53 protein-coding genes (1 of these 53 running past the window's edge) are annotated in these 57,671 nt (G+C 40.8%); 11 read left to right on the top strand and 42 right to left on the bottom strand.

What is annotated here, in order from left to right:
- From ACNQGS_RS01915 to ACNQGS_RS01905, 3 genes are all read right to left on the bottom strand, one after another.
- A protein-coding gene (locus ACNQGS_RS01915; RefSeq protein WP_491485870.1) for a CocE/NonD family hydrolase crosses the window boundary here: on the bottom strand, positions 1-644 show its start. The gene continues 1,084 nt to the left of window position 1, outside the view; 644 of the gene's 1,728 nt are visible here — the first part of the coding sequence; its start codon is at positions 642-644; its stop codon lies off the left edge, out of view.
- Positions 645-864: 220 nt separating this feature from the next.
- Positions 865-2,280 carry an amidase gene (locus ACNQGS_RS01910; RefSeq protein WP_491485869.1) on the bottom strand — a complete coding sequence of 472 codons (1,416 nt, stop codon included), beginning with the start codon at positions 2,278-2,280 and terminating at the stop codon, positions 865-867.
- A gap of 133 nt (positions 2,281-2,413) precedes the next feature.
- Positions 2,414-2,761 (bottom strand): globin domain-containing protein, encoded by a 348-nt coding sequence (locus ACNQGS_RS01905; protein ID WP_491485868.1) that lies wholly within the window; start codon positions 2,759-2,761, stop codon positions 2,414-2,416.
- Between the two features lie 298 nt (positions 2,762-3,059).
- On the opposite strand from ACNQGS_RS01905, the gene ACNQGS_RS01900 reads away from it, so the two are divergent.
- Positions 3,060-3,839 carry an alpha/beta fold hydrolase gene (locus ACNQGS_RS01900; RefSeq protein WP_491485867.1) on the top strand — a complete coding sequence of 260 codons (780 nt, stop codon included), beginning with the start codon at positions 3,060-3,062 and terminating at the stop codon, positions 3,837-3,839.
- A gap of 112 nt (positions 3,840-3,951) precedes the next feature.
- Here ACNQGS_RS01900 and ACNQGS_RS01895 read toward each other — a convergent pair whose 3' ends face one another.
- Entirely contained in the window at positions 3,952-4,689 is a 738-nt protein-coding gene (locus ACNQGS_RS01895; RefSeq protein ID WP_491485866.1) for a TerC family protein, read from the bottom strand.
- 243 nt (positions 4,690-4,932) lie between these two features.
- Here ACNQGS_RS01895 and ACNQGS_RS01890 point away from each other — a divergent pair, with 243 nt between their 5' ends.
- Positions 4,933-5,970: a hypothetical protein gene (locus ACNQGS_RS01890; protein WP_491485865.1), complete on the top strand. Its 1,038-nt coding sequence runs from the start codon at positions 4,933-4,935 to the stop codon at positions 5,968-5,970.
- Positions 5,971-6,036: 66 nt separating this feature from the next.
- The gene (locus ACNQGS_RS01885) at positions 6,037-6,564 is read left to right on the top strand and encodes a UGSC family (seleno)protein (RefSeq protein WP_491485864.1); all 528 of its coding nucleotides are present in this window, start codon (positions 6,037-6,039) and stop codon (positions 6,562-6,564) included.
- A 112-nt stretch (positions 6,565-6,676) separates the two neighbouring features.
- On the opposite strand, the gene glnA is transcribed toward ACNQGS_RS01885, so the two are convergent.
- The 3 genes from glnA to ACNQGS_RS01870 form a co-directional block, all read right to left on the bottom strand.
- On the bottom strand, positions 6,677-8,041 hold the full coding sequence (gene glnA, locus ACNQGS_RS01880; protein WP_491485863.1) for a type I glutamate--ammonia ligase: 1,365 nt from the start codon (positions 8,039-8,041) through the stop codon (positions 6,677-6,679).
- 260 nt (positions 8,042-8,301) lie between these two features.
- A complete protein-coding gene (locus ACNQGS_RS01875; RefSeq protein ID WP_491485862.1) occupies positions 8,302-8,802 on the bottom strand; it encodes a hypothetical protein in 501 nt (166 codons plus the stop codon).
- Positions 8,803-8,914: 112 nt separating this feature from the next.
- Positions 8,915-10,183: a S8 family peptidase gene (locus ACNQGS_RS01870; RefSeq protein ID WP_491485861.1), complete on the bottom strand. Its 1,269-nt coding sequence runs from the start codon at positions 10,181-10,183 to the stop codon at positions 8,915-8,917.
- Between the two features lie 254 nt (positions 10,184-10,437).
- Here ACNQGS_RS01870 and ACNQGS_RS01865 point away from each other — a divergent pair, with 254 nt between their 5' ends.
- Entirely contained in the window at positions 10,438-11,634 is a 1,197-nt protein-coding gene (locus ACNQGS_RS01865; protein ID WP_423802530.1) for a CynX/NimT family MFS transporter, read from the top strand.
- 72 nt (positions 11,635-11,706) lie between these two features.
- On the opposite strand, the gene ACNQGS_RS01860 is transcribed toward ACNQGS_RS01865, so the two are convergent.
- The 5 genes from ACNQGS_RS01860 to ACNQGS_RS01840 all read right to left on the bottom strand — a co-directional run bounded on the left by ACNQGS_RS01860 (position 11,707) and on the right by ACNQGS_RS01840 (position 16,883).
- On the bottom strand, positions 11,707-12,183 hold the full coding sequence (locus ACNQGS_RS01860) for a hypothetical protein (protein ID WP_423802531.1): 477 nt from the start codon (positions 12,181-12,183) through the stop codon (positions 11,707-11,709).
- A gap of 116 nt (positions 12,184-12,299) precedes the next feature.
- The gene (sstT, locus tag ACNQGS_RS01855) at positions 12,300-13,538 is read right to left on the bottom strand and encodes a serine/threonine transporter SstT (RefSeq protein ID WP_491485860.1); all 1,239 of its coding nucleotides are present in this window, start codon (positions 13,536-13,538) and stop codon (positions 12,300-12,302) included.
- Between the two features lie 343 nt (positions 13,539-13,881).
- Positions 13,882-15,435, bottom strand: coding sequence for a class I adenylate-forming enzyme family protein (locus tag ACNQGS_RS01850; protein ID WP_491485859.1), 1,554 nt, complete (start codon positions 15,433-15,435; stop codon positions 13,882-13,884).
- A gap of 66 nt (positions 15,436-15,501) precedes the next feature.
- Entirely contained in the window at positions 15,502-16,284 is a 783-nt protein-coding gene (locus ACNQGS_RS01845; RefSeq protein ID WP_491485858.1) for a crotonase/enoyl-CoA hydratase family protein, read from the bottom strand.
- Complete coding sequence (locus ACNQGS_RS01840; protein WP_491485857.1) at positions 16,281-16,883, bottom strand: TetR/AcrR family transcriptional regulator; 603 nt, start codon at positions 16,881-16,883, stop codon at positions 16,281-16,283. Before ACNQGS_RS01840 ends, ACNQGS_RS01845 begins: the two co-directional genes overlap by 4 nt.
- A gap of 210 nt (positions 16,884-17,093) precedes the next feature.
- On the opposite strand from ACNQGS_RS01840, the gene ACNQGS_RS01835 reads away from it, so the two are divergent.
- The 4 genes from ACNQGS_RS01835 to ACNQGS_RS01820 are packed head-to-tail and all read left to right on the top strand — an operon-like array spanning position 17,094 to position 21,213.
- On the top strand, positions 17,094-18,668 hold the full coding sequence (locus ACNQGS_RS01835) for a spore germination protein (RefSeq protein WP_491485856.1): 1,575 nt from the start codon (positions 17,094-17,096) through the stop codon (positions 18,666-18,668).
- 13 nt (positions 18,669-18,681) lie between these two features.
- Entirely contained in the window at positions 18,682-19,809 is a 1,128-nt protein-coding gene (locus tag ACNQGS_RS01830; protein ID WP_491485855.1) for a GerAB/ArcD/ProY family transporter, read from the top strand.
- A complete protein-coding gene (locus ACNQGS_RS01825; protein ID WP_491485854.1) occupies positions 19,787-20,953 on the top strand; it encodes a Ger(x)C family spore germination protein in 1,167 nt (388 codons plus the stop codon). The genes ACNQGS_RS01830 and ACNQGS_RS01825 overlap by 23 nt, the downstream gene beginning before the upstream one ends.
- A 32-nt stretch (positions 20,954-20,985) precedes the next feature.
- Positions 20,986-21,213, top strand: a complete 228-nt coding sequence (locus ACNQGS_RS01820; RefSeq protein WP_491485853.1) for a hypothetical protein — start codon at positions 20,986-20,988, stop codon at positions 21,211-21,213.
- A 131-nt stretch (positions 21,214-21,344) separates the two neighbouring features.
- On the opposite strand, the gene ACNQGS_RS01815 is transcribed toward ACNQGS_RS01820, so the two are convergent.
- The 6 genes from ACNQGS_RS01815 to ACNQGS_RS01790 form a co-directional block, all read right to left on the bottom strand.
- Positions 21,345-22,295 carry a ribose-phosphate diphosphokinase gene (locus ACNQGS_RS01815; protein WP_491485852.1) on the bottom strand — a complete coding sequence of 317 codons (951 nt, stop codon included), beginning with the start codon at positions 22,293-22,295 and terminating at the stop codon, positions 21,345-21,347.
- A 106-nt stretch (positions 22,296-22,401) separates the two neighbouring features.
- A complete protein-coding gene (locus ACNQGS_RS01810) occupies positions 22,402-22,608 on the bottom strand; it encodes a hypothetical protein (protein WP_491485851.1) in 207 nt (68 codons plus the stop codon).
- A gap of 104 nt (positions 22,609-22,712) precedes the next feature.
- Positions 22,713-23,072, bottom strand: coding sequence for a hypothetical protein (locus ACNQGS_RS01805; RefSeq protein WP_491485850.1), 360 nt, complete (start codon positions 23,070-23,072; stop codon positions 22,713-22,715).
- A 127-nt stretch (positions 23,073-23,199) separates the two neighbouring features.
- On the bottom strand, positions 23,200-24,582 hold the full coding sequence (locus ACNQGS_RS01800; protein WP_491485849.1) for a short-chain fatty acid transporter: 1,383 nt from the start codon (positions 24,580-24,582) through the stop codon (positions 23,200-23,202).
- Positions 24,579-26,147 (bottom strand): AMP-binding protein, encoded by a 1,569-nt coding sequence (locus ACNQGS_RS01795; RefSeq protein WP_491485848.1) that lies wholly within the window; start codon positions 26,145-26,147, stop codon positions 24,579-24,581. Before ACNQGS_RS01795 ends, ACNQGS_RS01800 begins: the two co-directional genes overlap by 4 nt.
- 178 nt (positions 26,148-26,325) lie before the next feature.
- Positions 26,326-27,774, bottom strand: a complete 1,449-nt coding sequence (locus ACNQGS_RS01790) for a sigma-54 interaction domain-containing protein (protein ID WP_491485847.1) — start codon at positions 27,772-27,774, stop codon at positions 26,326-26,328.
- 141 nt (positions 27,775-27,915) lie between these two features.
- On the opposite strand from ACNQGS_RS01790, the gene ACNQGS_RS01785 reads away from it, so the two are divergent.
- The gene (locus ACNQGS_RS01785; protein ID WP_491485846.1) at positions 27,916-28,743 is read left to right on the top strand and encodes a GNAT family N-acetyltransferase; all 828 of its coding nucleotides are present in this window, start codon (positions 27,916-27,918) and stop codon (positions 28,741-28,743) included.
- 47 nt (positions 28,744-28,790) lie between these two features.
- Here ACNQGS_RS01785 and ACNQGS_RS01780 read toward each other — a convergent pair whose 3' ends face one another.
- Positions 28,791-29,600, bottom strand: a complete 810-nt coding sequence (locus ACNQGS_RS01780) for an RQC-minor-1 family DNA-binding protein (RefSeq protein WP_491485845.1) — start codon at positions 29,598-29,600, stop codon at positions 28,791-28,793.
- Positions 29,601-29,746: 146 nt separating this feature from the next.
- Here ACNQGS_RS01780 and ACNQGS_RS01775 point away from each other — a divergent pair, with 146 nt between their 5' ends.
- Positions 29,747-30,178, top strand: coding sequence for a PH domain-containing protein (locus tag ACNQGS_RS01775; protein WP_491485844.1), 432 nt, complete (start codon positions 29,747-29,749; stop codon positions 30,176-30,178).
- Between the two features lie 583 nt (positions 30,179-30,761).
- On the opposite strand, the gene ACNQGS_RS01770 is transcribed toward ACNQGS_RS01775, so the two are convergent.
- The 18 genes from ACNQGS_RS01770 to ACNQGS_RS01685 form a co-directional block, all read right to left on the bottom strand.
- Entirely contained in the window at positions 30,762-31,655 is an 894-nt protein-coding gene (locus ACNQGS_RS01770; RefSeq protein ID WP_491485843.1) for an NAD(P)-dependent oxidoreductase, read from the bottom strand.
- 2 nt (positions 31,656-31,657) lie between these two features.
- The gene (locus tag ACNQGS_RS01765; RefSeq protein ID WP_491485842.1) at positions 31,658-32,431 is read right to left on the bottom strand and encodes a hydroxypyruvate isomerase family protein; all 774 of its coding nucleotides are present in this window, start codon (positions 32,429-32,431) and stop codon (positions 31,658-31,660) included.
- 147 nt (positions 32,432-32,578) lie between these two features.
- A complete protein-coding gene (locus ACNQGS_RS01760; protein ID WP_491485841.1) occupies positions 32,579-33,361 on the bottom strand; it encodes an enoyl-CoA hydratase/isomerase family protein in 783 nt (260 codons plus the stop codon).
- Between the two features lie 15 nt (positions 33,362-33,376).
- Positions 33,377-34,222, bottom strand: a complete 846-nt coding sequence (locus ACNQGS_RS01755; RefSeq protein WP_491485840.1) for a 3-hydroxyacyl-CoA dehydrogenase family protein — start codon at positions 34,220-34,222, stop codon at positions 33,377-33,379.
- Positions 34,223-34,294: 72 nt separating this feature from the next.
- Positions 34,295-35,272 carry an electron transfer flavoprotein subunit alpha/FixB family protein gene (locus ACNQGS_RS01750; RefSeq protein ID WP_491485839.1) on the bottom strand — a complete coding sequence of 326 codons (978 nt, stop codon included), beginning with the start codon at positions 35,270-35,272 and terminating at the stop codon, positions 34,295-34,297.
- A 13-nt stretch (positions 35,273-35,285) separates the two neighbouring features.
- Complete coding sequence (locus ACNQGS_RS01745) at positions 35,286-36,059, bottom strand: electron transfer flavoprotein subunit beta/FixA family protein (protein ID WP_491485838.1); 774 nt, start codon at positions 36,057-36,059, stop codon at positions 35,286-35,288.
- A gap of 16 nt (positions 36,060-36,075) precedes the next feature.
- Positions 36,076-36,954 (bottom strand): 3-hydroxyacyl-CoA dehydrogenase family protein, encoded by an 879-nt coding sequence (locus tag ACNQGS_RS01740; RefSeq protein ID WP_491485837.1) that lies wholly within the window; start codon positions 36,952-36,954, stop codon positions 36,076-36,078.
- On the bottom strand, positions 36,951-38,564 hold the full coding sequence (locus ACNQGS_RS01735) for a long-chain-fatty-acid--CoA ligase (protein ID WP_491485836.1): 1,614 nt from the start codon (positions 38,562-38,564) through the stop codon (positions 36,951-36,953). Before ACNQGS_RS01735 ends, ACNQGS_RS01740 begins: the two co-directional genes overlap by 4 nt.
- A gap of 118 nt (positions 38,565-38,682) precedes the next feature.
- The gene (locus tag ACNQGS_RS01730; RefSeq protein ID WP_491485835.1) at positions 38,683-39,453 is read right to left on the bottom strand and encodes an SDR family oxidoreductase; all 771 of its coding nucleotides are present in this window, start codon (positions 39,451-39,453) and stop codon (positions 38,683-38,685) included.
- Between the two features lie 14 nt (positions 39,454-39,467).
- On the bottom strand, positions 39,468-40,616 hold the full coding sequence (locus ACNQGS_RS01725; protein WP_491485834.1) for an acyl-CoA dehydrogenase family protein: 1,149 nt from the start codon (positions 40,614-40,616) through the stop codon (positions 39,468-39,470).
- Positions 40,617-40,846: 230 nt separating this feature from the next.
- Positions 40,847-42,514, bottom strand: coding sequence for a sigma-54 interaction domain-containing protein (locus ACNQGS_RS01720; protein ID WP_491485833.1), 1,668 nt, complete (start codon positions 42,512-42,514; stop codon positions 40,847-40,849).
- Positions 42,515-42,654: 140 nt separating this feature from the next.
- Positions 42,655-43,296: a DUF421 domain-containing protein gene (locus ACNQGS_RS01715; protein ID WP_491485832.1), complete on the bottom strand. Its 642-nt coding sequence runs from the start codon at positions 43,294-43,296 to the stop codon at positions 42,655-42,657.
- Positions 43,297-43,434: 138 nt separating this feature from the next.
- Positions 43,435-44,373: an MBL fold metallo-hydrolase gene (locus ACNQGS_RS01710; RefSeq protein WP_491485831.1), complete on the bottom strand. Its 939-nt coding sequence runs from the start codon at positions 44,371-44,373 to the stop codon at positions 43,435-43,437.
- A 2-nt stretch (positions 44,374-44,375) separates the two neighbouring features.
- Positions 44,376-44,531: a hypothetical protein gene (locus ACNQGS_RS01705; RefSeq protein WP_491485830.1), complete on the bottom strand. Its 156-nt coding sequence runs from the start codon at positions 44,529-44,531 to the stop codon at positions 44,376-44,378.
- Positions 44,532-44,570: 39 nt separating this feature from the next.
- Entirely contained in the window at positions 44,571-45,713 is a 1,143-nt protein-coding gene (locus tag ACNQGS_RS01700; protein ID WP_491485829.1) for an acyl-CoA dehydrogenase family protein, read from the bottom strand.
- Between the two features lie 164 nt (positions 45,714-45,877).
- Positions 45,878-46,930, bottom strand: coding sequence for a phosphotransferase family protein (locus tag ACNQGS_RS01695; protein ID WP_491485828.1), 1,053 nt, complete (start codon positions 46,928-46,930; stop codon positions 45,878-45,880).
- On the bottom strand, positions 46,905-48,119 hold the full coding sequence (locus ACNQGS_RS01690) for an acyl-CoA dehydrogenase family protein (RefSeq protein ID WP_491485827.1): 1,215 nt from the start codon (positions 48,117-48,119) through the stop codon (positions 46,905-46,907). The genes ACNQGS_RS01695 and ACNQGS_RS01690 overlap by 26 nt, the downstream gene beginning before the upstream one ends.
- 183 nt (positions 48,120-48,302) lie before the next feature.
- Positions 48,303-49,097 (bottom strand): hypothetical protein, encoded by a 795-nt coding sequence (locus tag ACNQGS_RS01685; protein WP_491485826.1) that lies wholly within the window; start codon positions 49,095-49,097, stop codon positions 48,303-48,305.
- Positions 49,098-49,485: 388 nt separating this feature from the next.
- Between ACNQGS_RS01685 and ACNQGS_RS01680 the strand changes: the two genes are divergently transcribed.
- A complete protein-coding gene (locus ACNQGS_RS01680; RefSeq protein ID WP_491485825.1) occupies positions 49,486-49,944 on the top strand; it encodes a low molecular weight protein-tyrosine-phosphatase in 459 nt (152 codons plus the stop codon).
- Between the two features lie 188 nt (positions 49,945-50,132).
- Here ACNQGS_RS01680 and ACNQGS_RS01675 read toward each other — a convergent pair whose 3' ends face one another.
- The 5 genes from ACNQGS_RS01675 to ACNQGS_RS01655 form a co-directional block, all read right to left on the bottom strand.
- On the bottom strand, positions 50,133-51,095 hold the full coding sequence (locus tag ACNQGS_RS01675; protein ID WP_491485824.1) for a DUF6788 family protein: 963 nt from the start codon (positions 51,093-51,095) through the stop codon (positions 50,133-50,135).
- A 665-nt stretch (positions 51,096-51,760) separates the two neighbouring features.
- Positions 51,761-52,657 (bottom strand): fumarylacetoacetate hydrolase family protein, encoded by an 897-nt coding sequence (locus tag ACNQGS_RS01670; RefSeq protein ID WP_491485823.1) that lies wholly within the window; start codon positions 52,655-52,657, stop codon positions 51,761-51,763.
- Positions 52,658-52,807: 150 nt separating this feature from the next.
- Positions 52,808-54,277, bottom strand: coding sequence for a purine-cytosine permease family protein (locus tag ACNQGS_RS01665; protein ID WP_491485822.1), 1,470 nt, complete (start codon positions 54,275-54,277; stop codon positions 52,808-52,810).
- A gap of 305 nt (positions 54,278-54,582) precedes the next feature.
- Positions 54,583-55,998 carry a dihydropyrimidinase gene (hydA, locus tag ACNQGS_RS01660; protein ID WP_491485821.1) on the bottom strand — a complete coding sequence of 472 codons (1,416 nt, stop codon included), beginning with the start codon at positions 55,996-55,998 and terminating at the stop codon, positions 54,583-54,585.
- A 144-nt stretch (positions 55,999-56,142) separates the two neighbouring features.
- Positions 56,143-56,592, bottom strand: a complete 450-nt coding sequence (locus ACNQGS_RS01655; RefSeq protein ID WP_491485820.1) for a DUF3830 family protein — start codon at positions 56,590-56,592, stop codon at positions 56,143-56,145.
- Between the last annotated feature and the right edge of the window lie 1,079 nt (positions 56,593-57,671).

Genomic DNA, 57,671 nt, shown 5'->3' with positions numbered 1-57,671 from the left:
CCTTCCCCAAGTTTTAGCCATTCACTATCTCGGATCGGCAATTGCGAATAGGCAGCCTCTTCAATATGGTCAATGGAATCGAGAAGTGTCATAAATTCCTTTAAAAAGTCCGCTTTACCTTGTTTAGCCTTTACGACTGCATTCGGGCCAATCGTCGACATACTCCAAGAGACTAGTAAACCAAGTTCCAGTGCGCCGCCGCGATACATATACACATCTGTTCCCCATGTGATGGGAAAGATTGCTTTTAAGCTCGGCGGCTGCATGCTGGCAGCCTGGAATTGAGTCATCCCCATATACGACAGGCCATACATGCCGACATTTCCATCCGAGTATGGCAAGGAGGCCGCCCACTCTACCGAATCGTAACCGTCGTTATATTCATTTTTATAAATATAAAAAGGAGCGCCCTCTGATTCAAAGCGGCCGCGGACATCTTGAATGATGACGACATACCCGTTGTGGGCGACAGCGATTGGATCCAATACCATCGTGGTCAGGGGAAGAAATTCCTTGTTATAAGGGGTTCGTTGTAACAATACTGGATATTTTCCTTCACCATCAGGACGAAAAACTTCAGCATACAAGGTGGTGCCATCTCTCATAACAGCCGGGACATTCTTTTCGTGAATAATTTTACTCAACAAAATCCCTCCTCTTTATGGTCGCAATGCTTTATTCGCGGATAGCTTGATTTTACTCGCGTATGAGCCGAATTTACTCTCGGATAACCTCAGTTTACTCTCGCATAAGCTGACTTTACTCTCGTTCACCACGTTTACTCGCGGATAACCTGATTTTACTCTCGGATAACCTCAATTTACTTGCGCTTAACGCCATTTCCCCCCCCGGAGAATATTAACTTTATACACTCACCGGTTCCAAATAAGTTCGAAATGCCTTTTCATATGCATGACAAGCCTGCAAGACAAGCTTATCCGCAAATCGGTTACCTGCCACCTGCAGTCCGACAGGTAGTCCGCTGCTAGCCAACCCAACAGGCAATGAGGCCGCAGGGTGTCCGGTCATATTGTAGATTTGTGTCAGCATCCAATCTGTGGAAGGGTTTACACTTTTTCCGTTAATTAAGGACGGTCCCGGTAAGTGATGTTCAAATGCTGTTGTTGCAAGAACAGGTGAAAGTAACAAATCATAATTGTTTAATACATCTTGGGTTTTTTTCCATACAATCGTTCGTTTAAGTTCAATCGCTTTATAATCAATCGCACTAAGCTTTCTACCGATGGCGATCATTTTGGCCATGCCATCCGAGAAGCTTGCGGGGTCGTTATCGAAATATTCGCCGTAGCTGGCAGCAAATTTCACGCACCACATTCCGGAGAAGGCGCGAGCTAGTTCCTTTAAGCTTAAACCTAGATCAAGGTCAATCTCTTCCACTTCACAGCCAAGATCAGCATAATGCCCTACCGCTTTGTCGATAACTTCGGCAACATCATCCGAAATTTCATACAGTCCGAAGTTACGTGTATAGGCAATCTTTAGGCCCTTCAAATCCCTGTCAAGGTCCGTGAAATCCGCTCCTGAATCCGGAATAGAATTTGGATTATTCACATCATAGCCGGCCATTACCGAAAGCAGTAACGCAGCATCTTCCGCAGTCCTTGCCATTGGTCCATTATGTAAATACGGATGTTCGGAACCAAATAAATTGAGACGATCCTCGTGAGGAACCAGACCAAAGGTTGGCTTTAACCCAAAAATACCTGTCAGTGCTGCCGGAATGCGGATGGATCCGCCTCCATCGCTTCCTTCGGCGAACGGTGCGAGTTTAGCTGCCACAGCTGCAGCAGAACCGCCGCTTGATCCCCCTGGAGTCAACCTGTCATCCCACGGGTTTTTCGTCACCCCAAACAGCGGGTTATCTGTAACCCCTTTATGGCCGAATTCCGGTGTGTTTGTTTTTCCTAGGACAATCCCGCCCTCCGCCTTAATTCTTTGTAAAAAAATAGGGTCGTAATCCGGAACATAATCTTTAAAAAGTGGAGATCCATATGTAGTTAAAATTCCTTTTGTCGGGGTTAAATCCTTAATGGCAATCGGAATTCCATGAAGTTTGCCAAGGTTTTCACCCTTCATCACTGATTCTTCGGCATTCTTTGCTTCTTCAAGTGCCTGCTCATTGATGGTCACATATGCATTCCATTTGGAGTTATGAGTTTCGATCCGGTTCAAAAATTCTTTGACAACATCGACTGGTGACAGTTCCTTTTGTTTGATTAACTTTCCTAACTCAGTTGCGGTTAAATCTGTAATGGACACGCCATTCACTCCTTTTTGGGTTAGTCTTCCTTTCTATTATACTTGAATTCAACGTCAATTTTAATTATTTTCTGAATATTTGTTTAAAAAAAGCGCAAGGAACTCTCGAAACCTAGTTCCTTGCGCTTATCTTTTATTTCACCATCTTATTCAAAAGAAATTCTACTTTTTCTATTAAACGCCCTTTTGAGGCAGAATCCCAATCCATTTCATTTATGGTTTCCTTCATATTATTAAACCACATTTCCGCCCGTTCCGGACCGATTTGGAAGGGATGTCGATCCTTAACCTGATTCTCATGATCGTGAGTTGTTTCTTCAGACACCAATCGATTGATAAATGTGCGTTGACGATTCTTTAACTGTTCAATGTCCACGTTTCTTTCTTTAAACATGTTGATATAGTAATCATCCTTCATCAACCTATCATAAAAACGGTCCACAAACTCGTTGACTTTTTCCTGATCTAATATTTGAGACATGACAATACCTCTTTTCACTATAATAGCAGTAATTTCTACTACCATTATAGTGTAAACCAAAAGGAGAAACTGTGACATGAATCACAATATAAATGATTTGCACACCATGCCCCCTTTACCTGCTTGCATGGACCTTTGTGTCGTATCCCTTAAAAAATACCTATGTGTAATTTACATTTATGTGTGTTAAAAGATTAAACATGATGATATAATAAATTAAACCCAAACATTATAAAGATTTCCACCATAAAAATATAGGAAATAAAGGTTTTATCCAAACCCTTAGGAGGAATGAACTTTGAGTGAGGTACAAAAAAGTTGCTCCGAAATTCCTTATTTACGTCTCGGTGCCGGTGAGCCATTAGTTTTCATTCACGGACTTGGTGAAGTGAAGGAAGGTTGGTCTGATCAATTCGAATTAGCCGATCAGTTTGACTTAATTATTCCGGATTTACGTGGACATGGTGAGTATCATTTTCCCGGTGAAATATCCATTTATAACTTTGCCTACGATGTGATCACATTATTAAAAAGCCTTGGAATTGAAAGCGCACACATTTGCGGTTTATCAATGGGCGGAATGGTGGCACAGGAAATATATCGTCAGGCACCAGAAATGTGCCGCTCCTTGCTGCTAGTAAGTACATTCCATTATGCCCCAAAACAGTTTGGGGAATTATTTTTAAAATACCGTCGTGCTCTGGTAAAAAATAAATCATTGGAGGGTATGAAAGAAACTGCCGCCAAGACTTGTTTATATTCTTGGTCAAAGGAAAACTTCGAAAAGTTTTACCGATATTATCAGCCAAATAAAGAATTCTATATTCAATCGGCGGAAGCGTGTTTGAAAGTGAATTATTTAAGAGTACTTTCAAACATAACTGTACCTACCCTTATAATCGGCGGACAATATGATTCTGTCACTCCAGTTTGGATACAGTACTTAATGCATAAGCAAATTGCCCACTCGGAGTTTGTGATATTCAGAAATACTGGTCATGTTGCCAAGCTTGAGGCAAAAGATGCCTTTAACAAAGAACTTCGTAACTTCTTAAATAAACATAAAACGGCAAGCTAACCTCCCCCTATTATATCTAATTCCAAAGTAAAAGCCCCTCTCAACCAAGAGGGGCTTTTCCAATTATTTCTTCCATATCTTGTTTCATTCTTTACTCTGCCATTTGGTTAGCTTAGGTAGTAGGTTCGTTCCCAGAGTTTTTTCTGACCAAATGGACGATAAAGGTTCCGAAGAAGGTGGTGATTAAAACACTGAAGAATACAATCTCATCAATATGAATTCCAAATGAAGAGATAATCATTTTTACACCGATTATGGCGATTAATATAAAAGAGGTTGTTTCAAATTCCGGCACTTTATTAATCAATTTCAGGAATAACTGGGCGACTCCCCGCATCATTAAGATTCCCAATATTCCGCCCATGAACAAGACCCATTCTTCATTAGAAACACCGAACGCGGCAATAATGCTATCAAAGCTAAAGGCAATGTCCATTAACTCCACCGTTAACACGGTCCTCCAGAAGCCCATTCTTTTAGGCCGAACCTCATCCTCTTCCTCTTTTTTCAAAAATAAGTTCTGCAGGACAATAAACAGCAAATAGTGGCCGCAGACAATCTTGATCCATGCAATATGAATTAATGAAACACCTATGCCAATGACCAATAATCGAAAAAAATAGGCGCCGAATATTCCATAAAATAATGCCTTCTTTCTCTGTTCCTTTGGCAGATGCTTTACCATTACTGCCAACACCAAAGCATTGTCCGCAGATAATAATCCTTCAAGAATGATCAATGAACCAATAATGCCCCAGCTGGCATGATCAAAAGCTACAGATTCAAAAGCCTTTAATGAAAAAAATGTACTATAATTATGGATTATTTCTTGAAGGAATTCCATCAGCATGTTTACTCCTTTTCCTCAAGCTAGAATTCTCTGTTTTTTATCTACAGGTAGAAGGTTTGTCCACTTTAAATTGACCGTCCTTTCCTTCTCTCTAAATTTATGAACTGCTTTGCGATATATGAATTAAAAATAATTAAAGTCTACAAAGTTCCTTTTCCTGTACCTTTCTTTCCCATAAAAAGCAGGATATCTGATAGTTTTTCAGAATACATTATAAAAGACTGAAAGGGGTGGTTGTTGGATATGCTTCGGGCTGAAAAAATGGAAGTGAAGGATGGTCTAGCGGCAATTGAGCATTTTTTTCAAAAAGGCTGGACGGATGGTCTGCCAATTGTTCCGCCGACGGAAGAGCGAATCTATGAAATGTTGCAAAGTGTCAATATGGAGCCGGACACCATCGTTGGTGCCATTCCTGAAAGAGGAAGAGTTTTTACAGCTGAAATAGTGGCCATAAATGCGGTCATGGCGGGTTGTTTGCCAGGATATTTCCCGGTCGTCATGGCAGCGGTACAAGCCATCTGTGAACCTGAATTTGGACTGCACGGACCGAGTGCCAGTACACATGGTGCTGCCATCATGATTGCCGTAAATGGTCCGATTGTCGAGCAAATTGGGTTAAATTCTGGTGCTAATGCCTTTGGCCCTGGGAATCGGGCAAACGCCACAATTGGACGAGCGATTCGCTTGTTAATGATCAACGCCGGGGGTTCTCCAGAATTCGACCGCTCAACCATTGGCACCCCAGCCAAATACAGCTTTTGTTTTGCTGAAAAGAAGACTGATTGGAAACCTCTTCATGTTCAAAGAGGATTTAAAGAAAATGACAGCACAGTTACTGTGTTTGCCTGTGAAGGCCCAAATCAAATTCAAAATCATGGTTCCCTTAAAAGCGTTGGAATTCTCAGAACGATGTCGGACCGGATGAGTGCTTTAGGTACCATGAATATGGCGAGTGAAACGGAAATGGCGGTTGTCCTTTGCCCTGAACATTACCATCACCTGCAAAGGGAGGGATGGTCTAAGGAAAGTGTTCAGCAATTTCTCTACGAGAATGCAAAAAGGTCAATACGTGATATGAAACATGGCGGAATCATCGATGCGCCCATTGACGAGGGAGATGAATATAAATTTAAACACGCTATTCCTTCCCCTGAACAAATCCTTTTAATGGTAGCCGGCGGGGAAGCGGGAAGATTTTCCGCTTGTATGCCCGGATGGTTTAGCTACAAACAGTCTAAAGCCGTCACAAAGTCGATTAAAGCCGCAACAGGATTCACCTGACACGAGTGCTCTTAACCAATCGGTGATTGGTTTTCATAATTACTTTTTAGAAAGGATGGCTGCGATTTGAGTTTAATTGTGTTTAATCCTACCTCTGGTCCTAGTTTAAAAGAATTGCGAATGGCGAAAAGAGAGAAATCTTTAGAAGGCAGTGTCATCGGATTAGTCGATAACGGGAAGAAGAATTCAGACACCGTCATTCGTTTTCTGGCGGAACGTCTTCAGCAAAAATATAATCTGAAGGATGTCATCCACCATAAAAAGTTATCGTTTTCACATGGTCTCACCGATGCAGAAGCTAGCATGCTTGCCGAGAAATGTGACTTTATCATCTCCGGGGTTGGAGATTGAGGGTCCTGCAGCTCGGGCAGTTTGCTCGATGGAATTATTATGGAAAAACACGGCATCCCGACAGCCGTCATCAGCACCAAACCCTTTATATCATCAAGTAAAGCCATGGCCATCGCACACGGCATACCTGACTACCCTTTTGTTACCATCCAGCATCCAATCGCGGCGACGGAAAAAGAGGTTCTTTATCAGTGGGTTGATCAGATTGTAGGTGACGTTGAAGGTATACTATTGAATAGTTAATAAAAATTCATGAGATACCACTCTTTATCCTTCACATCATCGACTTGAATCCATATCAAAAAGCCAGGATTATTCCTGGCTTTTATTTATGCTGCATTCCCAACTATATTTTTTAGAACTTAGAATGGTAGTTTGCGATTTCCCAAGAGTGAACAGCAGTACGATAGCTGTCCCATTCTCCTTTTTTCAGGGAAACATATTCAGTGTAAACGTGCTCTCCCAATGTTTGAGAAGCAATTTCTCCAGCCTCTAATTCTTTTAATGCTTCAGCTAAGCTTCCCGGAAGATTGTCGATGCCGCGGAATGCTCTTTCTTCTTCATTCATGTGGAAAATATCCTCTTGAATTTGCGGCGGCGCTTCTAATTCATTTTCAATTCCATCTAGCCCTGCCGAAGCAATAACCGCAAACGTTAAGTATGGGTTGGATGATGGATCTGGACAGCGTAATTCTACACGAGTCGCAAGACCTCTTTTTGCCGGAATACGAATAAGGGCTGAACGATTTGATGTGGACCATGCAATATAGCACGGCGCCTCATAGCCAGGAACCAAACGCTTGTAAGAGTTTACTAGCGGGTTCGTAATGGCAGTAAAGCTCTTTACATTTTCTAATACACCTGCAATAAATTGATAGGCTTTTTTCGATAATTGTAATTCATCAGAAGGATCGAAGAATGCATTTTCGCTTCCCTCAAAGAATGACATATTGACGTGCATTCCGGAACCATTGATACCGAAAACTGGCTTTGGCATAAAGGTAGCATGCAAACCAAATTTCTTCGCAACTGTCTTAACAACCCACTTATAAGTAGTCGCCAAGTCCGCAGCAGTAAGGACATCTGCATATTTAAAGTTAATTTCATGCTGCCCTTCTGCAACTTCGTGGTGAGAGGCTTCAATCGTAAAGCCCATTGCCTTCAACGCACGGTAGATTTCTAGGCGAACACGTTCACCTAAATCATATGGAGATGGCTCGAAATAGCCAGCTTTATCGCCGAGCTCCTGAGTTGGGTAACCATTTTCATCTGTTTTAAAAAGGAAGAATTCCAATTCAGGACCGACCGAAATGGTATAGCCTTGATCAGCAGCACGTTCCACTGTTTTCTTCAGGACATTTCTCGTGTCACCTTCAAATAGTGTACCATCCGGGTTTTTAACGGAGCATAAGAAACGTGCTTCTGAATAACCTTGTTCAACAGTCCAAGGAAGTACCGCAAATGTATTTAGGTCTGGCTGCAAATAAAGGTCTGACTTATTAATCGGAGAAAAACCTTTAATGGAAGAACCATCAAACATCATCTTGCCTTCAACCACATCATCAAACTGCTCTACTGTAACAGTGACATGCTTTAAGATGCCTTCAATATCGACGAATTGTAAGTGCAAAAGCTCAACACTTTTTTCGTTCATGATTTTCTTAATTTGTTCTAAAGTTGTAGAATCAATTGCCACATTTGAAATAAGCGTTTCAGTCATGTCACATTACCTCTCAATTTCATGTTATATTTTCTTACATTATATTTAAAAGTTTATCATTAGACAAGTACTTTCTGCATATTTTTTTGAATATTTATGCTAGTTTTTCGGAAAGCGTTTTCATAATATGATAATGGATAATAGGTTACTATCAATTTATAAGAGGTTTTTTATTCATAAATATACATAATTATGTATGATAAACTAAAAAAACCGACATTCCTACCTAGAATGTCGGCTTTAACAGCATGTTCGTTACCTTATAGGTTTTGTTTTTTCATAATATCATTTATTACTTCCTGAAACATTTCATTCAAAACACTCTTTTTTTGGGCTTTAAGCCATTCAATCTGGTTTATGGGCAGTTTTAATTTTAAACTAACCTCTTCCAACGGCATTTCCACTTTTCTTATTTCTTCCAATGTGATGCCCTCTTCAATATTAGGAAACCATGAATCATTTTCATTGATTTTATCGAAATCCTCATATTCATTTAGATCATCAAGTTCAGAAAATAAATTTAGCTGTGGCAAGCCTCCTGGGAGGATTTTCGCATGCATAATGGTCTGAAGGATGCGACCATCCTCTAATTCTATTTCCATAATCAGATTTTCAAACTTTCTGTATTTTTTCAGCGTCACTTCGCTCACAATGAGATCCAATTGCAAGCTGAATCCAGAACTTGATTCAAAAATATAGATGGCACTATTAAAAATATGGATACTCTCTCCATCGATTTTTACCGATTTTACAACAACCATATCTGTTCCCCCATGAAGCCGTCTCAAATATTCTTATAATTTTTAACTATTAACTTAATTTTATATCATAACCTATTAATTGTTCAATCGGCAGGAGGGCAGAATCCTTTAACTATTTTACCCTGGCAAATCCAAATCCTGATGCGTAGTCATCCCCTGTTGCTGCACCGTAACCGCCTTTAATGTCGTAAAGTTTAGCTCTTCTTTGCAGTTCTGCGCGGAGCTGGGTGTTGGTCCAAGATAAATTGGAAGACCAAATTTTCGCAGCTAATCCTGAAACATGTGGTGTGGCCATGGAAGTTCCGCTGATGGTATTGTAATTTCCATCGTACCAGGTAGATTGAATGTTACTGCCTGGCGCTGAAATTTCAACATCACGCTCCTGGATAATATAGTCAGCATCAGTAGCGGAGTTGCCGCGGGACGAATAATTTGCGACTCGATACGTTCCATTTTGTTGAACGTTTTCCAAAGCAGCCACAGCCACGGCGTTTTTCAATGCCCCTGGATAACCAATGGTATTATCGGCGTAGCCGCTGTTTCCGGCCGCGGCGACAATCAGCGTACCTTTGCTGTAGGCGTAATCCACGGCGCTGGAAATCATGGTGTCTTTTCCGCTAGACCCAAGTGACATGGAAATGACTACTTTTGAACCAGTTCTAACTGCTTCATCTGCGGCATGGCGAATAGCACCAGCAATATCATCAGAATAACCGGAGCCTTGGTCATTTAACACCTTGTAAGCCCAAAGCTTAGCCTGTGGTGCTACACCATAGACTCCTAATCCATCAGAAGCTCCGTGAGCATTAGCTGTACCGGCTACGTGTGTGCCATGCCCGTTTCGGTCTGTACAAGTGCCATTAACCATTGAGGATGAAGATTGCGTAAAATCTTTACATTGCTCACCATTTCCAACTAAATCATAATGATTTATATATACACCTGTATCTAATACAGCAATTTTAATCCCCGTCCCGCCAGATGTGCTGCTAATATACGGATCATTATAAATTGCCTGAATTCCCCATGGTGTCCGGTCGTCCGGCAGAGAGGTTATGGCGGTTGCACCAACTTTTCCATTCGGCGCATTTTCAACTCGATCCAAATGCACCTCTGGTACTCTTTCAATCTTTAAATTCTTATTATTCAATAATGCTTCATATTGCTTGGTATTTATAGTCGTTGTGAAGCCTTCTGTCCCAAAGTCCCAGCGAACGCCAACATTTTGCTTTGCTTTTGCCATTTCTGCACTTGACCCTTCAATCATAACTCTAAATGTTTCATTTGAGTCAGGACCTTGACCGAATGCTCCGGTCGAAAACAAGGATGCCCCCATTAACAAACCAAGTATTGCAGAACCCACCTTTTTTGACTTTTTCATTCCCTCTTCCCCTCTCTTTTTTATGTAGCGGCATTCAACCGCAATATTGAGTTTATTTTTGAATCACTCATATATGAATGCGTTTACATTGATAAAAGTTGGGAAAATTTCTTTATGACCGTTAGTTAACATAATACAATTATGGGTTCTCATTTTCCTATATGAATTTTATTCATTCTGAGCCAATAAAATGATATGATTATGGTTATGAATAAAAAAGGAAGCTCTCTTTCTTTTCACCACGGAGGAACAGAATGAAAAAAATGAATAGAACCCTGCTCATCATTGGGATTATTTTTGTAGCGTTTAATTTACGGCCTGCCCTCACATCTGTGGGCCCACTCATAGGGTTTATCCGGACGGACTTGGGCATTTCAAATGGGACAGCCGGATTTATTACCACTCTCCCATTACTATCATTTGCGGTAATTTCCGTGCTTGCACCAAGAATCAGCCGCACCTATGGCAATGAGCGAACTATATTTTTCGGCCTTTTTATCTTATTTATCGGAATTATCATACGGTCACTTGGTTACATCCCAACCGTTTTTCTCGGCACCCTTCTGATCGGGGTTGGCATCGCGGTCGGGAATGTCCTCCTGCCTAGTTTAGTAAAGCTGAAATTCCCGGATAAGGTTGGAATCATGACAAGCACCTATACGACAGCACTTAGTACCTTTGCTGCGCTTGGGTCTGGGATTATTGTGCCGCTAGCCCAAGGGATGGCTTTAGGCTGGAAAACAGCTCTAGCTTTTTGGGCCGTATTAGCCGTGATGGCAATGATTATTTGGTTCCCGCAGCTTCGTGAAACAAGCGTCCGTAAACCGGTCGAGAACATTCCTTCCGGAAATAAAGGCCTATGGTCTTCTGCATTGGCCTGGCAGGTTACCTTTTTTATAGGACTACAATCATTTTTGTTTTACTGCACAATCGCCTGGCTGCCGGCCATTTTAGAAAGCCACGGGATGAGCTTGACGTTAGCAGGTTGGATCCTTTCTATCATGCAATTGGCGGGGCTTCCGGCCACGTTTATGACACCGGTCATAGCCGAACGTTTTCGACATCAAAAAGGAATGGTTCTCTTTTTAGGAATTCTTCACTTAGTTGGGTTATTTGGACTTATCTTTAGTAGTAATACCATATTATTAATAACGTCCGTTATTTTTATAGGAGTTGCCCAGAGTGCAAGCTTTAGTTTAGCCCTCACCTTTATCGGTCTACGAACAACCAATGCCAGAGAGGCAGCGAGTTTATCGGGCATGTCTCAATCAATCGGCTATCTGCTGGCAGCAATCGGTCCTAGTTTGATTGGTTTCCTTTTCGACCAGACCCAGTCATGGATGATTCCGTTATTCGTTTTAGCAATTATAAATGTCATGTTAACCGTTGCAGGTATTGGTGCGGGAAGAAATCAATACGTCTTTCGTGAACCATTGAAAAAAATTAGTTAAAAACTAAAAAAATGCCGGTACTCCTTTTTGTAAATGAGAGTAACCGGCATTTTTTTCTTCATTTTAGAAAAACTATCTTCTTCTAAAGCCTTCTTCAACTAAAAATATTTCCGCCTCTTCCCGTGTACCGAAAGTTTCTTCGAGATTGAGTCCGAAATAAATATTCCAGGTTTCATCCTCGTTCACTAATAACAGAACTTGATTTTCCACATTGACCCATCGTTCCTCTTCGTTATCCCCAACAATCGCTTCCTCTTCGAGAGGCTTTTCAACAGCAGACAAGCTATTAATGGATTCTCTAATCAGTTTTTTTAACTCTTCCTCCGAGTAGTCTCGTATATTAACCATCCCTTTAGCATCGGTATGATATTGGGATATGCGGCCGGCATATACGAATCCATTTCCATTTGGATGGAGATGGTACACCACATTTTTCTTTTCATAAACACTTTCGTTATATTGGAAATTTACTCGTCCTAGTGAAACATTTACCTTCTCAAGTTCGGGAAATGATTCGATTACAGCCAGTTTTTCTTCAAAAGTTAGCATAATATCCTCCAAATTTCTATCTATAAAATATCATTTTAACCTACATTATAATATTTTGCATTTAAATCACCAACTTAATTAAAAAGCCCTCTATCCCAGATAGAGGGCTTACAGCCTTATGCAGATTTACGGATGAAAGATTTCTTACCTTCTAAACGGTTCTTACGGTGTTCAGCAGTAGCCGTGAACAATACGTCTGTTGAGGAGTTCAATGCTGTTTCACAGGAATCCTGTAAAACACCGATGATAAAACCTACGCCGACAACTTGCATTGCCACGTCATTTGGGATTCCAAATAGGGAACATGCCAGCGGAATCAATAATAAGGATCCGCCCGCAACCCCTGAAGCACCACAAGCACATACGGCTGATAAAACACTAAGAATGATAGCAGTAGGGATATCTACTTGAATACCAAGGGTATGAACAGCTGCTAGTGTAAGAACTGAAATCGTAACAGCAGCACCGGCCATATTGATGGTTGCACCTAACGGAATGGAGACAGAATAAGTATCCTTATCTAAACCTAGTTTTTCACATAATTTCATATTAACCGGAATATTGGCAGCAGAACTACGTGTAAAGAAGGCTGTAATGCCGCTTTCCTTAAGACACATAAACACAAGTGGGAACGGGTTTTGACGTGTAGCAACGAAAACGATAAGCGGATTGACGACAAGCGCCACAAAAATCATACAGCCGAGTAAAACGACTAGCAATTTTCCATAGCTAAGCAAAGAATCAATACCATTTGTCGTAATCGAGTCGATAACAAGACCCATGATGCCTAGCGGTGCCAACTTAATGACCCAAGTGACCATTTTGGAGACAGCATCGGAAAAGTTCGAAATCATTGTTTTTGTTGTATCCGGAGCATTTTTCAATGCAATACCAAGAACAACTGCCCAAGCTAAGATTCCGATATAGTTCGCATTAAAGATGGCTTTGACAGGGTTATCAACAACATTCAGAAGTAGAGTTTTCAGAACTTCTACAACACCCCCAGGAGCTGTCATATCCTCGGCGCCTTTTGCAAGAGTTAAATTTACTGGGAAAATAAAGCTTATAATTACTGCGATTAATCCTGCTAGAAATGTACCTAAGAGATAAAGAACGAGAATGGATTTCATATTCGTTTGTTGACCGCTCTTGTGCTGCGCGATGGCCGACATAACCAAGAAAAGTACCAATACAGGTGCAATGGCTTTTAAAGCACCGACAAATAATGAACCGAAAATGACTAGCGGCTTTGCTACTGCAGGAACCGTTAAAGCTAGGATAATACCAATAATCAAACCAACAATGATTTGTTTTACTAGACTTACTTGATTCCACTTTTTCAATAGGTTTTTCAAATAAACTCCCCCACTTTTTTATTATTTACGTAAAAAATATCTCTGCCAAACCCTATTGCCTAACATTATTATAAAGAATATTTAGATATCTCACAATAGTATTATTTTCAAGTAGTTATATATAGAATATTTTAAAAATTCCTATAAATATAAAGTCTTAGAAATCTATCAAGTTTATTCCCTGTCCAAATTATTATTAACACAATAATATCACAATCTCTTCTATTAGCGAATGGTATAATAATATAAACAGTTCCCTTAAGACGTCAGCTTTTTAGAAAACAAAACCCACCCTCATAGACAAAAAGGGTGGGTTACTCAGCTATCTTTTATTTTCGATTGACTAGATTTTCCTTTCTTTCCCTTCCCAGTGTGGGTCCCTTAATAGGCGGCGGACTACTTTTCCTACCGGACTTTTTGGCAAGGATTCAATGAATTCAATAGAAGAAGGCTTTTTATATGAAGCTAACTTCTCTTTACAAAATATGATAAGTTCTTCTTCAGATACTGTTTGGCCGTCTTTGAGAACGACATATGCCTTCACTGTTTCTACCCATTTTTCATCCGGAACACCAACTACAGCGGCTTCCATGACCGCCGGATGCTGATAAAGGATTTCCTCCACTTCCCGCGGATACACGTTAAAACCACCTGAAATGATCATATCTGATTTACGGTCAACCAAGAATAAATAACCTTTTTTATCGAGATATCCCATATCCCGGGTATGTACCCAGCCATCTTTTATCGTTTCATCTGTTAACACAGGTTCATTCCAATAACCAAGCATAGCTTGACTGGATTTTACAGCAATCTCGCCAATTTCCCCAGCTTGGCGCTCCTCACCGAATTCATCAACTATTTTAATAGATGCAGTCGGAACGGGTCGGCCACAGGACAGCAATCTTTCTTCGCCTTCCTCTCCACCAATGGTATGGTCCTGTTTGTTTAAAATGGAAAGAATCAGCGGTGCCTCCGTTTGGCCGTAGTATTGAACAAATTTTGGGCCCCATAAGGCGAGTCCGCGCCGCAAAGCTTCACGAGGCATCGGTGACGCACCATATATAATATTTCTAACGGATTCAAAGGAATACTGTTCGACATTAGGCTGGGACAATAGCATGACAATCATGGTTGGAACTAAATTCAATGTGGTAGGTTTTTCATGGTGTATGGTTTGAAGATATTGTTCGGGATTGAAGCCTGACAGAATGGAATTTGCTGCACCTGATACCCAATGCGGAAGCACCAACGTACCTGACGCATGGGTCAATGGCGCCGCGTGAAGCATTGTATCTCCTTCGTGGATATCTAATGATGATAAGATATTATTGCTAATAGCTGTCCAAATTTCTTGAGTATGAACGGCTGCTTTAAGTGTACCAGTTGTTCCTGAAGTATATTGAATAGTGGCAATATCGGATTCATGTACTTTCACTGACGGTTCCTCTTCGGAAACACCTTTAATAAATTCTGCCATATTAATCATCCATGGTTCTCTTGTGGAACCATTCATTTGGCAGAAGTAACGGAGATTTTCACAATGAATTTTTATTTGTGCGGCTCGTTCATTAAATTCCTCTGTATATAAAAGCGCACTGGCACCGGTCTCCTTAATCATATGAATATGTTCATTCTCTGATAATCTTGTATTAAGTGGGACTCTGATAATCCCAGTAAGGAGAAGTGCAAAATCAATTTCAACACTTTGAAGGGAATTTGCCAGCAAAAATGCCACCCGGTCCCCTTTTTTGAGACCAAGGCTCAACAGGGCATTGGCTAAGCGATTGCTATTCCGATAAACTTGATCGAACGTTAATTTTTGCCCTTGAAAAATAACTCCTGTATGATTAGGGAAATAAACGGCACCTCTTTTGATTAATTCAGCTACATTCACTAACGATTCCTCCCCCAATAAGAATATATTTCTATCATTCAATTACGAATTAGATCCATTACCCGTCTATTTCAAGTTCAGTCCGAATTCTCCGTGCCTGCCCTGCCCTTTTGAAAAACGGGTGGCACCTTCTCTCGTTTCCCCACTATTAACGACATTCACCCCTAACAAGAACTCCAACTGCATGGCCTTATCAAAGTCCTGATCAAAGCCCCGATAGACTGCTTCCCGGTCACTAATCATGCAAGCTTGTGGAAACTCGGTAATTTCTGCAGCAAGTTTTTCCGCCTCTTCCTTAGCTGTCCCTGTTTCAACGACACGGTTTGCTAAACCAATCATCAGCGCCTCTTCTGCGTGTACAGGCCGGCCAGTTAAAATCAAGTCCAATGCTCGGCTCATACCGATTAACCTTGGAAGTCTTTGCGTTCCGCCATCCACAAGCGGAACACCAAATCTCCGGCAAAACACACCCATGACTGCATCTCGTTCCATCACCCTCAGATCACACCAAAGGGCAAGCTCTATACCGCCAGCAACCGCGTAACCTGATACTGCAGCAATTACCGGTTTGGATAAGTGCATTCTGCTAGGTCCCATTGGACCATCCTTTAACATGTCAAGGTTCATTTCATTTCCTTCATCTTTAGAAAGCGCCTTCAAATCGGCCCCTGCACAAAAGGTTCCGCCTGCACCATGCAGAACAGCAACCCTTAATGTATCGTCATTTTCAAATTCTCTAAATGCATCCGCCAGCTCCTTAGCGGTCCTTCGATCAACAGCATTTCTCACTTCAGGTCGGTTAATCGTAATCGTACAGACCTTCCCCTTTTTCTCCATAATCACATTCATTCTTGACTGCCTCCTACTCTCCCGTTTAAATAACTAGAAATTAAATCTTTAAAGTTTAGTTCCATCTCGTCCATGTCATATAATTGATTATTCATTGTCCACATCGTCCCCAGGCCGATACCCATTGCGATAATCATGACAGGTAAGTTTTTTAACTGCGTTCCCTTATTGGATACATCACCTAAATATTGCTGGGTATACTCTACTAGGTTGTTAAAAAACTTATTAATAATTTTACGGATTTGCGGATTATGATTTGCCTCGCCCAAATAATTTAAAAAAACGGCCATGTATTCAGGATTTTCTTTTGAAACCACATTAATATTTTCCAAATGCTTCATCAATTTGTCTTCCGGATTTTGCAGCGGTTCAACTGTTTCCATTACCTTTTCATGGGACCGGCGAAATGAAACCTTGAGAACCTGCATAAGCAAATCTTCCTTGCTTTTAAAATAATGATAAATAATCCCCGTGCTGATACCGGCTTCCTCGGCTATATCTTTCATGGACAAATTTGAAAGCCCCTTTGAAATGATACAATTTTTCGCGGCCACAATTACTTGCTCTTTCCTGATGTCTTCCATTCCTACTTTTGGCACAATTGCACCCCCTTTTTTATTTATAATGAACGTTCAATATAAATAATAATACTTTAATGAATTTTCTGTCAACTATAACACCTTTTATTCCAACTCTTAAACTACATACGCCTGTCCTGTCTGCATAAAATCTGGGACACCAAATCATACTAACATTGAGAAAATGTGGAATATTGGCAAGAGCACTTAAATATACAGGGGAAATGATACATGAAATTCCGTAAAAGGAAATTATTATCAGAAATTATAAATGAGAAAAGTAAAATGGTTCTAAATGAACAACAAGTGCTTTTAAGTAAGGATCAGCTATCTGCCCATTTAGACGATAATGTCCAAAAGTTGGAATCAATCTATGCGGATTGTGCCGATATAAAGTTTCGTCATTTTTTAATTGGAAATGAATCAAAAGCTGTTCTTATTTATGTTGACGGCATGTCAAACGTCGAAGAAATCGATAATAACCTTTTAACACCGTTAATGCGTATAGACCTAGAAAAAGAACCGGATATCAATGCCCTGATTGAAAAGACCCTAACGGTTTCTAACATAAAAGAAATACAGACCTATGACGATGTGGTTAATGAGATTTCAATAGGAAATCCGATCATTTTAATAGATCATCAATCAAAAGGAATTTCGGCCGGAATTCCTCAATGGGAAAAACGTTCACTTCAAGAACCAACTGCAGAAACTGTGGTCCGAGGTCCGAGAGATGGCTTTATTGAAACGATAAGCACAAATATTGTCCTGCTGCGCAGGAAAATCAGGAGTCCTAAATTGAAAATAAAATCCCTTCAATTAGGACGCTATAGCCAAACACAAGTCGTCATCATGTACATTGAAGGTATTGCCGATCAAACGCTCATACAGGAGGTTCAAAACCGTTTAAATCGGATTGATATTGACGGCATTCTCGAGAGTGGATATATCGAGGAGTTTATCAAGGATCATCCTTACTCCCCTTTTCCTTTAATTTTAAATACTGAGCGTCCGGATATTGCAGCTGCAAGCTTACTGGAAGGTAACGTGGTCATCTTAACCGATGGGACTCCCTTCGCCCTGATTGCCCCAACGACCTTTTACTCCCTGCTGCAGTCACCAGAGGATTATTATGAAGGGTTTATCATTGGAACACTGATTCGGTGGCTTCGTTATGTCTTTTTGCTGGTGGCCTTGCTGTTACCATCCGTTTACGTTGCTATCCTGACATACCATCAGGAAATGATTCCCACCACCCTATTAATCAGCGTAGCAAAATCCCGGGAACAAATCCCTTTCCCGGCACTCGTTGAAGCATTGATCATGGAAGTTTCATTCGAGGCCCTACGAGAGGCTGGTATCCGCTTGCCCAAGAACATTGGTTCAGCGGTTAGCATTGTCGGTGCTCTGGTCATTGGTCAAGCGGCTGTTTCGGCGGGCTTGGTTTCGGCGCCAATGGTCATGGCCGTAGCGATTACCGGGATTGCTTCCTTCCTAATCCCGCGTTACAGCGCATCGATTGTCCTTCGGATACTTCGGTTCCCCATTATGTTTCTGGCCGGGACATTGGGGCTAGTTGGCATTATGCTCGGACTTCTTACGATCATTGTTCATATGTGTACACTTCGTTCCTTTGGGGTTCCCTATCTTCAGCCTTTGGCACCGATAAGAAAGTCAGAGTTGAAGGACTCCATCATCAGAGCGCCCTGGTGGTCTTTTAAGAAGCGGCCCCATTGGACAGATGATTATAATAAAGTCCGACAGCCAAATGGACAACATCCTTCTCCTCTAAAAGGAAAGGAATAGGAGCTGACTTACCATGCTGGAACAAGGTAAAATTTCGCCGGTTCAAATGGCCTTGCTAATGATCCCGGCTATCATCGCAACTGTGCTTCTGTTGGTGCCGTCGATAACCGCCAAACACGCCCATCATGATTTATGGCTGTCGCCAATATGGGCGTCAGTAACCGGTTTTTTCGTTGTGTTTTTATCCTATCAATTGAATAAACTTTTTCCTGGAAAAACCATTATTGAATATAGCGAACATGTTCTTGGTAAAATATTCGGAAAATTGGTTGGGGGCATTTTTCTATTTTTCTATTTGCACATAACAGGTATTATCGTGCGGGAATACGGCGAGTTTGTATCCGGCGCCGCACTGTTCCATACCCCAATGGGCGTTATAATCGGAACCATGGTAGTTGTTTGTTCGTTTGCAGTTCTTGGCGGTCTGGAAGTGATGGGTAGAGCCTCCGAAATCATCGTTCCCGTCGTGGTTCTTCTCTACATCTTGCTTTTCATTCTGCTGATCAAAGATTTGGAACTGAAAAATCTGTTTCCCATTATGGAAAAAGGGATTATGCCTTCTTTAATGGGGTCGATTGTCCCGCAAAGTTGGTACAGTGAGTTCATCCTGGTCTCTTTTTTATTGCCATATGTGACAAATCAGAAAAAAGGGTTTAAATGGGGATTGATAGCGGTTTTCATCGTCTTGTTTCTAATGGTTCTTACCAATATCATGACTCTCTTATTGTTTGGAAATTTGACCGCTTCCCTCACCTACCCTGTGATGGTGGCAGCCCGTTACATTAGTATCGCTGATTTCTTGGAACATTTGGAATCGATTGTAATGGCGATTTGGATTGCCGGGACCTTTATCAAAATTACGGTTTTTTATTATGCACTTGCTCTAGGCACCGCCCAGTGGCTTAAGCTATCAGATTACCGCCCAATCGTGCTGCCGATTGGTTTCTTAATTCTCTTACAAGGGCTTTGGGCAGCACGGGATCTTCAGGAATTATCCCATTTTCTTGCAACATCGGGGGCAATTTATATTTTATCCATTCAGGTAATTCTTCCAGTTATCCTGCTGATGACTGCATTCATTCGAAAAAAACTCGGACAGCGGAAAGGAAACAAGCAGAATGAAACACCGGTCAATCAGTGAAAAAGGACTGCTCTATTTTATTCTTATTTGTTCAGTCATTTTGCTCTCTGGCTGCTGGGACAGGAATGAAGTAAATGATTTAGCCTTAATAACGGCGGCAGGTTTTGATAAATTTGCAGATGATAAAATTGAACTGACCGTTCTTGTCTTTATTCCAAAGGGTGGCGGCAGTAGTAATCAGGCGATGGAGAGCAGCAACAGTGGAGCGAGTGATACTCTGGTAAGATCGGCCGTGGGGAAAACCGTTGCAGATGCGATGGCCAAACTTCAGGAAAAACTGCCCCGGAAAATCTTTTGGGGGCACACTGATGTTTTTATCTTTCACGAAGTACTTGCGAAAAAAGGAATTGCCGAACACGTTGACTTTATCATGCGGCATCCAACGCTTCGGGAACGAGGGCAAATTTTTATCAGCAGCCAAAAGGCTCAAAAGGTGCTAAAACTTATGCCCCCGCTCGAACGTGATTTGTCCGAGGTTTTGAAGGAACTAAGCCAGCATAAGTTGGGATTAAACATTACCACCAAAAAATTTACGCAAATGCTGATGGGGGATTCAGGCGATTGTGCTCTGCCTTGGATTACCATCCTCCCCCCTGAAAATAAGGAAAAACCTCAACAGACCATTGCTTACATCACAGGGACCGCCATTTTCAAAAAGGATAAAATGATAGGAATTATTGACGATTCCGTTACAAGGGGCGTGCTTTGGCTAAGAGATGAGATTCAGTTAGGAGTGATTACGATTAAGCCTCCAAAAACTGATGGTTATATCTCAGTCAATGTGCTGCAAGCACAATCAAAGCTGGTACCGAAAATACAGAATGGCAATTGGACAATCACTCTTAAATCAGTATCTGCCAGTGATATCGTTCAAAATACAACAAACTTAGATGTATCGAATCCAGTTGTTGTAAAATCTCTTGAACCGCTATTAGCCAGTGAGATAGAAAAAAGAATAAAACAGGCCAGGACTCAAGTGCAAGAGGAGATGAAAGCAGATATTTTTGGATTTGCTGAAGCCTTTCACCGTAAATATCCCGATGTATGGAATAAGAAAAAAAATCGCTGGAATGAAATCTATCCCAATGTTGAATTAAAATTTGATACAAAATGCCATATTCGCAGGCAGGGCCTAACTTCTTAAAACACACTTACAGGAGAAAAAGGGGTGAAATTATGAAATGGGGTCTGGTGATAACCAGTTTATTCATTGCCATCTCCATGTTTCTTTTTCAATGGCCAAAACTAAAAAAGCATCAAAAGAAAGAAAAAGCTGCATTTCTATCACTAACCTTCCTTGGATTGTTTCTATCTGTTTTACTTATTTTTTTCCCAGAAATGCCAGGCCCCACTCAAATGATTGACTGGATTTACAAGCCATTAGGAAGGTGGATCGAAAAATAGGCTTTACGACAGTTGGTGGAGGTTATGCGATAGTGGGCACCTATTATCCGACAGTAAGCCATTTTTTACTACCCCAAAAATGAACAATCCACCCTAGCACTGGGCCACGGGTGGATTTTTTTGGTAAAAGGTTATTCAAATAATGGGCTGACCGCCTTTTTGTTGTGAACCCGATCGATAGCTTCAACTAGCAATGGAGCGACGGATAATATTGTCATTTTACCGCTTCTCTTTTCTTCAGGAATGGAAATTGTATTTGTTACCACCAATTCTTTAATCGAGGATGATTCGATTCTGCTGACAGCCGGGCCAGAAAGCAGCGGGTGTGTGCAGCAGGCATAGACAGCCTTTGCCCCTTTTTCCATCATGGCATTAGCTCCGGTTGTAATGGTCCCAGCTGTATCAATGAGATCATCCACAATAATTGCATTCTTTCCTTGAATGTTACCAATAATGTTCATAATATCAGATGTATCGTGCTCAGGGCGGCGCCGGTCAATCAGGGCAATCGGGGCATTTAACAGGCTGGCCATTTTTCTTGCTCTGACCACCCCGCCATTATGCGGTGCAACCACAACAATATCTTCTAATCCTTTTTCTTCAAAATACTTAGAAAGAATCGGAATCCCGGTTAAATGCTCTACAGGTATATCAAAAAAACCTTGAACCTGCGGGGAATGGAAATCCATCGTAATAATCCTGCTGGCACCCGCTGAAACCAAAAGATTCGCGACGAGTTTTGCTGTAATCGGTTCCCGCGATCTTGCTTTCCTGTCTTGGCGGGCATAGCTGTAATATGGCACAACAATGTTAATCACTTTTGCAGAAGCTCGTTTCAAGGCATCAATCATGATAAGAAGCTCCATAATATGTACATTCGTTGGATGTGAAGTAGATTGGACTAAGAAGACTTCACTTCCGCGAACACTTTCTTCTATGCTAATTTGAATTTCACCATCGCTAAATTGCTTCACGGAGCTACGGCCTAACGTGCAGCCTAAAAGTTCAGCCATTTCTTCTGCCAGCTTGCGGTTTGAATTTAAGGTAAACATTTTGAAGTCTTTATTTAATTGATAAGGCACCTTGTTTCCTCCAAAAATACTTTTTCTATTATTATAACATTCAATTGGGACAAGGATAAAATTTTGTCTAAAAATAAAAAAGCATCCTCGAAGGATGCGCCCAATGTTATTTTTCAATTACCTCCACAGAGGAAATCCGTGTAGGATTGATGACAATTTTCTCGTCTCTGTCTAAATATACGAGCGTGTTATGCAAGGTTCTGTCACCATTTGCTGAATCAGTATAAAAAGTTCGAGTGAAGTCTTTTAATGAATAATCCTTTTCGCTAATGACATATTCTTTCCCAGAATCCATGACGACTTTAATTTTCATTTTCCCCACTCCTAACTTAGGTTGTTACTATACAGTATTCGATGTTGGAGGGTGAAAATCCTTTTGAAAAGCCATTCAATTTTTGAAATTATTAAGAACAACTGTTAACAACGTTTCTTTTTGCTGAATGATAAGGCGAGATTTTTTAGCGTATAGAGTCTTCCCGAAAAAATAAATAAATCATCGTAGTTATTTTTTACATACTCTTCTATAATGTCGTGCCCTTCTTGAAACCGGTTCACTAAATAATGGGTGTATTTTCCATCCCAGGAAAATCGATTAATCCTAATAAGTTCATCTGCGATGATTTGATACTGAAACTCCTCCATGATTAGTTTCATTTGATATACCTTATCCACATTTACATAAACACTATTTTTTATTGCGTGGGTCTTATGGACAAATTTAATAAAGTTATTTATATTTTCAGCGAGCATGATCGCTTTTTGCATTTCGAATTGCATGTTTCCATCACCCCTGAAAACATAATGTTTTCCTAGGAAAAGTGTATGTTTAGAACTTTTATTATATTACAAAACGAAAAGTGCCAGGCACCTGTCAATGAATGATGCCCGGCACTTACTTTACTTTTTAAAAAATATACATACAAACTGAGATAATGATTCCCGTATAAACAAGTGTGATAACGGTGAAGCCCATGATGTCGCGGATTTTGAGGCCTGCGATAGCTAAAAGCGGGATGGCCCAGAATGGCTGAATCATGTTGGTCCAGGCATCGCCCCAAGCAACGGCCATGACCACTTTTGCCGGTTCTACCCCCATTTCAAGAGCAGCCGGTATAATCATTGGTGCCTGAACGGCCCATTGGCCGCCTCCAGATGGAATAAACATGTTCAGCAGTCCCGCCGCCCAAAATGTGAATAACGGCAATGTATTGCTTGTAGAAATATCCGTGAATAAATCGGAAATCCATAACGCCAACCCTGAAGCACCCATCATCCCCATGATTCCAGCATAGAACGGATATTGCAAGGCAAATTGGCCGACGCTGCCGGACGCCTTTAATATCCCTTTTCCAAGATCGCGGACGTTTCCATATAATAATAGAGCAAACGTTAAGAAGATGAGGTTGACCGTATTTAAATCCAGTGAGAAGCCATTTTTCACAAAGTGATTGATTAAGTAAGATAATCCTAGAAGCCCTCCGAAAACGGTGATAAGTCTGCTTTTTTCTAATTTATCATTGAGATAATTGGTATCAGAATCTTTAGTGTCCACTTCAATTTTGTCTTCCAACAGTTTTTGATCAATAATAAAGCGGTCTTCTTTTCTTTTTGGATGGACTAGTTTCATGATGAATGGCAAAGTGAAGAAGGTGATGATGACGATGGCCAAATTTAAAGGTGAAAAAAGCGTCTCAGATGTTGGAATGATGCCAATTTTATCTTGAAAAACATGATCTTTTGTCGCTACGAACAAAGCCGGTGAGGAAGAAAGGCCGCCCTCCCAGATGACAAATCCTGAATATCCAGCGGCAACTAGGACTCGGTAATCCACATCCCGTACCTTTTTCGCCACTAGCTTCGCGATAATGCCGGCGACCACAAGTCCAAATGCCCAGCTGATTAGTGAGGCAAAAAGCGACGTAAAGGTCACTAGTAAAATAGCAGAAGTTGGTGTTTTACAAATTCCGGCGATTGATTCAAGTGTTTTAGAAACTGGTTTTGTTAAAGCTAAAGCGTAACTCATGATGAATGTTGTGATGATTTGCGCGGTAAAGGTTAACAGTCCCCAAAAGCCGTCTCCCCAATAAATGGCCATGTCCACAGGTGACTTATCTGTGATGAACATTCCTCCAAGAAACGTGATCACCGTAAGCAAAACAGCAAAAACGAAGGCATCCGGCAGCCATCTTTCTGCAATCTTAGCAAAGAAAAGTCCAACCTTTGCTACAATATTATTTTGGTTATTTAACGAAGACTTTGGCGATTCATTTTGCAGGTTTGGTTTCATTTTATTTCCTCCCTTTTACCAATATAATTTTTTAATAGATGCTTTTGAATTTTCCCAACCGAGGTTCTCGGAAACTCTGAAAGAATCTGAACGGATTCAGGAACCTTAAATTTGGCCAGTTTATTTTTACAGTAATCAATTAATTCCTGCGCGGAAGTTTCATAGTCGTCCTTCAAAATAACAAAGGCGTGAATGGCTTCATCTCTCATTTCATCTGGAACACCTATGACAGCGCTTTCAAACACAGCCTGATGTTGATTCAAAACAGACTCCACTTCGCTGGCTGCGATATTTTCTCCGGCCCGTTTAATCATATCCTTCTTCCGGTCAACAAAATAGAAAAAATCCGTATCCGGGTCCTTACGGGCCATGTCTCCTGTATAAAGCCAGCCATCCTGCAATGTCTCGTTTGTGGCTGTCTCATTGTTAAAATACCCCTTCATAATCGTTCTGCCTGGAATTCCGGAAACAACAATTTGCCCTTCTTCACCGTCCCCTACTTCACAGCCATTTTCATCTACCAGTTTGACGTTATAGGCAATATTCGGACGGCCGATACTTAAATTATCACGTACGCCATTTATTGGATTGATCAGCGGCGTTCCGACGGTTTCGGTCATGCCATACAACTGGCATAATGGAACCTGATACCTTTCCTCAAAGGTTCGCAGCTGTTCACTCGTAACTGATTGGGCAAAAACAATTAAACGCAGGTTATTATTGGCATCTTCCGAATCATATTCTTTCTTCAAAATCATTTTGATTGGTGCGGCAAACAAGGAGCCGACCGTGGCCTCGAGACGTTTCGCCTGCTTAAAATACCTGGAAGCACTGAAGGCTTCTGTTATCGCAATACTTGCGCCTACCGTGAGGGCTGGCATCGACAAATAATACTGACCGTTTCCATGGAAAATCGGCAGTACAATCATCACTCGGTCTTCAGGAGTTAACCTTAACGACCTCGACATGATTTCTCCGACAAACACATAGTTGGCGTGAGTGATTAGAACCCCTTTTGGCTTGGATGTCGTCCCTGATGTATACAATATCGCAGCAAGATCATCACTTGAGAGCTTAGGAAACGCCTTCATTGGTTCGTGCTGCATGATAACTTCATCAAGACTTACCCCATACTCTTGGCTGCCCTTGCTTCTTGATAAAATCAAACCATTTAATTGAGTTTGGAAACTAGTAAACTTCTCTACATATTCATCCTCGGTAATGACAAGCCTTGTTTCCGAATGTTCCAATAGGTAGGCAATTTCATCTACTGTGGAAAGAATATTAGTTGGCACCATAACTGCGCCAATGGATGTAATGGCGAACCAGGAAATCATAAAGTCCATGCTGTTAGGCAGGTGCAGCAGGACTTTATCACCTTTTCTAATACCATAAGCATGTAAAGCAGATGCAAGCCTTCTGACCCGGCTGCTAAATTCTTCATATGTATGAGAAAGTGTCTGTTCATCTTTGTCTTCAAATACGATAAAGGTCTTTTTTGGAAAAAGAGCGGTCATTTCTTCTAAAAGCTTTGGAATCGTTCTATTTCCGATAATATCTGTCATGGGTTGTTCCCTCCTGCCAACCATCGTTTCATTTTTAATGAATTCCTCCCTATTTTTTTATAGTTCTACACGTTTATCTAATATGCAATTTCCATGCCAAAACCACAAAACATTGTCATGTTCACAAAATTGTTATTTTTATAGTCTAAAAGCACAATAAAATTGATTCTATTCAGAATCACTGATGAAGAACGTAATCGGTTTGCTGAAATCCAAGCCTCTGCATTTTTTTCACTAATGTTGATTGGCTGATACCGAGGGCCTTTGCCGCTTTCCTGGTGGATCGGTATTGAACCATCGCTTCCATGATCATCGTTCTTTCAAGGTCTTGGACAACTTCTTTTAATGTCTTTTCAGTTGTTAAGGATTGGGACAAATACTGATGATTGAAAGAAAAATGGCGGGTATCTATCATTTCTGATTCGACAGTTACCACAAGCCGTTCTATCAAATTCTGCATCTCGCGAATGTTCCCCGGCCAGGAATAGGTCTTCATTTGGGTAATAGCCGCATCCGACAATTGCTTATTCATGTTATATTTTTGGTTCAATTTCTTTAAAAAATAAAAAGCGAGGAGCGGGATGTCCTCTTTCCGTTCGCGTAAGGAAGGGATTTTAATAGGAACAACATTTAAGCGATAGTATAAATCTTGGCGAAACTCCCCTCTGACTACCATTGATTCCAGGTCTTTATTGGTAGCTGAGATAATCCGAATATCAATTTTCTTCGGTTGACCTCCGCCAATCCGTCTGACTTCTAATTCTTGAATGACCCTTAAAAGCTTGACCTGAAGATGGAGCGGCATTTCCCCAATTTCATCAAGGAAAATGGTGCCTTTGTCAGCCTGTTCAAATAGTCCTGCCCTGCCCCTGCTGTCAGCACCGGTAAAGGCTCCTTTTTCATAGCCAAATAACTCAGATTCAAGCAAATCCTTGGGAATGGCGGCACAATTCACTTTGATGAAAGGTTGATTGGCACGTGAGCTTAATTTTTGAATTAAATTAGCGATTATTTCCTTCCCGACCCCTGATTCCCCAAGCAGTAAAATCGTCGAATGAACCGGGGCAATTTTTTGCACTAAATCGATGACTTTTAACATTTTATCACTGTTGGCGATAATGCCTTGGTGTGAGATGATATGTTCCTTTTTTTGATAGAACTCTAATTCTTGCAAATATTGGTCCGCAAGCGCCTTGGTCTGTTTAAGTTCGATCTTTAATTGATTTAAAGAGGAGATGTCCCTTAGGTTAGTAACAACATACAAAATTTCCCCATTCTCATCAAAGATGGGGTTACCTGTAACCAAGAGTTCTTTCCCATTTACTTTTTGGACCATTGTGAGTCTTTCTTTTTTTTCTAAAACATGCATGGAGATGGAATCGGAAATGATGCCATTCTCTTTTAAATCGTTCATATGTTTTCCGATTAGCTGTTCTTTTGTGGCACCCGTGACTCTTGTATAAGCCTCGTTCATTTTAAAACCAAAACCGTTTTTATCGGTAATAAAAATTGGATCGTAGCTGGAGTCGATAAAATCTTCAAAAATCTTGGCCAATTTGGTGGTACGGTTTAATTCGTCAGTAAGTTTGTGTATTTGTTCTTGAAGATTTGTTCCCAAATTATTCATCTTTTTCCACCCCTTGTCAGTTTATTATAAATTATCTGATTACTTTTTTCATCACTTAATAGTGAAAACTTGTCCTTGAAGAAGGAATACTTCAATTTGAACAAGAATAAATATAGTGGATTATGAACTGAGGTGACAAAGATGTTAAAACAGGAACAATTAAAAGAAATTAAAGCTCTACAAGAGATTTGTGAAAAAGAAGGTGGTTTCCACCTAAAGCTTAATGATGATATGCTCGAAAACCGTAGCGCAGACCGGCAGGAAGATTTCTTTCGTTATGAAGACGGCAAGCTTGTTGGTTTTCTAGGAAGCTATGGGTTTGGAAATAAAGTGGAGCTTTGCGGGATGGTCCACCCCGATTACCGAAGAAGAGGGATTTTTTCGGAACTGCTGGAAATGGGGCTTATCGAGGCAAAGAAACACGGTGCGAGCACAATTTTATTAAATGCTCCAACAGACTCTCAATCAGCTAAGGAATTTTTAAAAATGATTCCGTGTACCTTTGCGGTGGCGGAGTATCAGATGAAATGGCAGCACACAGAATTAGTCGATGATCCTTCTGTTACGGTAAGACCCTCTTCTAGCAAAGAGGATTGGGAGGCTGAAATCCAGTTAGAAATTTCAGGCTTTGGGTTCAGTGAAAAAGAAGCGCGTGAATTTCAGCAGATCATCTCGGAAACTAGCAGTGAGGATAGGCTGATTATTGAGGCCGAAGGCAGGATAGCTGGAAAAATGCGTGTTTCTGAGTTGAATGGTGAAGCTTGGATTTACGGTTTCGCGATTTTCCCTGAACTGCGAGGAAAAGGGATAGGACGTCGTGCTTTATCAAGGGTCGTCAAAATGGAACATCAGAAAGGCTTGCCGATTTTTCTGGAAGTCGAAGCTAAGAACGCCCATGCGCTGGGGCTCTATGAATCTTGCGGATTTAGGAGTTATCATTCGCAGGATTATTATCTATACCAGAATTAGAATCAAGAAATGCCAGGATATGTTTAGGTATCCTGGCCGTTTTTTCGTTATTCAATAAATCTGGCCACGTCACCACCACATCTTTTACATTTTCCTTCCAAGGCGATTCCAGATGATGACTCCTTTACGGTATAATTTACGATTTGAACCACATCGCAGCAATCACTGCACCAAACATTTCGTTCCAGGTCTTTGCGAATTTTCACTGGAATAGAAAGCCACTTTTTATTAGCGGAAAAAGAAAGCACCTCTTCTTCACTTAGTGTTTCTTCTAACTTCTCTCCCCCTTTTTCCAAAACGTCGATTACCTCTTGAATTTTATCGCTGACTTTTTTGTATTCAATTGTTTTCCAAGCATCTAGAATTGTGATTAAACCCCGATTTTCAGTTGCAGCTATTTTATCTAGTAATAAAAGAATCATGGAGCGGTTCCGGTCTTTTAAGGTTTCAACAAATTCATAGGTTTGATTTTCCGCTGCTCCAATCAATTTTTCCAATAACTCGTCGGCATAGGTCTCCTGTTCAATTTCCCAGCCCTTATCAGTAAAGACGAGCATCGGGAGCCGATAATCATATTCAATGTTTAGATAGTCATGAAGAATCATCCAATCTATTTTTGCAAGAATGTCCTTTTGGGAAACCCCTTTAAATGCCCCGTACACAGGGCTGTAATCCAATTCCAGCTCAAGCACTTTTTTGTCCTTTGACCCGGCTAAAATTTTCGCAAGCAGAGCACGGCCTCCGCTCATGATTAAATCATCAGCTCCACGCAAAATGGTTTTTATCTCATCGTCTGGTAAAGACTTAATCCCGTTTGCGTCAAGCTCCACATTCACTCTGTTGATTTTTTTACCCATCGATCTCCCTCATCTACTATAACTTTTAGATTAATATATCATTATTGCCTTTGGACAGTATATTTAACAATTAAAGAACTTTAGGAAACCTTTTATAAAAGTTAATCGTATTAAATATAAAGAACCTTATATTGGTGGTGTTTTTTATGAAATATTCTTCAAAGAAGGATTGGTGGCTAACAATTATTGTTTTTGGGGGCATGATATTTGCAATTGGAAGCAGCGGAGTGGCGGTTTTTGAAGACACCCCAAATGTTGGAGAAATAATAGCTGCCCTCCTGATCCCGATTCTATTATCCATTTTTATAGTGTGGCTGTGGCTGACTACTTACTATGTTATTGATGATAAAAACTTAATTGTCAGGTATGGGCCGTTTAAGAAAATTATCCCTTTTTATTCAATAAAATCTGTCAGGAAAACGATGAATCCCTTATCTAGCCCGGCGTTGTCTTTAAAAAGACTTGAGATAACATACGGTCAATATGATACTGTTCTCATTTCACCTATGGACAGGGATGAGTTTATGGACGTACTCGCAAAACACTGTCCACATGCAAAGATAATTAGATCATTGTAAGTGCCAGATGGCCACTATAATGTGGTACCTGGCACTTTTTTTGACTGATATCATCGTTTCTAGGAACACTCAATAATATCGAGCGAGTACTATTTTTACCATTGGTGGGTTACTGGACACCTGTTCGGGCAAAATAGGTTTTCTATTTTTACCGTTCGTGGCTTCCCGGTTAATACACGGGTAAAATATGACCTCTATTTTTACCGTTCACAGGTTTCCAGGGCTCACTCGGGTAAAATAGGATCCCTTATTTTTACCGTTCGCGTGTTTACTGGCACCACGCGGGTAAAATAGAACCTCTATTTTTACCGTTCACAGGTTTCCAGGGCTCACGCGGGTAAAATGGGACCCCTATTTTTACCGTTCCCGAGTTTACTGGCACCACGCGGGTAAAATAGAACCTCTATTTTTACCGTTCACAGGTTTCTGGGGCTCACGCGGGTAAAATGGGACCCCTATTTTTACCGTTCCCGAGTTTACTGGCACCACGCGGGTAAAATAGAACCTCTATTTTTACCGTGAGCATCCCACCGGGTAAAATACTACCCAAACAATATCTGTTTTATTTACTACGTTCATTACACTAGCTGTTTTTCTTCACCACAACCCCGCATTGCTCCTCCAACGGCAGAATAACCGCCGACATATCCAAATCGCCTAAACCTTGCTCGGTTGACAAGCGATAGGCCTCCTCCGCCAATTGACCCGTAAATTCCCTCAACCCAGCCTCTTGCAAAAGCTGATTGGCCAAGCGGACATCTTTGTGAACATATTTCACGGCGCCGCCAGGTTCAAATTGGCGGTCGAAAACATACTCCTTCATATGTCTCCGCAAAATTCGGCTGTCCCCATAGCTCGTAGAGAGAATCTTGTAAAGCTGCTCTGGGGCAAGGCCAAATTTAGACCCGGTTACCATCACTTCAGAAACTGCCAAGGAATGAACCGCAACAAGATATTGATTCATGAGCTTGGCAATGCTGCCAGAGCCTGATTGACCGAGATGTTCAATTGTTCCCCCGACAACGCCTAATATCGGAAAAATTTTTTCAAACGCAGCCTGTTCGCCCCCCACCATTATCGTCAAAGATCCACTTTCCGCACCCTCTGGCCCGCCGCTTACCGGGCAGTCGAGATAACTCAATCCTTTTTCAATGGCGCGAGCGTGGATGGTCTTGCTCGTATCTGCACCGACAGAAGTAAAATCGATACAAATGGTACCAGGCCGGGCATTTTCAAGGATTCCGCCGTTTCCTTGATACACTTCTAGAACGTCCCCTGGCATTGATAAACATGTACAAATAACTTCACAGTTTTGAGCCAGCAACGAAATGGATTCTTCGTGAGTGGCGCCATGCTCCACCAGCGCTTTTACTTTTTCCTTTGTCCGGTTATAGACGCTTACTTGATACCCGTGATCCAAGAGCCTTTTTACCATCCTTGAACCCATTACTCCAATCCCAACAAATCCTATTTTCATGTTTATTTTCCTCCTCCCCTAAGCCATTCGAAGCTATCTTGGCTTTTCCCTAAAGGGGTATATTCCAGCCCAATATACCCTTCATATGTATCATGTAAATATTTAAGAATAGATTGATAATCCATTTTCCCTGTACCAGGCTGGTGCCGCCCCGGAACATCGGCAATTTGGATATGGTCCACAACATCAGCATATTGTTGAAATAGACCAAGCGGATTCCCATGGATTCTTTGCATATGGTAAAAATCAAATTGAAGCATCACATTCTGCAGCCTCAACGTATCGAGAATGTCCTTTGCCTGATGAATATCACTCAAAAAATAATCCGGCATATCGTTTTGGTTAATTGGTTCTATCAAAACCGTGAGGCCATGCTTCGCCATTTCCGTTCCGGCAAAGAAAAGGTTCTCAAGAAAGACTTCGGTAGCGATTTTCTTATCATCTTCGGAAACGATACCGGCCATACAGTGAATTCTCGGGACGTTCAAGGCTGTGGCATACTTTATTCCTTCCATAACTGAACTTCTAAATTCATCCACCCGATTAGGGTTAACCGCAAGACCACGGTCGCCCTTTGACCAATTACCTGGCGGCAAATTCAAGAGAACCATCGATAATTGATTTTGGACAAGTTCCAATTGAATCTCTTCTATCGAATATGTATAAGGAAATTGACACTCCACAAAGGAAAATCCACACTCCCGGGCTTTCTTAAACCGTTCCAAAAAAGGAACTTCAGTAAAAACAGTTGTAAGGTTAACAGCAAATTTGTTCATCTTAAACTCCATCAATAAAAATTTTTAGAAAAGCACTAAATAAAAGATTCGACTATAATTTTAGTTTTCCCTTGCATTTTTTCAAAAAATCGACAAATAAAATGCCTGGTACCGTCTTAAACCGGATGATACCAGGCACTTGTTACTTTATTTAGATGCGAATTCCGGCTTTCTTTTTTCTAAAAAGGCAGATGTTCCTTCGTTTTTGTCTTCTGTAGAAAACAGGACAGCTTGGGCAAGTTTTTCAATAAGCAGGCCAGTTCTTTGGTCTGTTTCAAATCCGGTTAAAACGGCAAGCTTTGCCAACTTAACAGCAAGCGGTCCTTTTGCAAGGATTTTATCTGCTACTTCCTCGGTTTTTGCTACCAGATCCTCCGGTGCTACTACTTCAGATACTAATCCAATCCGGTACGCTTCTTCCCCGTCAATCATTTTTCCAGTTAGAATCATCTCAAGCGCTTTCCCTTTGCCAACAACGCGAGCTAGTCGCTGGGTCCCGCCAGCAGAAGGAATGATAGCAAGATTCAGTTCCGGCAGGCCAAACTTGGCATTTGCGGACGCAACCCGGATGTCACAAGCAAGCGCAAGCTCGCAGCCGCCGCCCAAGGCAAAGCCGTTTACCATCGCAATGGTTGGTTTATCATACATTTCAATGAGATCATATACCTCTTGCATCCCGCCCGGTTTGAAAACATCAAGAGCAGTCTTCTTTTTTAACTGGCTAATATCTGCTCCGGCAGCGAAGGATTTTTCACCTTTTCCGGTAAAAACAACAACGCCGACTGAATCGTCTCCCCTTAACTCATTAAGCGCGGCAACAATCTCCTGCAAAGTCTCAAAGTTCAAAGCATTGCGGAGTTCAGGACGATTAATGACAATATAGGCAAGGCGCCCTTTTCGATTAATTTCAAGATTTTGATAGTTTTGCATCAATAACTCCCCCTATTAATTATAGTTATAAAACCCTTTACCGCTTTTCTTCCCAAGCCGTCCTGCTTTTACGTATTTTACGAGAATAGGACATGGGCGGTATTTCTCTCCAAGTGTTTTATGGAGATATTCCATATTGCGGAGCCGTGTATCAAGGCCAACAAGGTCGGCGAGTTCAAGCGGACCCATTGGATGGTTAAGACCTAATTTAATCGCTTTATCAATATCCTCGACCGTCCCAACACCTTCCATGACCATATTCATGGCTTCATTCCCGATGAGGCAGTTCATCCGGCTGGTGGCAAACCCGGGGAACTCATTGATTTTGACACATTCCTTTCCGAGCGCTTTTCCAAATTCAAAGCTTCTTTCGATTGTCTCCTCGGATGTTTCCAAGCCACAAACCACTTCAATCAGCTTCATTCTCGGTACCGGGTTGAAGAAATGAAGAGCAAGACAGCGTTCCGGTCTCGAGGTTTGCGCCGCAATTTCCGTCGGGCTCATCGTCGATGTATTGGTAGCTAAAATCGCAGAAGGCTTAACGATTTTATCCAGCTGCTTAAAGATTTCTATTTTTAAATCCATGATTTCCAAAACAGCTTCAATGACTATATCGGCATCCTTCGCAGCTTCTTCAAGCTGGGTGGTATAGCGGATTCTGTTTATGGCAGCATCTGCCGTTTCTCTATCAAGTTCGCCTTTTTCAACAGCACGATTAAATTGCTTTTCGATGTAGGATCGGCAGGTCCCCAAGGCAGATTCACTGATATCTTGAACATAGGTTATAAAACCCGCCGCTGCACTTGTATAAGCAATTCCTCGTCCCATCGTGCCGGAACCGATAACACTAACTATTTCCATGCTACTTTCCCCTCTCATGCAGAAAAGAGCCCTCCTTAAGAAGGGGGCTGCTTTTCTGTTAATCTCCTAAACCTAAGCTTTTACAAGCAGATTTTTAATTTCTTCGGTAAGCATTGGCACCACTTCAAATAAATCTCCGACGATTCCGTAATCCGCCACTTTAAAAATATTGGCCTCCGGGTCCTTATTGATGGCAACGACCACTTTAGAGTTAGACATTCCCGCAAGGTGCTGGATGGCCCCAGAAATTCCGCAAGCGATATAAAGATCAGGCGTCACAACCTTACCTGTTTGTCCAATCTGCAGGGAATAATCGCAGTACTCCGCATCACACGCACCGCGTGAAGCACCAACCGCGCCGCCAAGTACATCTGCAAGCTCTTGAAGCGGCTTGAAGCCTTCTTCACTTTTCACGCCGCGTCCACCGGAAATGATCACTTTTGCTTCTGTTAGGTCAACACCTTGGATTGCCTTTTTCGCTACTTCGCGAATGATCGTACGCAAATCCTTGATTTCAACAGAAATAGAGGACACCTCTCCAGTGCGTGATGCATCTTTTTCAAGCGGTGCAATATTATTTGGCCGGATGGAGGCAAAAATTAAGCCGTCCGTTACAATTTTCTTTTCAAATGCTTTACCGGAATAGATTGGGCGGGTAAAAACAACATTTCCCCCTGCTGCTTCAATCGCCACAGCATCGGAAATCAACCCGGAACCAAGCTTGCTGGCAACCTTTGGTGATAGGTCTTTACCAAGTGCTGTGTGGCCAAAGATAATCGCATCCGGCTGTTCCTGCTCCACAACAGCAAGGATTGCCTGGGAAAAGCCATCTGGCGTGTAGCTGGCAAGCTTAGGGTTTTCCACCACGACAGTCCGGTCAGCACCATACTGAATCAACTCTTGTGCCAGATTTCCAACGGATTCACCAAGGAGGACAGCAACTACTTCGCCACCTTCAGCAACGGTTTTTGCTGCGGCAATCCCTTCAAATGATACATTTCTTAATTCCCCATCACGGATTTCTCCAAGTACAATTACTTTTCTAGTCATGTCATTTCCCTCCTTAAATTACCTTTGCTTCTGAATGCAGCAGATTTACGAGTTCTTTTACTTGATCTTGAAGCTCTCCTTCAAGAACGCGGCCGGCTTCTTTTTTCGGAGGCAGATAAATTTCAATTGTTTTCGTTTTGGCTTCGACATCGTCTTCCTCTAAATCGAGGTCGTCAAGCTCTAATTCCTCAAGCGGCTTTTTCTTCGCTTTCATGATTCCCGGTAAGGATGGATAGCGCGGTTCATTTAAGCCTTGTTGCGCAGTTACCAAAAGTGGCAGAGATGTTTCAATCGTTTCAGAGCTTCCTTCAACGTCCCTAACGATGTTGGCGGTCCCGCCGTCTACTTCAATTTTTGTAATGGTGGTGACATAAGGGATATCTAAGAGATCGGCGACACGTGGTCCGACTTGTCCGCTTCCTCCGTCAATCGCGACGTTTCCTGCAAAAATCAGGTCCACATCCTTATCCTTCAAGTATTCAGCCAAGATTTTTGCAGTTGTAAATTCGTCGCCTGTTTCAAGGTCGTCCTCTGTATTAATTAACACGGCTTTATCTGCTCCCATTGCTAGCGCTGTACGCAGTTGCTTTTCTGCATCCTCCCCGCCAACTGATACGACGGTTACTTCCCCGCCTTGGTTATCACGGATTTGGATTGCTTCCTCCACACCGTACTCATCGTATGGATTGATAATAAATTCAGCACCGTCCTCTTGGATGGCTCCTTTTGTGACGACAATTTTTTCCTCGGTATCAAATGTTCTTTTTAACAACACATAAATATTCATGTTCATATCCCTCCTATTAAACTTTTGCTGGGGCGGCATCGTAAGAGTAAAATCCTTTGCCTGTTTTTCTCCCCAGTTCACCTTTTTCAACTTTTTCCTGAACAATCCTTGAAGGTTTGTCCCTCTCGTCGCCGCTCTCCTGGTAACGCTGCATGCGGACGAGGTAATTGACATCGAGGCCGGTTAAATCCATTAGCGCAAATGGACCAATTGGATGGTTGAGCGCTTTTTTGACAACTAGGTCGATGTCCTCGTGACTTGCAATCCCATTTTCAAGAAGGAACAACGCTTCGTCCATCAGCTTTCCTAAAATCCTGTTGGCGACAAATCCGGATATTTCTTTGTTGAGCAGGACTGGAAGCTTATTGATGGATTTCACAAACTCCATCGCCGTTTCGGCCGTTTCAGCAGAAGTGTGCGGCCCGCGGACCACTTCGACAAGCTCCATCACAAGGGCAGGATTGAAGAAATGGACATTGCACACTTGATCCGGCCGTTCGGTTGCATCCGCAATTTTCGAACTAACGATCGTTGAGCTGTTGGTGGCAAGAATCGCGTGGGCCGGTGTGATTTTATCAAGCTTTGAAAATAGCTCTCTTTTAATCTCCAATTTTTCAACAATCGCTTCGATAACAATGTCGGCATCGCTTAATTCTTCCAAGGACGAGGTGAACTTGATTCGATTGAAGGCAGCTTCAACGGTTTCTGCTGTCAGTCTTCCTTTTGCCACCCTTTTTTGCATTTGTTCATCAAGGATTTGTTTTCCTTTTTCAAGGCTTTCTGCACTTACATCCTGCAGCTTGACGCTATAACCGCCGAGCGCACACACCATGGCAATTTGGGCGCCCATGGTGCCGGCGCCAACGACACCAACTTTTTGAATGTTTGTTGTCATTCTTTTTCTCCTTTCTCAAGCTCCTCTTTGACTAGGAGCCTTTTTAAAAGTTTCCCTACGGTATTTCTCGGCAGGGCCTCGCGCACTTCGAACACTTTTGGAACCTTGTATGGTGTTAATTTTGAATAGCAATACCCTTTTAGTTCATCGAGGTCGATTTGTTTTCCGAGCTTTGGCACGACATAGGCTTTGACCGTTTCCCCGTGGTCCTTGTGAGGAATTCCAACGATGGCCGCTTCTTGGATATCGGGATGTTCATACAGAACCCCTTCCACTTCCTGTGGGTAGATGTTAAACCCGCCGACAATGATCATTTCTTTTTTCCTGCCGACGATGTAAAAATAGCCATCCTCATCCATCATCGCCAGGTCACCCGTATGAAGCCAACCTTTCTGCAGCGCTATGCTGGTCTCTTCCGCGTTGTTCCAGTAACCCTTCATGATTTGCGGTCCTTTAATCAGCAATTCCCCCACACTTTGGGGGCCAAGTTCATTGTTTTCATCATCCACAATCAGGCAATCCGTTTCAGGAAAAGGAATCCCGATGCTGCCAATCTTCCTAATGCCAAAAGGCGGATTGCGGTGGGTCGATGGGGACGCTTCTGATAAACCAAACCCTTCAGCAATAGCGGCACCCGTCAGTTTTTCAAATCGTTTCAAGATTTCTACCGGGAGAGGTGCCGATCCAGATGAACAGGTTTTCAGGCAGTTTAAGCCATATTCTTCAATTCCCGGATAATTGACAAAGGAGATGTACATTTTAGGAACTCCAGGAAAAAAAGTAGGCTGATATAGTTTGATTTTTTCAAGCACATCGTTGATATAGAATTTTCGGAATAATAGAATTTCTGCGCCGATATAGATTCCGAGATTCATGGCACTGGTCATCGCGTAAACATGGTATAAAGGGGTTGGTGCAAGGATGGTTTCCTCACCCGGAATCATTTTATCGCCATACATCATGAGGCTTTGGACCACGTTAGCCACCAGGTTATGGTGGGTCAGCATCGCGCCCTTCGTTTTCCCCGTTGTGCCGCCGGTATATTGAATGACTGCCACATTTTTGCGCGGATCGATTTCTGCGGGTGCCTCCATTGGTGCTGAAAAAGGAATCAGCTCATCTAAGGTTTTGAACGCATCCGAGTATAGGTCTTCAAACTGCGAGCCGATAATGTGACGGAATGGGTAAAGTTCGTTTACCTCAAAAATCGTTTTTCGTGATATTGGGTCACCAACGATATAGGAAACCTGCGCGTCAGTGACAATTTGCAGCAGCTCGCGCGGCGTGTACATCGGATTGATTTGGACGACGATGAGACCGAGCGCCTGTGCCGCGTAATAGCTGATGATGTAGTCAGGATGATTACCGAGCATCAAGCCAATTCGCTCACCCTTTTGGAAACCCATCTCCTGCCAGGCACCCGCGAGCCTGTCGACTTGATCTTTAAGCTCTAGATAAGTGGTCTTTTCATCTTCAAAAATAATCGCAGTTTTATGGGTGTACTTTTGTACCGATTGCTCGAACATTTGGTAAAGCGGTATTGCTGGAATTTCAATGCTGGCATTTTGTTCGTGATATTTTGACCACGGTCGGTTGTTCAGTTGTTGCAAATGGGTTGCACCTCCTTTTGTCGGCTAGTATTATTTGCGGAGCGCTCGCCCTTTCTTGCGGATGAGCCGCTCTTACTTACGGATGGCAGCACCTTACTTGCGCATCTCACTTAATGCCCTAAAGCGTACTTCCCCCATCCACAGCCAAAACCTGCCCAGTCACAAAATCACTCGCCGGGCTGGCGAAGTATAGCGCAGCTCCCATTAGGGCGTGGTCATCGCCAATTCTGCCGAGCGGATTATGCTTTTTAATTTCCTCTCCGCGTTCTGCTAGTACATGTTTTGTCATTTTGGATGGGAAGAATCCCGGAGCAATGGCATTTACATAAATTTGATGACGGGCCCATTTTCTAGCAAGGTCTTTTGTAAAATGATGAACGGCCGCTTTGCTCGTGCTGTAGCCAATGGCATTTAGCACTTCAGGCGGTTCAGCCTTGATGCCAGCAACCGATCCAATGTTGATAATCTTGCCGGATTTTCGTTCAATCATCTGTTTGCCGACTGCTTTTGTCACTAGAAACATCCCGGTCAGGTTAACGTTCATGACTTTTTCCCAGGCTTCCAAAGGCATTTCTTCAACCGGTGCTCCCCAGGTGGCGCCACTGTTGTTGACAAGGATGTCAATTTGGCCAAAATCAGAGAGAATCTGGTTCACCAGCTCGTTGACGTCGTTTTCATTTTGAATATTGCAGGAATACCCTTTCGCTTTCACACCAAACGTTTCAGATAAGTACTGTGCCGTTTCCTCACACTGGTCTAAATGCCGCGAACAAACGGCGATGTGGCAGCCGGAGGAAGCGTAAGCCTCAGCGATTTGCCGGCCAAGCCCTCTGCCCCCGCCTGTAATAAAAGCAACCTTATTTTCGATATTAAACAATTCTTTTTGCATGCTCTTCCCCCATCTTAATTTTCTTCTAAGATTCTTCTTGCAATAATCAGGCGCTGGATTTCGTTGGTACCTTCATAAATCTTGGTAATCCTGGCATCACGGTAGAAGCGTTCGACTGGATAGTCAGATACATACCCCATACCGCCATGAATTTGGACAGCTTTATCCGCCACTCGGTTAAATACTTCGGAAGCAAATAATTTCGCCATGGATGCTTCCTTGATGACTTTCTTGCCTTCATCAATCATCATCGCTGCTCTTAAAGTAAGTGCTCTGGCTGCCTCTGTTTCGGTGGCCATATCGGCGAGCATCCACTGAATCGCTTGATTTTCCGCAATTGGTTTTTTAAATTGAACTCTTTGCTTGGCATAGGAAGCGGATAACTCAATTAACTTATCGCAGGAACCGACGGACCGTGCGGCAAGCCCTACGCGGCCTTCGCCAAGGATTTTTAACGCGGACATATAGCCCATGCCGACTTCACCAATGACATTTTCTTCAGGAACCACGCAGTCTTCAAAAATTAACTGAGCGGTATAGGAGCCACGTAAGCCCATTTTTTTATCCTTCTTGCCGACGGTGAAGCCTGGGAAATTCTTTTCTACGAGGAAAGCAGTAATGCCGCCCTTGGCGCCTTTTTCAGGATCTGTTAAGGCAAAAACGGTAAATACATCGGCGACCGGTGCATTAGTAATGAAATGCTTTGTCCCATTCAGAATCCAGTTGCTTCCTCTTTTTTCAGCTCGTGTCGCTAGATTGGTCGCATCTGAGCCTGCTCCTGGTTCTGAAAGAGCGAAGGCGGCAATTTTTCGCCCTGCGGCCATGTCAGGAAGATATTTTTGCTTAAGGTATTCAGAGGCTAGCTTTACAAGCCCGGTGCTGCCGATTCCCGTGTGGGCACTGATTAAGCTAACAAAACCATTGTGAGTGCGGCCAAGCTGCTCGAGGACGACGGCTTTCCCAACCGCATTGAGGCCAATGCCACCATATTCTTCTGGAATGCTGATGCCAAACAAGCCTAAATCTTTTGCCTGTTCAATCAGATGCTGCGGAATGCGGTCCTCATCCTCGATGATTTGAGCGTAAGGTTCAACTTCCTTTTCAACAAAGTTTCGTACCATTTGTTTCATTTGTTCAATTTCTTGTGGAAGTGTCACTAACATATGTATTTCCTCCTCTTATTTGTTTCAGTTTATAAAATTATAGATGCAAGAACCGTGCCAACATTGGAAACGCTTTAAAATAAATATTTTGAACTTTTTTATAATTTAAATGATTCATTTTTGAATTAAAGAAATGGCCAAAGTATTGTTAACTCCTGTGATTCATTTTTGAATTAAAAAATCATTTATGAATCAAAAATAAAAACCACCTTTGCAGGTGGTTTGGTCAATCAAAATTTCAAGTTGTATTTCTTTAATTTCCTTACGATGGTTGGCTGGCTGCTATCTAGTGCTTCCGCTAATTCATAGGTCGTTCGATATTTTTTCAGTGCCAGCTTAAGCAGCTTCTCTTCAGCTATTTCAGTAGCCTGCTTCAATGTCATCATCTCATTAATCGGAATGTCCTGCATTTTCGTATTTTGATATTCTTGCGGTAGATGGTCTACTGTTAAGGTTGATTCATCTGTAACAAGGCACATTCTCTCAATCAAATTGGACAATTCGCGGACATTCCCAGGCCATCCGTAATTATAGAAAAATTCTCTAAGACCTGAGGAGATGTTTTTGTCCAGAGAATATTTGGTGTTCATCACCTCAAGGAAATAATCGACAAGCGGAAGTATATCTGCTTTCCGGTCGCTAAGGCGTGGAATCGAGATTGGAATCACATTTAAACGATAAAATAAGTCCTCACGAAACTTCCCTGCGGAAACCATTTCCTTTAAATTTCTGTTTGTGGCAGCAATGATCCGTACGTCCACTTTCTTTGAACTGGTTCCGCCAATCCGCTGCACTTCCCGCTCCTGGATGACTCGAAGTAGTTTTACCTGTAAATGAAGCGGAAGTTCCCCCACTTCATCAAGGAACAGAACGCCATCATTGGCAAGTTCAAACATGCCGGCCTTTCCTTTACTGCTGGCGCCTGTAAAGGCACCGGCCTCATAGCCAAACAATTCGGATTCTAGCAAATCAGGAGGAATGGCTCCGCAATTGATTTTTATCATTTGGCCTTTTCGGCTTCGTTCACTATTTTCAAAAATATAGCGTGCCAGTACATCTTTTCCCGTTCCTGTGTCACCAAGAATCAGCACGGTCGCATCGACATTGGCAATGCGCTCTGCTGTCTCATAAATTTTCTGAAGCTGTTCACTCCTGATGACCACGCCGTTTGCGGTGAAGGATTTTCCTTTTAATCGTTCAATCTCTTCTTTATAGCTGTTATTCAATTGATTGGCTTTTGTCAATGCGGCCTGCAGGTCATTTAACTCTGACAGGTCGCGGATATTAGTGACAATACTTTCAATCTCGCCATCTTCATCAAAAACAGGACTGCCTGTTAACAGCACTTCCCTGCCTAGAAAATTTTGCTGAACTAAAGAGACGCTTCGCTTTTTCTCGATAACCTTGTGGGTGACCGAGTTTTTCAGAATGCCTCTCTTCATCAGGTCATCTACTTTTTTACCAATATAGTATTCCTTTGGAATACCTGTCAGCCTTTCAATCGCGGAATTTGTTTTGATGGTAATGCCTTCTTTATTGGTAATATAAATGCCGTCATACATATTCTCAATAACGGCATTAAGCTCTCGGTTAATTTTCCTGGCTTCCTTTAATTCCGAGATTAATGAAGTCAACTCTGTAGAAAAAGTTCCGATATAACCTATATTCTCAGATTCAGGGAACGGGCTTTTGATAAAGATCCAATCTTTATCCCCCAACGATGCATGGATTAGCTGGCCCCCCCTTAACTCTAGCCAGGTATCGAAGACCTCATAGATATACTTCTCCGAAAACGGAATATGCTTTTGGATGATTTCATTGCTATATAGGATGGAACCGTCAGAAGCGGCTGTAAAAAACGGAAACGGAATTTTATCATTGATGAGGACCGTAGCCATGGAATCACTCCAAAAATAGTTTTAAAGGGATTAGAATAACGAAAAATACTGATTATTATTAATTTTATAATATAATAACGAAAACATTTCTTCAAATAGAAACAGGCACTACCCCATAACTGATAGTGCCTGCGCTCTATTTATTGTAAATACTTTGGCGGTGGAGATGTATGCTCCTGGTTCTTGACCTCAGCAAAAATATCCTCTTGGGATTCGGGCTTCACCTTATTGTTTAACAACTGCAAAATTTCATTAATATGCGAAATCTGCGCATTACTAGGTATCAAATTTACGATTGTTTGTTTAAACTCTTCAAAGTCTTTTTTCGTAACAGGCTGGGCTTCTTCCTTTAATTCTAGTCCTAATTGACCATTCGGCTCGAGTGTTGCCCATTTTACGTCACTTATTTTGGTTACACTTTTTTGTCGGAGTTTCATTTCAAGTTGGTCGACCGATAATCGCAGTTTTCGCAAATTGGTTTCATTAATATTGCCGTTTTCGATTACCACTTTTGCCTTACCCGTGATTGCTTTTTCGATTTTGTCAGATTTCATTTGGACAAATTCCATAACCAACAATGTTGCTACAAAGACAGCACCAACCATAAAGGTGGTCCTTAAATCCCTGCCGGCAACAGGTTGAGCAAGAAGTGTTCCAATCGCAATCATAACAACCGTTTCCGCTAAGGTCATTTGAGATATGGTTTTCCTGCCTGCAATTCTTAACAGGATGGTCCCCACTATAACAATCAAGACCGCTTTCCATAAATAACTCCATTCCATAAAAAACACCCTTTGTTTGAGAAAGAATAATTGATATTTTCCCCAATTCTTCATTTATAATCCCTGCAATGCCACAAAATACCATAATAAAAGCAGCCTATATCAAGGCCGCTGCTGTATCGTTATTGTTTAAAAAATTTATTTAATCTCGTAATACCACGTACCGTTCTGCAAATTTTTTGTACATTGATTATTGAAATAGAGGTATTCCAAGTGCGCTAATGTTTCACCAACGGCAAACCGTGTTTCATGGATGTTTAGATTTTGAAACAACCGCCCGTTAACTTCGTAGATGGTCCTTGGTTGTTTCAGCACCTCACAGACTTTTTCCAACCGCTCCTGATGATGGGCCAATAATTCATCGATTCTCTGGTTGGCTCCACGAAAAGGTTTGCCATGGGAAGGGATGACGTACTCAGCATCCAATACTTTTATTTTTTCAAGAGATTGAAAGAACGCTTCTAATGGATTGCGGATGCCCCGGAACCAATAAGAGATATTTGGTGAAATTCTCGGCAAAATATGGTCCGTTGAAAAAAGAATACTACGTTCCTTGTTAAAGAGGCTTATTAACCCATCTGAGTGTCCCGGGGTAAATATCACTTCATATTCATAGTTACCGAAAGGGATTTTCATTCCCTCTATGAGGTGATGGTTTACTGTAGGATAAGGTTTTACCTTAGCATTAAAACTATTTTCATCTGATGTTAGTACCGCGGATAAATCATCGGGAAAGCCAAAGGTATCATAATGCTGCTTCATTTCAGCGATCGATTCCGGCTCCCAGCAGTCTAGTCCTGTCTTTGCATCCACTTCGGTCATCCAAACCTCAGCGTTAGTTAATTGCTGCAAAGTCCCGGCATAGCCAAAATGGTCAGGATGATAATGGGTAATGATGATATCTTTGACATCATGTTTTTCAATAATGGGCCGCCAGATATCCCTGGAAACCTCTGTATTTAAACCTGCATCGATGATGGTCCATCCATTTGCTCCCTCGGCTAAAAAACAATTCACGTGATTTAAACGAAAAGGAAGCGGGACGGTTACTTGTGTGACTCCTATTTCTGTAAGCAAAATTATGACTCCTTCCTGGTACTTTCTAATTCTCTTAAAACAGTTTTTAGAATTTTTCCTGCCGCATTCCGTGGCAGTTCCTCCAAAAATTCTACATTGCGTGGTTTTTTATAGCTTGCTTCACCGTTATGAAAGGCTATTATTAAAAACTTCTTCAAGGCGAAGGGTGCAAGCCCTATGAAACAACCTCTACAACTCTATAGAATCGTATTCGCAATATCTTCCGTTATGGATTCGGCTTTTTGCAGGTTTAGTCGAGCAAGCCGAATTTCTTTGTACCATCTTTCGATTGGCAGGTCACCGGCGTATCCCGAGCCTCCATGAATTTGCAGGACATCATCAATGACTTTTGCGGCGGTTTCCGTTGCATGCAATTTGGCCATTTTCGCAGCAAGCTGCCAATTATGAGCCTTTGTTTCTACTTTTTGTGATGCATCACTTACCATTAATCTTGCAGCTTGTAAATTCAAAACAGCGTTAGCCAACATCGAACGGATGGTCGGGAATTCGGCAAGCGGTTTGCCTCTTGTAATCCGAAGCTGGGCATACTGTTTTCCGTATTCGAGCGCTTTTACAGCTATGCCGATACTTTTGGCTCCGAGCAACACCTGTGATTCTGCAAGCCAGTTCCGAACTAGGGATTGTCCTTCCCCTACAGCACAGATTCGTTGGCTGTCATGGACACGGAAATTATTTAATGTAAAACTGTGTGTTGTTTGAACATCAATCAAAACGGTTTCCTTCATTTCAAGTAAACCTGCATCAAGCAAAAATAACGTTGACAGTGCATCTCCGTTTTCTAATTGGCAATTGACAAGAATGACACCAAAGGAAGATTGATTTATATTTTGAATGTAAGCCTTATGGCCGTTTATCACCCACTCATTTCCTTGTCTGACGGCTATTGTGGTTAAATTTTCAAGATAGTTATCTTCCTGCTCCTCCCAGACAGCGGCAAAACAACCCTTGCCCTTACTGATGGCAGGCTTAATATAGGTGTCAATCTGTTCTTTTGTACATTTTTCTAAAAAACTGGGAAACTCGCCGCCAAAGGCATCGGCGGCCGGATGGTAGAGTCCGAGCCGATGCTTAGCAGCTTCCTCCAATAAAACAGCCCTAACTGGTAGAGATAAACCAGCACCGCCCCATTCTACTTTAGCATGCAATGCCTCCAACCCAGCCCTCTTGGCCACCTTCTTAAGACGGGTTATGACTTCTTCTGGTAGGTCTTTTACGTATTTTTCAGGCGAAAGCTCTTCAGGCAGCACATGCTCTTTGATGAACGACTGAACGGTCTTTTTTAAAATTTCTATTTCATTTTCGACAAGTAGGTCGGGCATAAGTTTCACTTCTTTTCGAAAGAATGGATGTTTTTTGATTCGCTAATAGATGGTTGTTATTCGCTAATAAACTCTTAAAATTCGCTAATAGAACTGCTAAATTCGCTAATAAACCTGTGAAATCCGCTAAATGGATGTCAACTTATACTAAAAAAAAAGCAATCTTAACGCAAAAGTTCTTTCCTTTGAGCTTTTGCCGCCATATTTAGCAGGTTTCTGATGCCAGTATGCAATTTGCCAAAGCGCTCATCTGGGGCTTCGCCGATCTTCCATCGATAATAAATTTGCTGCAGGATGACAGCAATTTTATAAAAAGCAAATGTTAGATAATAATCAATATTGGAGATGTCTCGGCCGCTTTTCTTTGCATACCGTTCCAGCATTTCTTTTCTGGTCATAAAGCCAGGGTTGGTTGTAACGGAAGTCAATCCACTGTTCTCCTCATCTGGCTGGGTCCAGTAGGCGATCGCGGATGCCAAATCCGTTAACGGATCACCGATGGTACTCAATTCCCAATCAAAGACTCCGACAACTTCACCTGGGTTATTGGCGGAAAACATCATATTATTTAATTTAAAATCATTGTGAACAATCGTTGGTGCTGGCGAAGGAGGAATATTGTCAATGAGCCATTTTTCTAAAGTTTCAACAGAAGCGGTATCATCCGTTTTCGAGTTTTGGAATCGTTTGATCCAGCCATGCACCTGACGGCTTAAATACCCGTCTGGATAACCGAAATTCTGAAGGCCAGCTGCTTCATAATCCACAGCATGCAGCTTGACCAGGGTATCGACCACGGCATTGGAAATGAGAAAACCAGTATCCTCACGGGATTTAAATTCTTCCGGCAGCGAATCATCTAGGACCACACCTTCTTTTTTCTCCATCACATAGAAGTGCCGATCCATGATCTCAGAATCCTCGCAGTACAAGTATGGCTTTGGCGCCATTGGGAAGACGCGATTTAATTTTTCGAGAACATCAAATTCCCTTTTCATATCATGTGCTTTTGGCGGTATCGCGCCAAACGGCGGTCTTCTTAAAACAGCTTGCCACTCCCCAATGGTGATAAAGTAAGTTAAGTTCGAGTATCCAGCTGAAAACGCCTTGAATTGAATGGGTTCGTCACTTATTACCGGAATTTCCTGCTTGAGATATTGCTCAACCTTTTCCCAGTTCACTTCGGTTACCTTATTTTTGGACTGCTGCTGGCTCATTCAATCTCTCCTTTGTTTGATACTCCTTTAAAACCTGTCTGGCTACTACCATCCGATGGACTTCATCGGCACCATCATAAATGCGGGCGGCCCTTGCTTCACGGTAAAGACTTTCAAGCGGTGTGTTTGGGGTTAAACCGTATATTCCTAACGTTTGAATCGCCCGATCAATCACATTGTTCAAAACCTGTGCTCCGTAAAACTTGATGAGGGATACTTCTTTTCTGGCTTCATCGCCCTGGTCCATTTTCCAAGCGGCATGAAGTGTCAGCAGTCTTGAGGCCTGTATTTCTGCTTCAGAATCAGCGATGTAGTTTTGGATAATTTGCGAGTCTGCGAGTGTTTTCTGCCCGTCTTTTTTCGTTAAGGAATAGGCAAGCATTTCATTCAAGGAGCGGCGGGCAACCCCGATCCAGCGCATGGCGTGCGTAATTCGGCCAGGGCCTAACCGCAGCTGGGCAAGCTTAAAGCCTTCGCCCCGTTTTCCGAGCAAGTATTTATCTGGAATACGACAATTATGAAAGTGAACCTCACAGTGACCACCGACATAATGGTCACCCAAAACCGGGACTTCACGAATAATTTTAAAGCCCGGGTTATCGGTATCGACGATGAACAAACTGGTGCGGTGGTATGGGTCTGCATCAGGGTCGGTCACCACCATGGCAATGGCAAATGCAGCTCCCTCTGCACCTGTGGTGTACCACTTATTGGCGTTAATGACCCACTCATCCCCCTCTTTGACGGCCCTGCCTTTTAGTGTTCTTGGGTCAGAACCTGATACTTCCGGTTCGGTCATGGCAAAACAGGAGCGAATATCATAGTTTGCTAGTGGCTTTAAATATTTTTCCTTTTGTTCGTCGGTTGCAGCGTGGACTAAAATTTCGGCATTGCCGGCATCGGGTGCCATCGACCCAAAAACGTAGGGGCCAAGCGCGCTTTGACCGATTACTTCTGACAACAGCCCTAAAGAAACGAATCCCATACCCATTCCGCCGTATTCCTTCGGCAAATGGGCCGCCCATAAGCCATGATCCTTCACAACCTGCTGCAGGGGCTTTAAGATTTCATCTGGCAGCCCGCGATGTGGAACCATGTACTTTTCATTAGGAAATACATGCTTTTCCATTATTTCTTCCGCTTTATTGAGCATTCTTCGTTGTTCGTCACTTTCAGTGAAATGAAACATCTTCGATCGCTCCTTTTTTCGAAGAACCATTGTTAGCGTTTTCTTTTATTTGATTAAATAATAGCAATTTTCTTTCAATTATACAATCGAGCAAATTTTGAATTTTTATTTAAAAAGGAATAGCGGCTGGTGTTGGCTATTTCAAAAAAAATAACCCGCATCTTTAAAATGGCGGGTGGCTGTTTAGTTTCCTTTCATTCTGCTTTTAAATTGATCATAGTCTGTTTTCACGTAATGGAAGGCTTTGGCGCTGCCGCCATGGTCTGGATGCGTTTCTATTAATAATTTTTTAAAACCGAACATGATTTCTTTTGGACCTGCTGTTTTGGATAGCCCCAGTTTTCGACGGTAATCTTGCGGATTAGATGGTAATCCGGAATGGAATTGTACCTTTTCATCCTCTCTTTTACCTTGTTTCGAGAGCTCTTCTTTTAGTTTTAACAATTCCTTACGAAGGTCAATATTTTCCTTTAACACTTTTCTGGTCTCCATTTGCAATTCCGATTTTTCGTGCTTAAGGCTGGCGATTTCTTTATTTAGCTTGTCCCGTTGCTGGATCATCGCTTTTAAAGACGTTTGATGAAGCTCCTGTATCCCTTTGATTTGCTCATCCTGTGCTTTAAGTTTTACTTTCAGCTCACGAATCGTCATATCGGAAGGCTTGTCTTCAAAAGCTGGCAATTTGGGCTGTGTAGATATGTATTCCTTGATTTGGTCCACATTCCCTAATCTATGAATCTTCCCTTCATTATACCAGCGTTTGACTAGTTGAATACCGATATTTGCAGCAACACCTGCATCCTTTAATAGGTCAAAGGCTTCATCCGTATCTTCCAGTATGTACTCTGTTTTTGAGAGCCTTTGCTTCCCTTCAAACCTTATTTTTCGCTCCCGCATCCACCGTCTAACCGTCTGAATGCTAAGTTCATCCGGAACTCCAGCACTCTTTAACAACTCAAAAGCTTGATCAGTATTCACAAGAATCCTCCTCCGAAAACAACTGAGGTGACAGAAAATGACACAAATGGTCATATATTTTAATAGTTTTCTATTTAATATTAAAGGAGGAAAAAAAGAATGTGAATGGCTCAATAAGACTATTAAATGAGGCATAGGGACGGTTCTTATGCCTCATTATAGGAAATGCTAGAAGCGCTATATCGAGTAGATTATTGTGTTATGAGAGTTTTTGAGGAGTATTTTCTAGTAATTCTAATTCACTCTTTTATCGCAGGTATTTTTCGACTTAGTATTCGGAAAAACATGTACACTCCGCTTTTCAATAATTCTAAAGTATAATATTCTTAAAATTGTAAGTACTTGAATACGTTTCGACCCACTAGTCTTAACTAAAGGAGTTCATAACATGATCAATGTATTATTCGTCTGTCTGGGGAACATTTGCCGATCGCCGATGGCTGAGGCTGTATTTCGCGACTTACTCAAAAAAGAAAATCTGTCCGGCCAAATTGCTGTGGATTCCGCAGCTACCAGTTCATGGCATATTGGATCTCCACCGCATAAAGGAACCTTGGCCATCTTAAAAAAATATAACATTTCTACGGAGGGCCTTGTCGGACGTCAATTAACAAAAGACGACTTTGAAAAATTCGACTACATCATCGGCATGGATGAAGGCAACACAAGAAACATTTACGAAATTACCGGAAAGCCGAATCATCCCAAAATCATCCGTTTACTCGACTTAACTAATCACAGAAAAGATGTCCCAGACCCTTACTACACAGGTGATTTCCAAGAAACCTACCAGCTTGTAACAGAAGGATGCCGGGCTTTACTTGAGAAAATCCTTGCGGAAAAGTGAAGAGTCCCCATGCTTAGTTTCCTGAAACAGTATTTCATTTTGTCCCATTTATATTTTTGAAGAATTCACAAAAAGAAATAATTCCTCTTTTAAACATGCGTTCAAAATTTTCACCATTTAAAAGGGAATATTACTGAGAGTTCTGAAAAACTAGAATGTGTTTTTATTATTTTCAATTACCATTAAATTTAGAGTATATCTTTAAAAATATTTTCTAGGCTTTCAGATTCTTCTATATAGTTTGAACTATTAAAGTCAAAATTAGATTCCATTTCCTCAAGGTGCGCAAGCATCAGTCGTTCGGCCATATATTCATCCCTTTGTTTCATTGCATTTAAAACACCTATATGGTCCTTGCAGCTGCAAAGCATTTTTCTCGGTCCATAGAAAGAAAAAACTACATATACTAAAGAAATTAATTCCTCTAGATAGCGATAATAATATGGATTCCCGACCATTTCAGCAATACTCAAATGAAAATCACATGTTAAGCGTAATCGTTTAAAAAAATCATTTTGAGAATGGGCTTCGTGTTCTTCCTCGATAAACCATTCCAATTTGCAAAATTGTTCATTGGTTAATTTTTTCGTAGCCTTCCGAACGACTATTGCCTCCAATTCCTTTCGTGCCTCACAAATTTCTTTAGCTTCGTTTACCGTGGGGCAATAAATAAATGTCCCTTTGTTTGGAATTATCTTCACCAATTTCTCATAAGCCAATCTTCTAAAGACATTTCTAATAGGGGTTCGACTTACCCCAAAAACTTCAGCAATCGCATCTTCTACTAACTGCATATTTGGTCTTAACTTTTGAAACAGAATGGCCTCTCTAATCTTATGATAAATTTCCTCCTCATTTATCGGACCTGATTTTCTTTGATTAACCCCATTTTGCAAAGTGGATTTTTTTTTAGTGTAGGAATGTTGATCTGCTTCTTTGGTATTAATTTTACCGGAATTAATGATTTCAGGGGTTTGTTCAGAATATGGCAATTGGGTACCAAAGTATTTCCTTTTTCTTTTCCCATTAATTACCTTAGTACCATAATAATATGGACCATGTCCATTCCCAGTTTGGCAAGTGGTACAAGTCGGTTTTCCACATTTACGCAATTGAGAAACAATACTCCATCCGTCAATAATAATTGCCACCAACCATCACCCTCTCAAATTATTTAACATTTATCCAAATCATTTCCTCCTTTTAAAAAAAGAAGGAAAGAAATCAGTTACAAAAATGATATTTTTTCGATAACACTATTGAAGTAATATTCAAAGAATGTGTTTTAATAGTTAAATTAAACTTTATTTTATATTAAATACTTTTTCAATATCTTTTCATTATTCTTGTTCATTTGTATTAGAATTTACCTATCCTTTTATATATTTTCCAATCAATTTGGGGTATTACCCCCTTGGTATTTAAAAATTCACATCAAAATTTTTAAAGAAAAAAGCAATAAATAGAACCTAAATGAAAAAAATAAACAATTGTATGAATAAAGAGAAACAGCATAACTAGACTTTTTAGCTAGTTATGCTGTATTAGAAAATATAATCTGAATCCGTTTTGTTACATTCCTTCGCCATATGAAATTTTAAGGGTAGTCACCATGCGTTAAGGCTTAAGTTCACGTAGGAAAGTTCTAAACAAAAAAATAAATAGGAGACGAAAAACACTAGGATTTAACGGTTTTCGAAAATAATATTACTCGTTATCCTTAAGTCTTACTTCCTATCATTGTTTGGGCTATTATTTTTAAATATGCCAGACCGAAAAAAAAGTTTGATTTCAAAAATTGTAGCCCTTAAATTCTCTATTTTTCTTGCATTATTCTATTATGCAAACTGCCAAGTTTGTCAATTTCAACTATGATTTCATCACCTTGTTTTAGCCATTCCCTTTCATTTTCTGGAAATGTCATCACAATTCCTTCAGGGGAACCAGTAAGAATAACATCTCCTGGCTCCAATGTGAACAGACTTGATATATAACTGACTAATTCTGCACAATTAAAAATCATATCGGATGTGTTGGTATTCTGACGAATTTCCCCATTTACATATGATTTTAATGAAAGATTATTCGGATCTCCAACCTCATCTGCAGTAACTAGATAAGGACCCAGTGGGCAAAAACCATCACAACATTTTCCAGGAAGCCAAGACGACGTCATATATTGCAAGTCTCTTGCGGAAAAATCATTAGTATTACAATAGCCAAAGACATAGGTTAATGCTTCTTCTTTCGTTACATGCCTAGCTTTTTTACCAATTACAATCACTAGTTCAGCTTCATAGTCAAGTTGTGTGGAATTTGAAGGAATCATAATTGAATCTCCACTAGCTCGAACGGCACTGCGAAATTTATTGAATAAATGTGGGTATGAAGGCTTTTCCATATTAACTGTTTTTAAATAACCATAATAATTCAGTCCAACCCCAATAATCTTTCCTGGTGTGGGTACACATGGACCTAGTTCTACATTCGCCTCTTGCAGGAATATCTCATTAGGTGCATGTTGTTCCATTTCTTTAGAAAAACTTGTAAGTATTTCAATCCCATCATTACCTAATGATAGAACCTGATCAAGGGTTTTGGGAACATTATTAATAGAAAACAACTCTACTGCTTTTAAAACATCCAAAATCCCCTTACTAGTTTTTATGCCCAATTTCAAACCATCCGTTGTACAAAAAGTGAGCAATTTCATCTTTTACTTACTCCTTTTTATAGTAAAGTTAATTAATTCAAAATTCTCATTCTTTGGGTTCTTGTCACATTATTAAATTATTATTGTACAATAATCTGATATTCTATTAATTTGGGATTAAAGTGAAAAGACTCCTTAATCCCACTGATTTTACTCCACCATTCTTGTTATATGGTCTTCGATTAATTCGTTATCATCCTTTTCCTTGTATGGTGTAGAAGCAATTTGTAACTTGGTCCAATAGGGACTAAGTAACTTAACAAGAACAAAGTATAATCCACCAATTAATATTGCGTTACACATTGCCGGAATTACGGTGACTGGGAACAAGTGATAAGTAAAAGCACCAGTAACACATAAAGCAACGGCTAGCCAATTCACTCCATTATTAAAAGCATATTGTCCATTTTCATCAAAAACTGCATTTACATTGATTTTATATTTTTTTAGAAACACAAAATCGGCAATAAGAACGCCAACAAGTGGTGAGTAAACAAACCCAAACTTCTCAATAATCGGAGTTACTTGATCGATAATAACTGGGAAACAAGAGACAATTGTTGCGATAACCCCGGAAAAAACTGTTGCCCAAAATCGGCCAAATTTAGGGACCGCATTAACTAAACATAAGCCTGCGGTATATAAATTCAATATATTTACAGACCAATTATCCAATATAATCATTATTAACAGGAATAGAAGAAGCGGAATGGATGGATTTAAGTGCGTCATTGCTTCAAACACATTCCAGTTCTGAATGGCGATTGCGGAGTATGCTCCAAAAAATGCAGCGATAAACACACTAGTTGCTGCGCCCAACACGACACCAACCCACATATCTAATCTACTTCTTGTATACCTTGTAAAGTCAGAAGAATCAGTGATCAATGTCATAAAAATGGCTGCTGCGGTACTTGCTGATACAGCAAATGCTCCCCACCCAGGATTAGCAGCTGGCATTCCAGTTACATGGCTCCATTGAAAACTGGGGAGATCACTAGTGATCAAAAGAAATGCTATATACCCCATTCCTAGTATTTTTATCGTAAATACCCATCTAGTAAATTTTTTGAATGTATCGAACCCAATAACCGCTACTAAAGTTTGGAAAATTGCGAAGATTAAGCTGATGATAATAATGTTGTAAGTATTTCCTGTTAAAGATCTTAATAGTGATTGAATTGCTAGCCCTCCTCCCAGAGTTTGGGCAGCAAAAAGAATAATTGAAGTAGCTGCTCTTAAAATTGATGGAACATAGCGAGCAAATTTACTACCTAAACTAAACCGCATTGCCACCGCACCAGGTAACCCATAGTCAGTTCCAGCAACAGAAAATAATGCAAAAGCAATAAATGCAATCGTTGCCCCAAGAACTTGCGACCAAATTGCCCCCCAAAATGAAAGTCCTGTGGTTAGGATCATCACACCGGGGATCATCATATGGACTGGTGTAATAAAAAACGATGCAAATATCGCAAACAAATCATACCATTTAACCGTTTTCAATTTTTCAGGAATTGGCTCTATACCAAACTGCTCAACATTTTTCGGAGCTCTGTTTTTTTTCGAAAGCAACTCAATCATTTCTTGAACATCTTTGCTCTCAAGTTCCTTATTCACTTTTTATTCCTCCAATTAATGATTTACATGTATACCCAGGATGGATGATTTAGGAAGTTAACTAATTGTTACCTAATTAAAAAGGGTTTTACGAATATTGAATGATTCAAAGGCAGGTTAATAGTTTAGCAGATTCAATGGTTAACCTGGAGAAAACACCCCATGCTTCTAAGCAGACAGTTAAATAACAAGAAGAGGTGTTTTACCAATCAGGAACGATAATACTCCAGGTTAGTCAGAAGGCATTTTCTAGAAAAGATAACAAAAGTCCTTTCTTAACAAGAAACGATATATTTGATGTTTCGTTAACTAAGAGCAAAGTGACCTTGCTTAGATTCTGTTAATGTCCTTGTTTTACAAGAGAGATACTCTCCATGCCCGACCTTACCTATAAATATACCATCTTTAACAATTTCTTCACCTCTAGAAAACACAGAGGTAATGTTGCCTTTTATTTTTTCTCCTTCAAAAACACTAAAGTCTGTATTATGATATTGAGTTGCTTTTGTAATCGTTTTGGTTTGGTTAGGATCAAATATAACTATGTCAGCATCACTTCCAACATTAATGCAACCTTTTTTCGGATAAAGACCAAATTCTTTTGCTGGATTTGCGCACATTACCTCAACAAATTTTTGTAAAGAAATTCGTTTTTCATAAACACCGTAGTGATACATAATCGAAAACATTTCTTCCACTCCCGGGATGCCATTTGGTATATTACTCCATACATCTCTACCTAGCTGCTTAGAATATTCTCCTTCAAAATTTACAGGGGAATGATCTGAACCAATTGTAGAAATAACACCTGAATTAATCCCTTCCCAAAGTGCATCTTGATGCCATTTTTCCCGCAGTGGTGGTGCACAGACAAATTTAGCACCTTCAAAATCTGGCAAATTGAAAAAGCTAATATCTCGTGCCAAGTAATGTGGGCATGTTTCTGCTAGGACCTTCGCACCTCGTTTTTGAGCAAATTCAATAATATCTTTTGCTTCAGCACATGATACATGAACGACACGAACAGGTGCTTTTGCTGCAATGGCAATAGAAATTGCTCTAAAAGTCGCTTCTGCTTCCAAAATGGAAAGTCTGGTATATCCGTGATTAACTGGCGCAGTCTTTCCCGCTGCTACTGCTTCTTCAACGATTTGGTCAATTACATCACCATTTTCACAGTGTACATTTGTAAGTACGCCATTTTCTCCCGCTTTTTTTAGGACCTTATACAATTGGACATCATCTACTATCAGTCCCGCTTTACGGTAAGCCATGAACATTTTAATGATTCCAACCCCTTCGTCAACTAAGGCAGGCAGATCTTTAAGTACACTCTCATAATAGTCTCCATTTATGATGGGTTGCAACGCATAGTCAATACATGAATTACTCGTTCGGCGAATCTTCCAATCTCTGAAATTATCAAGCAACCCAAGATCTTTTTCCGGTTCAACAAAGTTTACTACTGTTGTAATTCCACCTGCAGCGGCTGCTCTTGTGCCATTTTCAAAATTATCTGCTGTACCCCAAAAGTCAAAGTGTGTATGGACATCAACCCCACCTGGAAAAATAAATTGACCGCTGGCATCGGTTACCTTATCATCTTGTTCGGGTTCAATAGAATTTGCTATCCTTGTAATCATGCCATTTTCTATAATAATATCTGCTTTGTAGGTATCTACCGGAGTAACAATTGTCCCGTTTTTTATAATTTTTTTCATTCCATTATCCTCCTTGAAATTAACTTTTATCTCCTTGCAACAATCATCATTTATGACCCAATTTACAAAGGAAGTAGATTAATATATTTTTTAAAATGGACATTCAAACAACAGACTAGCTTGGTTTTCATTTTGATTGAAAATTCAAAAATTAAGTTGTTCAGGTATATGGGGTGTTTCTTCTTCCGAATGCTTTTCAAAAGAAATATCGTGGGCCCCGTTTTGCAGAAGTTGATCACCTAGGTAAGATAGATTTTCTAGATTAGTCTTAATAGTTAGAAAATGATTACCCGCCAACGAACCTACTTTGCTCATGAAAGTACAGCTTCCATAAGGGATTAGTAATTCTGCTCCAATCATTCCGCCAGGATAGAACAATATATCTCCTTTCGATGGGTAAGTAGTATGATTTTCATATGCTAACTTCTCATCATCTAAAGGAACCCAAATTGCCTCTCCACACCAGCGGCAATGATATGTCTTACTATTTAACGGAAGCAATTTTTTAAAAATTTCACAGGTCTTAGGAGCTTTTTCTTCCTCTAATTTTGCCAAAAACTGATATTCACCAGCGGTTATTTTAATCAGTGACATTTAACTAATCTCCTTTATCCACAATTAACCTGTTCTTAAAATTTTTTAATATTTTCTTAGAATTTGAATATGCAACCTTTTGAGTTAATTCCTTCCCTTGATAACTAACAAACTTTATCATTCTTTTTTCATCAATGAAATTTATCTATACAGGAAATAAAACAGCTATTGGTCATTTTTGCTATAAACAGGATTAGCCTCTAATTGGGAGGCTGATATTCATTTGTATACTTCATTTTTTTAGTAAAGAATAACCTTTTTCAATAATCTTCAACAAACTAAGTAACAGCAGAACACTGATTCAGAAATCAATTTTCACAAAAGTATTTCATATTGTATACAATATAGATTTTTTTATTCACTAAACAATCCTCCTTTCTTGGACTTTATAATATCAGATTAAAAGGCAACTCACAAGAATATTTAGAATATACTAACAACTTTATCGCACAAGAAATACACAAGATTATACACAAGACGAATGGAAATCAACACAAGATTTTAAAGTTATTAAAATTTAATTAGCAACATTACACATCTAGTTATTAAATTTGCGATGTAAATACTGATAATATCCCTAACTTTTCTATTAAACGCTAATGACAATAGAATTCGAACAACCCTAAAACTTAAAAAAAGAAAATAGCCCCTTCCGATTTAGTAAAAGCGTTTACTAATTGGTAGGAGCCTTTTAATTTACATCCTTATATTCTGATTCATCCACCTAGGACTTAATATCCACTATAATCTTGCGGTCGTTTCTGATTAAATTCTATATTACTACATAAAAAACTACCTATTGTAAAAATTTTTTAACCTTATTTGATCTCTAAACAGAATGAGTCTATCTAATAAGTAATAAAAGTTATAGGAAAAGAATTGTTACTGGAGACTTTTCTTTTTTATTAAAAAATTCTTTATAAAAAATACATCTTGATAGTTTTGCAAAACACCTAATTCCAAAAAACCTACCAGCTTGTTACAGAAGGATGCCGGGCTTTACTTGAGAAAATCCTTGCGGAAAAGTGAGGCGTGGGGACGGTTCTTGTGCCTCACTCAAGAAAATCGATTGAGGCAAG

The organism is Neobacillus sp. PVCKKU3 (assembly GCF_058323225.1).
This window is presented reverse-complemented; position numbering and strand designations above follow the sequence as displayed.

Excerpts from the sequence above, each read along its gene's own strand:
- ACNQGS_RS01905 (WP_491485868.1), bottom strand. The coding sequence starts at position 2,761 with ATGTCTCAAATATTAGATCAGGAAAAAGTCAACGAGTTTGTGGACCGT.
- ACNQGS_RS01895 (WP_491485866.1), bottom strand. The coding sequence starts at position 4,689 with ATGCTGATGGAATTCCTTCAAGAAATAATCCATAATTATAGTACATTT.
- ACNQGS_RS01890 (WP_491485865.1), top strand. The coding sequence starts at position 4,933 with ATGCTTCGGGCTGAAAAAATGGAAGTGAAGGATGGTCTAGCGGCAATT.
- glnA (WP_491485863.1), bottom strand. The coding sequence starts at position 8,041 with ATGACTGAAACGCTTATTTCAAATGTGGCAATTGATTCTACAACTTTA.
- ACNQGS_RS01875 (WP_491485862.1), bottom strand. The coding sequence starts at position 8,802 with ATGGTTGTTGTAAAATCGGTAAAAATCGATGGAGAGAGTATCCATATT.
- ACNQGS_RS01870 (WP_491485861.1), bottom strand. The coding sequence starts at position 10,183 with ATGAAAAAGTCAAAAAAGGTGGGTTCTGCAATACTTGGTTTGTTAATG.
- ACNQGS_RS01865 (WP_423802530.1), top strand. The coding sequence starts at position 10,438 with ATGAAAAAAATGAATAGAACCCTGCTCATCATTGGGATTATTTTTGTA.
- ACNQGS_RS01860 (WP_423802531.1), bottom strand. The coding sequence starts at position 12,183 with ATGCTAACTTTTGAAGAAAAACTGGCTGTAATCGAATCATTTCCCGAA.
- ACNQGS_RS01845 (WP_491485858.1), bottom strand. The coding sequence starts at position 16,284 with ATGAATGTGATTATGGAGAAAAAGGGGAAGGTCTGTACGATTACGATT.
- ACNQGS_RS01835 (WP_491485856.1), top strand. The coding sequence starts at position 17,094 with ATGAAATTCCGTAAAAGGAAATTATTATCAGAAATTATAAATGAGAAA.
- ACNQGS_RS01830 (WP_491485855.1), top strand. The coding sequence starts at position 18,682 with ATGCTGGAACAAGGTAAAATTTCGCCGGTTCAAATGGCCTTGCTAATG.
- ACNQGS_RS01825 (WP_491485854.1), top strand. The coding sequence starts at position 19,787 with ATGAAACACCGGTCAATCAGTGAAAAAGGACTGCTCTATTTTATTCTT.
- ACNQGS_RS01820 (WP_491485853.1), top strand. The coding sequence starts at position 20,986 with ATGAAATGGGGTCTGGTGATAACCAGTTTATTCATTGCCATCTCCATG.
- ACNQGS_RS01810 (WP_491485851.1), bottom strand. The coding sequence starts at position 22,608 with ATGAAAATTAAAGTCGTCATGGATTCTGGGAAAGAATATGTCATTAGC.
- ACNQGS_RS01805 (WP_491485850.1), bottom strand. The coding sequence starts at position 23,072 with ATGCAATTCGAAATGCAAAAAGCGATCATGCTCGCTGAAAATATAAAT.
- ACNQGS_RS01800 (WP_491485849.1), bottom strand. The coding sequence starts at position 24,582 with ATGAAACCAAACCTGCAAAATGAATCGCCAAAGTCTTCGTTAAATAAC.
- ACNQGS_RS01795 (WP_491485848.1), bottom strand. The coding sequence starts at position 26,147 with ATGACAGATATTATCGGAAATAGAACGATTCCAAAGCTTTTAGAAGAA.
- ACNQGS_RS01790 (WP_491485847.1), bottom strand. The coding sequence starts at position 27,774 with ATGAATAATTTGGGAACAAATCTTCAAGAACAAATACACAAACTTACT.
- ACNQGS_RS01785 (WP_491485846.1), top strand. The coding sequence starts at position 27,916 with ATGTTAAAACAGGAACAATTAAAAGAAATTAAAGCTCTACAAGAGATT.
- ACNQGS_RS01780 (WP_491485845.1), bottom strand. The coding sequence starts at position 29,600 with ATGGGTAAAAAAATCAACAGAGTGAATGTGGAGCTTGACGCAAACGGG.
- ACNQGS_RS01775 (WP_491485844.1), top strand. The coding sequence starts at position 29,747 with ATGAAATATTCTTCAAAGAAGGATTGGTGGCTAACAATTATTGTTTTT.
- ACNQGS_RS01770 (WP_491485843.1), bottom strand. The coding sequence starts at position 31,655 with ATGAAAATAGGATTTGTTGGGATTGGAGTAATGGGTTCAAGGATGGTA.
- ACNQGS_RS01765 (WP_491485842.1), bottom strand. The coding sequence starts at position 32,431 with ATGAACAAATTTGCTGTTAACCTTACAACTGTTTTTACTGAAGTTCCT.
- ACNQGS_RS01760 (WP_491485841.1), bottom strand. The coding sequence starts at position 33,361 with ATGCAAAACTATCAAAATCTTGAAATTAATCGAAAAGGGCGCCTTGCC.
- ACNQGS_RS01755 (WP_491485840.1), bottom strand. The coding sequence starts at position 34,222 with ATGGAAATAGTTAGTGTTATCGGTTCCGGCACGATGGGACGAGGAATT.
- ACNQGS_RS01750 (WP_491485839.1), bottom strand. The coding sequence starts at position 35,272 with ATGACTAGAAAAGTAATTGTACTTGGAGAAATCCGTGATGGGGAATTA.
- ACNQGS_RS01745 (WP_491485838.1), bottom strand. The coding sequence starts at position 36,059 with ATGAATATTTATGTGTTGTTAAAAAGAACATTTGATACCGAGGAAAAA.
- ACNQGS_RS01740 (WP_491485837.1), bottom strand. The coding sequence starts at position 36,954 with ATGACAACAAACATTCAAAAAGTTGGTGTCGTTGGCGCCGGCACCATG.
- ACNQGS_RS01730 (WP_491485835.1), bottom strand. The coding sequence starts at position 39,453 with ATGCAAAAAGAATTGTTTAATATCGAAAATAAGGTTGCTTTTATTACA.
- ACNQGS_RS01725 (WP_491485834.1), bottom strand. The coding sequence starts at position 40,616 with ATGTTAGTGACACTTCCACAAGAAATTGAACAAATGAAACAAATGGTA.
- ACNQGS_RS01720 (WP_491485833.1), bottom strand. The coding sequence starts at position 42,514 with ATGGCTACGGTCCTCATCAATGATAAAATTCCGTTTCCGTTTTTTACA.
- ACNQGS_RS01715 (WP_491485832.1), bottom strand. The coding sequence starts at position 43,296 with ATGGAATGGAGTTATTTATGGAAAGCGGTCTTGATTGTTATAGTGGGG.
- ACNQGS_RS01700 (WP_491485829.1), bottom strand. The coding sequence starts at position 45,713 with ATGCCCGACCTACTTGTCGAAAATGAAATAGAAATTTTAAAAAAGACC.
- ACNQGS_RS01695 (WP_491485828.1), bottom strand. The coding sequence starts at position 46,930 with ATGAGCCAGCAGCAGTCCAAAAATAAGGTAACCGAAGTGAACTGGGAA.
- ACNQGS_RS01690 (WP_491485827.1), bottom strand. The coding sequence starts at position 48,119 with ATGTTTCATTTCACTGAAAGTGACGAACAACGAAGAATGCTCAATAAA.
- ACNQGS_RS01680 (WP_491485825.1), top strand. The coding sequence starts at position 49,486 with ATGATCAATGTATTATTCGTCTGTCTGGGGAACATTTGCCGATCGCCG.
- ACNQGS_RS01670 (WP_491485823.1), bottom strand. The coding sequence starts at position 52,657 with ATGAAATTGCTCACTTTTTGTACAACGGATGGTTTGAAATTGGGCATA.
- hydA (WP_491485821.1), bottom strand. The coding sequence starts at position 55,998 with ATGAAAAAAATTATAAAAAACGGGACAATTGTTACTCCGGTAGATACC.
- ACNQGS_RS01655 (WP_491485820.1), bottom strand. The coding sequence starts at position 56,592 with ATGTCACTGATTAAAATAACCGCTGGTGAATATCAGTTTTTGGCAAAA.